This is a genomic window from Aeribacillus sp. FSL W8-0870 (assembly GCF_037963755.1).
Taxonomy (GTDB): Bacteria; Bacillota; Bacilli; order Bacillales; family Aeribacillaceae; genus Aeribacillus; species Aeribacillus composti.
In genome coordinates this window covers 4,002,856-4,060,526 of sequence record NZ_CP150165.1, presented here as the reverse complement: position 1 = coordinate 4,060,526, position 57,671 = coordinate 4,002,856, and the positions used below count along the sequence as shown (strand labels likewise).

46 protein-coding genes and 4 pseudogenes (2 of these 50 only partly in view) are annotated in these 57,671 nt (G+C 39.9%); 33 read left to right on the top strand and 17 right to left on the bottom strand.

The annotated features are described in order from the left end of the window. From yycH to NSU02_RS19480, 9 genes are all read left to right on the top strand, one after another. Positions 1-1,183 carry the 3' portion of a two-component system activity regulator YycH gene (gene yycH, locus NSU02_RS19520; RefSeq protein ID WP_339193711.1) on the top strand. The gene continues 161 nt to the left of window position 1, outside the view, so the window shows 1,183 of its 1,344 coding nt (coding positions 162-1,344); its start codon lies off the left edge, out of view; the stop codon is at positions 1,181-1,183. Beyond that, positions 1,170-1,985, top strand: a complete 816-nt coding sequence (gene yycI, locus NSU02_RS19515; protein WP_094244808.1) for a two-component system regulatory protein YycI — start codon at positions 1,170-1,172, stop codon at positions 1,983-1,985. The genes yycH and yycI overlap by 14 nt, the downstream gene beginning before the upstream one ends. A 9-nt stretch (positions 1,986-1,994) precedes the next feature. Then, positions 1,995-2,789: an MBL fold metallo-hydrolase gene (locus NSU02_RS19510; RefSeq protein WP_339193710.1), complete on the top strand. Its 795-nt coding sequence runs from the start codon at positions 1,995-1,997 to the stop codon at positions 2,787-2,789. Positions 2,790-2,909: 120 nt separating this feature from the next. Next, positions 2,910-4,133, top strand: a complete 1,224-nt coding sequence (locus NSU02_RS19505) for a S1C family serine protease (protein ID WP_339193709.1) — start codon at positions 2,910-2,912, stop codon at positions 4,131-4,133. A 56-nt stretch (positions 4,134-4,189) separates the two neighbouring features. Then, entirely contained in the window at positions 4,190-4,345 is a 156-nt protein-coding gene (locus NSU02_RS19500; RefSeq protein ID WP_339193708.1) for a CxxH/CxxC protein, read from the top strand. Positions 4,346-4,470: 125 nt separating this feature from the next. Then, a complete protein-coding gene (rlmH, locus tag NSU02_RS19495) occupies positions 4,471-4,950 on the top strand; it encodes a 23S rRNA (pseudouridine(1915)-N(3))-methyltransferase RlmH (protein WP_130158231.1) in 480 nt (159 codons plus the stop codon). Between the two features lie 192 nt (positions 4,951-5,142). Further along, on the top strand, positions 5,143-6,684 hold the full coding sequence (locus tag NSU02_RS19490) for an N-6 DNA methylase (RefSeq protein ID WP_339193706.1): 1,542 nt from the start codon (positions 5,143-5,145) through the stop codon (positions 6,682-6,684). 118 nt (positions 6,685-6,802) lie between these two features. After that, positions 6,803-8,164 (top strand): transposase, encoded by a 1,362-nt coding sequence (locus NSU02_RS19485; RefSeq protein ID WP_094245175.1) that lies wholly within the window; start codon positions 6,803-6,805, stop codon positions 8,162-8,164. Positions 8,165-8,321: 157 nt separating this feature from the next. Then, positions 8,322-9,917: an IS1182 family transposase gene (locus tag NSU02_RS19480; RefSeq protein ID WP_151682006.1), complete on the top strand. Its 1,596-nt coding sequence runs from the start codon at positions 8,322-8,324 to the stop codon at positions 9,915-9,917. A 163-nt stretch (positions 9,918-10,080) separates the two neighbouring features. On the opposite strand, the gene NSU02_RS19475 is transcribed toward NSU02_RS19480, so the two are convergent. Both NSU02_RS19475 and ssb read right to left on the bottom strand, forming a co-directional pair. After that, a complete protein-coding gene (locus tag NSU02_RS19475; RefSeq protein ID WP_015256826.1) occupies positions 10,081-10,254 on the bottom strand; it encodes a hypothetical protein in 174 nt (57 codons plus the stop codon). 201 nt (positions 10,255-10,455) lie between these two features. Then, entirely contained in the window at positions 10,456-10,992 is a 537-nt protein-coding gene (gene ssb, locus NSU02_RS19470) for a single-stranded DNA-binding protein (RefSeq protein WP_339193696.1), read from the bottom strand. On the opposite strand from ssb, the pseudogene NSU02_RS19465 reads away from it, so the two are divergent. Beyond that, a pseudogene (locus NSU02_RS19465) lies at positions 10,975-11,502 on the top strand (substrate-binding domain-containing protein); the annotation flags it as partial. The gene ssb and the pseudogene NSU02_RS19465 sit on opposite strands and share 18 nt — an antisense overlap. A gap of 710 nt (positions 11,503-12,212) precedes the next feature. On the opposite strand, the gene NSU02_RS19460 reads toward NSU02_RS19465, so the two are convergent. Both NSU02_RS19460 and NSU02_RS19455 read right to left on the bottom strand, forming a co-directional pair. Beyond that, positions 12,213-13,397, bottom strand: a complete 1,185-nt coding sequence (locus tag NSU02_RS19460) for an MFS transporter (protein WP_339193694.1) — start codon at positions 13,395-13,397, stop codon at positions 12,213-12,215. Positions 13,398-13,609: 212 nt separating this feature from the next. After that, on the bottom strand, positions 13,610-13,912 hold the full coding sequence (locus NSU02_RS19455; protein WP_339193692.1) for a metalloregulator ArsR/SmtB family transcription factor: 303 nt from the start codon (positions 13,910-13,912) through the stop codon (positions 13,610-13,612). A gap of 28 nt (positions 13,913-13,940) precedes the next feature. Here NSU02_RS19455 and NSU02_RS19450 point away from each other — a divergent pair, with 28 nt between their 5' ends. Then, positions 13,941-15,485, top strand: a complete 1,545-nt coding sequence (locus NSU02_RS19450; RefSeq protein ID WP_339193690.1) for an IS1182 family transposase — start codon at positions 13,941-13,943, stop codon at positions 15,483-15,485. Positions 15,486-15,774: 289 nt separating this feature from the next. Here NSU02_RS19450 and NSU02_RS19445 read toward each other — a convergent pair. Both NSU02_RS19445 and NSU02_RS19440 read right to left on the bottom strand, forming a co-directional pair. Next, positions 15,775-17,003 (bottom strand): annotated as a pseudogene (locus NSU02_RS19445) (IS256 family transposase). Positions 17,004-17,460: 457 nt separating this feature from the next. Then, a pseudogene (locus tag NSU02_RS19440) lies at positions 17,461-18,229 on the bottom strand (NERD domain-containing protein). Positions 18,230-18,914: 685 nt separating this feature from the next. Between NSU02_RS19440 and NSU02_RS19435 the strand changes: the two are divergent. Together NSU02_RS19435 and NSU02_RS19430 are read left to right on the top strand one after the other, a co-directional pair. Further along, entirely contained in the window at positions 18,915-19,097 is a 183-nt protein-coding gene (locus tag NSU02_RS19435; protein WP_144598567.1) for a hypothetical protein, read from the top strand. A 49-nt stretch (positions 19,098-19,146) separates the two neighbouring features. Further along, positions 19,147-19,575, top strand: coding sequence for a hypothetical protein (locus tag NSU02_RS19430; protein ID WP_339193689.1), 429 nt, complete (start codon positions 19,147-19,149; stop codon positions 19,573-19,575). A gap of 285 nt (positions 19,576-19,860) precedes the next feature. On the opposite strand, the gene NSU02_RS19425 is transcribed toward NSU02_RS19430, so the two are convergent. After that, positions 19,861-20,739, bottom strand: coding sequence for an IS982 family transposase (locus tag NSU02_RS19425; protein ID WP_327848482.1), 879 nt, complete (start codon positions 20,737-20,739; stop codon positions 19,861-19,863). Positions 20,740-21,094: 355 nt separating this feature from the next. Here NSU02_RS19425 and NSU02_RS19420 point away from each other — a divergent pair, with 355 nt between their 5' ends. From NSU02_RS19420 to NSU02_RS19405, 4 genes and pseudogenes are all read left to right on the top strand, one after another. Next, on the top strand, positions 21,095-21,541 hold the full coding sequence (locus NSU02_RS19420) for an L-lactate permease (protein WP_339193688.1): 447 nt from the start codon (positions 21,095-21,097) through the stop codon (positions 21,539-21,541). 114 nt (positions 21,542-21,655) lie between these two features. Further along, positions 21,656-21,805: an L-lactate permease gene (locus NSU02_RS19415; protein WP_339193687.1), complete on the top strand. Its 150-nt coding sequence runs from the start codon at positions 21,656-21,658 to the stop codon at positions 21,803-21,805. Between the two features lie 31 nt (positions 21,806-21,836). Next, a complete protein-coding gene (locus NSU02_RS19410) occupies positions 21,837-22,784 on the top strand; it encodes an L-lactate dehydrogenase (protein WP_117017577.1) in 948 nt (315 codons plus the stop codon). A 127-nt stretch (positions 22,785-22,911) separates the two neighbouring features. Further along, positions 22,912-23,133 (top strand): annotated as a pseudogene (locus NSU02_RS19405) (ABC transporter permease); the annotation flags it as partial. Positions 23,134-23,420: 287 nt separating this feature from the next. Here NSU02_RS19405 and helD read toward each other — a convergent pair. Continuing rightward, positions 23,421-25,763: an RNA polymerase recycling motor HelD gene (helD, locus tag NSU02_RS19400; protein WP_339193686.1), complete on the bottom strand. Its 2,343-nt coding sequence runs from the start codon at positions 25,761-25,763 to the stop codon at positions 23,421-23,423. Positions 25,764-26,195: 432 nt separating this feature from the next. Between helD and NSU02_RS19395 the strand changes: the two genes are divergently transcribed. Next, positions 26,196-27,425, top strand: a complete 1,230-nt coding sequence (locus tag NSU02_RS19395) for an IS110 family transposase (RefSeq protein WP_027725928.1) — start codon at positions 26,196-26,198, stop codon at positions 27,423-27,425. Positions 27,426-29,153: 1,728 nt separating this feature from the next. Here NSU02_RS19395 and NSU02_RS19390 read toward each other — a convergent pair. Further along, the gene (locus tag NSU02_RS19390) at positions 29,154-29,936 is read right to left on the bottom strand and encodes a CsxC family protein (RefSeq protein ID WP_117016908.1); all 783 of its coding nucleotides are present in this window, start codon (positions 29,934-29,936) and stop codon (positions 29,154-29,156) included. Positions 29,937-30,086: 150 nt separating this feature from the next. Continuing rightward, complete coding sequence (locus NSU02_RS19385; RefSeq protein WP_339193685.1) at positions 30,087-32,981, bottom strand: BC_2427 family protein; 2,895 nt, start codon at positions 32,979-32,981, stop codon at positions 30,087-30,089. Positions 32,982-33,485: 504 nt separating this feature from the next. Between NSU02_RS19385 and NSU02_RS19380 the strand changes: the two genes are divergently transcribed. The 4 genes from NSU02_RS19380 to NSU02_RS19365 all read left to right on the top strand — a co-directional run bounded on the left by NSU02_RS19380 (position 33,486) and on the right by NSU02_RS19365 (position 37,129). Further along, entirely contained in the window at positions 33,486-34,397 is a 912-nt protein-coding gene (locus tag NSU02_RS19380) for a LysR family transcriptional regulator (RefSeq protein ID WP_339193682.1), read from the top strand. A gap of 460 nt (positions 34,398-34,857) precedes the next feature. Then, a complete protein-coding gene (locus NSU02_RS19375; protein ID WP_339193680.1) occupies positions 34,858-35,907 on the top strand; it encodes an NAD(P)/FAD-dependent oxidoreductase in 1,050 nt (349 codons plus the stop codon). Between the two features lie 334 nt (positions 35,908-36,241). Next, positions 36,242-36,757, top strand: coding sequence for an acyl-CoA thioesterase (locus tag NSU02_RS19370; RefSeq protein WP_082829614.1), 516 nt, complete (start codon positions 36,242-36,244; stop codon positions 36,755-36,757). Between the two features lie 24 nt (positions 36,758-36,781). Further along, entirely contained in the window at positions 36,782-37,129 is a 348-nt protein-coding gene (locus NSU02_RS19365; RefSeq protein WP_339193678.1) for a hypothetical protein, read from the top strand. Positions 37,130-37,368: 239 nt separating this feature from the next. On the opposite strand, the gene NSU02_RS19360 is transcribed toward NSU02_RS19365, so the two are convergent. Beyond that, positions 37,369-38,787, bottom strand: a complete 1,419-nt coding sequence (locus tag NSU02_RS19360; RefSeq protein ID WP_339193676.1) for an NAD(P)/FAD-dependent oxidoreductase — start codon at positions 38,785-38,787, stop codon at positions 37,369-37,371. A 594-nt stretch (positions 38,788-39,381) separates the two neighbouring features. On the opposite strand from NSU02_RS19360, the gene NSU02_RS19355 reads away from it, so the two are divergent. From NSU02_RS19355 to NSU02_RS19345, 3 genes are read left to right on the top strand one after another with little or no spacing between them, the layout of a single operon-like run. Further along, positions 39,382-40,104 (top strand): ABC transporter ATP-binding protein, encoded by a 723-nt coding sequence (locus NSU02_RS19355; RefSeq protein ID WP_339193674.1) that lies wholly within the window; start codon positions 39,382-39,384, stop codon positions 40,102-40,104. Further along, on the top strand, positions 40,101-41,126 hold the full coding sequence (locus NSU02_RS19350) for an ABC transporter permease (protein ID WP_339193672.1): 1,026 nt from the start codon (positions 40,101-40,103) through the stop codon (positions 41,124-41,126). Before NSU02_RS19355 ends, NSU02_RS19350 begins: the two co-directional genes overlap by 4 nt. Before the next feature lie 31 nt (positions 41,127-41,157). After that, complete coding sequence (locus tag NSU02_RS19345) at positions 41,158-41,811, top strand: TetR/AcrR family transcriptional regulator (protein WP_339193670.1); 654 nt, start codon at positions 41,158-41,160, stop codon at positions 41,809-41,811. Between the two features lie 217 nt (positions 41,812-42,028). On the opposite strand, the gene NSU02_RS19340 is transcribed toward NSU02_RS19345, so the two are convergent. Next, positions 42,029-42,778 carry a DeoR/GlpR family DNA-binding transcription regulator gene (locus tag NSU02_RS19340; protein WP_066251483.1) on the bottom strand — a complete coding sequence of 250 codons (750 nt, stop codon included), beginning with the start codon at positions 42,776-42,778 and terminating at the stop codon, positions 42,029-42,031. 171 nt (positions 42,779-42,949) lie between these two features. On the opposite strand from NSU02_RS19340, the gene NSU02_RS19335 reads away from it, so the two are divergent. Further along, positions 42,950-43,645 (top strand): ribulose-phosphate 3-epimerase, encoded by a 696-nt coding sequence (locus tag NSU02_RS19335; protein WP_066251481.1) that lies wholly within the window; start codon positions 42,950-42,952, stop codon positions 43,643-43,645. Positions 43,646-43,659: 14 nt separating this feature from the next. After that, positions 43,660-44,220: a 6-phospho-3-hexuloisomerase gene (gene hxlB, locus NSU02_RS19330; protein ID WP_066251479.1), complete on the top strand. Its 561-nt coding sequence runs from the start codon at positions 43,660-43,662 to the stop codon at positions 44,218-44,220. Between the two features lie 211 nt (positions 44,221-44,431). On the opposite strand, the gene NSU02_RS19325 is transcribed toward hxlB, so the two are convergent. Further along, a complete protein-coding gene (locus NSU02_RS19325) occupies positions 44,432-45,661 on the bottom strand; it encodes an IS110 family transposase (protein ID WP_027725928.1) in 1,230 nt (409 codons plus the stop codon). A 433-nt stretch (positions 45,662-46,094) separates the two neighbouring features. Here NSU02_RS19325 and NSU02_RS19320 point away from each other — a divergent pair, with 433 nt between their 5' ends. The 3 genes from NSU02_RS19320 (at position 46,095) to NSU02_RS19310 (ending at position 49,244) form a co-directional block, all read left to right on the top strand. Continuing rightward, the gene (locus NSU02_RS19320; protein WP_144598301.1) at positions 46,095-47,252 is read left to right on the top strand and encodes a mannitol-1-phosphate 5-dehydrogenase; all 1,158 of its coding nucleotides are present in this window, start codon (positions 46,095-46,097) and stop codon (positions 47,250-47,252) included. 33 nt (positions 47,253-47,285) lie between these two features. Further along, positions 47,286-47,723 (top strand): PTS sugar transporter subunit IIA, encoded by a 438-nt coding sequence (locus NSU02_RS19315; RefSeq protein WP_066251473.1) that lies wholly within the window; start codon positions 47,286-47,288, stop codon positions 47,721-47,723. A gap of 102 nt (positions 47,724-47,825) precedes the next feature. After that, positions 47,826-49,244 (top strand): PTS mannitol transporter subunit IICB, encoded by a 1,419-nt coding sequence (locus NSU02_RS19310; protein ID WP_066251470.1) that lies wholly within the window; start codon positions 47,826-47,828, stop codon positions 49,242-49,244. Between the two features lie 939 nt (positions 49,245-50,183). Here NSU02_RS19310 and NSU02_RS19305 read toward each other — a convergent pair. Beyond that, positions 50,184-51,461, bottom strand: coding sequence for a cation:dicarboxylase symporter family transporter (locus NSU02_RS19305; RefSeq protein WP_066251467.1), 1,278 nt, complete (start codon positions 51,459-51,461; stop codon positions 50,184-50,186). Between the two features lie 283 nt (positions 51,462-51,744). Here NSU02_RS19305 and NSU02_RS19300 point away from each other — a divergent pair, with 283 nt between their 5' ends. Together NSU02_RS19300 and NSU02_RS19295 are read left to right on the top strand one after the other, a co-directional pair. Next, entirely contained in the window at positions 51,745-53,052 is a 1,308-nt protein-coding gene (locus NSU02_RS19300; protein ID WP_082829613.1) for a sensor histidine kinase, read from the top strand. Between the two features lie 4 nt (positions 53,053-53,056). Then, positions 53,057-53,986: a response regulator gene (locus NSU02_RS19295; RefSeq protein ID WP_339193666.1), complete on the top strand. Its 930-nt coding sequence runs from the start codon at positions 53,057-53,059 to the stop codon at positions 53,984-53,986. A 139-nt stretch (positions 53,987-54,125) separates the two neighbouring features. Here NSU02_RS19295 and NSU02_RS19290 read toward each other — a convergent pair whose 3' ends face one another. Beyond that, the gene (locus NSU02_RS19290; protein ID WP_339193665.1) at positions 54,126-54,536 is read right to left on the bottom strand and encodes an Rrf2 family transcriptional regulator; all 411 of its coding nucleotides are present in this window, start codon (positions 54,534-54,536) and stop codon (positions 54,126-54,128) included. A gap of 184 nt (positions 54,537-54,720) precedes the next feature. Between NSU02_RS19290 and NSU02_RS19285 the strand changes: the two genes are divergently transcribed. Continuing rightward, positions 54,721-55,350, top strand: a complete 630-nt coding sequence (locus tag NSU02_RS19285) for an NAD(P)-dependent oxidoreductase (protein WP_094244775.1) — start codon at positions 54,721-54,723, stop codon at positions 55,348-55,350. Between the two features lie 240 nt (positions 55,351-55,590). Here NSU02_RS19285 and NSU02_RS19280 read toward each other — a convergent pair whose 3' ends face one another. Both NSU02_RS19280 and NSU02_RS19275 read right to left on the bottom strand, forming a co-directional pair. Continuing rightward, the gene (locus NSU02_RS19280; RefSeq protein ID WP_339193664.1) at positions 55,591-57,513 is read right to left on the bottom strand and encodes an ABC transporter permease; all 1,923 of its coding nucleotides are present in this window, start codon (positions 57,511-57,513) and stop codon (positions 55,591-55,593) included. After that, positions 57,503-57,671, bottom strand: partial view of an ABC transporter ATP-binding protein gene (locus NSU02_RS19275; RefSeq protein ID WP_339193663.1) — the end only. It continues 593 nt past the right edge of the window; 169 of the gene's 762 nt are visible here — the last part of the coding sequence; the start codon falls outside the window, past its right edge; the stop codon is at positions 57,503-57,505. The genes NSU02_RS19280 and NSU02_RS19275 overlap by 11 nt, the downstream gene beginning before the upstream one ends.

Here is a 57,671-nt window from a genome sequence, read left to right as displayed (position 1 = left end):
TGAAGTCGTGCAGCCGGATCATATTATGATTCATGAAAAAATAAAACATTACGCAACTTATGACGAAATCGTCATCGAAAGACTTTGGAAGGATATCCGTCAGTGGGAGCTAGAAGAATTCAAAAATATTTCTGGAGAGATTGAAAAGCAATATGGTTTTAATCAATGGATAAACAGGGAAATACATAATTCAACCCCTAACTTTGAAGTTATTTTTAACGACTCGATTCCGATGTCAGCCCTCTTATCAATAACCGACTGGACGGATGAAGAAGATTTCAATATAGAATTTGATCGGATTTACATTCCTCTGACAAACGAGAAAGCGAACCGAAAACTTTATTTAGTCGACTACGAGCATAAATATGTTGTAGAAGCACAGGTGAAAACCGTTTTAAGCAATTTGTGGACGGAAGTGTATAAAGAAAAAGAAAACTTTGAAAGCTACGTGTTTTGGAACGGATTATTTTTGCCTGAAAAGCCGTTTCCGATTCATCGCCTTCAATATTTTACAAAATCAATGAGCGGTGAGCAGTTTAAAAATGCATTGTTTAATGATCCAAGTTATGTAAAACGGGATGTCAATGCTTCCGAATTTGTGTATACAGACAGCTCCCGTCAGCTTGTCATCAACGAAGATAAAGAAAGGGTTGTTTACGTTAATCCGACAATTGACCAGTCTTTAACGACGGAAAAAGGAAAATTGATCTTGCAGAGCATTGATTTTTTGAACAAACATGGCGGTTGGCTGTCAGGATTAAATGATTATCGCTTCGAAAAAACGGATCAAGAACAGAAAATTTATTTTCGTCTAACGGTTCGAAATTTGCCAGTATTTTCGTTCAGCGATTCGCATTATTCGATCACGACGATCATGCAAAGCTGGGGAAAGAATGATATTGCCTTATATCAGCGTCCGTTATTTTATTTGGATGGTTTTATCCGGGAAGATAAAACGACTTTACCTAAAGCAGCAGATATAATTGAAGCTATTAAGGATAATCCAAGCATTGAAGCCGACAAAATAAAACGTATTTTTCCCGCTTATGACATACAACAGTCGTCACGGCAAAATATCGTAAATTTGGAGCCGATATGGTGCATTGAACTCGAAAACGATAAATATCAAAGGCTGAATGTGAAAAAAGCGGGTAAAGGAGGGGAAGGTATTGGATTGGAGTAAAACGAAAACGGTGTTTATTATTGCCTTCCTGATCCTTGATATTTATTTAGCTTTTCAGTATGTTGAAAAAATCAAAAGCTCCAAATATGATATGATCACGAAAACGACGATTGAAGAGCAGTTTGCAGCGGAAAATATACAATTTGGGAAGCTTCCAAAAGAAGTAATAGAAGGTTCTTATATAACGGCAGAAAGCAAAATATTTAAGGAAGAAGAAATCGAACAACTGAAAAATCAAAAGCCGATGCTGCCTGATGAGGAGTTGACTCGTTCGGTAACAAAGCTTCGGATGAGTTTTGACAAACCGATTCCAATTGTAGGAGAAAGTATCGAAAATAAGATCAAGCAAATTTTAACAACACAAATCATTGCGGGCAGTCAATACAAGTTTTGGCGTTACAGCAAAGAAACAAGGGAAATTATTTGTCTGCAGGAATACAAAGGAAAAATTATTTTTCAAGATGTAAGTGATGGAATCGGTATGATTGTCTTTTATTTAAATGATAAAAATGAAATTGTGTCTTATCAGCAAACATTGCTAGAAGATATAAAAGAATTGGAGAAGCAGGAAATATTGCCTGCGATTAAAGCATTGGAAGCTCTTTATGAAAAAAATGATTTGAAATCTAACAGTAAAGTAACCGATGTAGAATACGGATATTACACACAATACCCGCTGTCGGAACAGCAAATTTTGGCTCCGACATGGCATGTAGTTGTCAATAAAACAGAAGATTATTATGTGAATGCATTGGAAGGTCAGGTCATTAAACCGGAGAAAGAGAATAATAATTTGGAGTGAGTGAAGGAAATGAGCCTTAATTTCAGTGTTCTTGCGAGCGGCAGCACAGGGAATGCCATTTATGTAGAAACAGATGAACATTCCCTGTTAATCGATGCAGGATTAAGTGGTAAACAAATGGAAAATTTGTTTCAAGAAATTCAACGGGACATAAAAAATTTAAGCGGTATATTAGTCACCCATGAGCATAGCGATCACATCAAGGGACTTGGAATTTTAGCGAGAAAATACGAAATTCCGATTTTCGCGAATGAAAAAACGTGGAAAGCAATGGAGAGAGAAATCGGCGAAATTCATTTAGAACAAAAGTTTACTTTTGAAATCGGCGAAACGAAATCGTTTGGAAGTTTAGAGGTTGAATCATTTGGCGTTTCCCATGATGCAGCAGAACCAATGTTTTTTGTGTTTCACCACAATGGAAAAAAACTAGCGTTAATTACTGATACTGGATATGTAAGCGACAGAATGAAAGGGATCATACGCGGTGCAGATGTTTTTATTTTTGAAAGCAACCATGACGTAGAAATGCTGCGAATGTGCCGGTATCCTTGGAATGTAAAACGAAGAATTTTATCTGATGTTGGACATGTTTCAAATGAAGATGCTGCACTTGCTATGGCTGATGTCATTGGCGACAAGACGAAACGAATTTATTTGGCGCATTTAAGTAAAGAAAATAATATGAAAGAGCTCGCACGAATGTCTGTCCAGCAAGTATTAGAGAAAAAAGGATTCGTTGTCGGAGAACAATTTGAATTATATGATACAGATCCAAAGAAACCGACGCCTCTCGTAGCTGTTTAAATGTTTGAATTTCCCCATCGTTGGGTATGTTAATGTTGTCATATATTTTTCCTGCCAGCTCGCGTTATACTATAATAATGTAGATAAAATCATTCGTCATCGGAAAGGAATGATGAGGCGATGGGATATTATGATGATGATTTTGAACGGTATAATAACAGAAAACAAAGGGGAAACCGGGGCGGATCATTATTGGCTGGGTTAATCGGAGCCGTGTTAGGCGCGTTATTAGTTATTTTCTCCCTTCCAGCATTAGCACAATTCAATATTCTTCCATATAATCTGAACATCAGTCCAGAGCAAAATGAGGAAGGGGAAACAGGAAATGTCCAAGGGCCAGTCAAAACAGTAAATGTAAATGTGAATTCAGCAGTTACAGAAGCAGTTAATAAAGTGAGTGATGCGGTTGTCGGAGTCGTCAATATTCAGCAAGTAAGCTTCTGGGATCAAACACAAGAGGGAGAAGCAGGAACAGGATCAGGGGTCATCTACAAAAAGGAAGGCGATAAAGCCTATATTGTAACAAATCATCATGTTGTAGCCGGAGCGCATCAATTGGAAGTTGTATTAAACGACGAAACACGCATTCCCGCTGAACTTGTCGGCAGTGATCAGCTGATGGATTTAGCAGTATTGGTTGTGGATGCAAAGCATGTTAAGAAGGTTGCTGAATTCGGCAATTCGGACACAGTCAAACCAGGTGAGCCGGTGCTGGCAATCGGAAACCCGCTCGGCTTGCAATTTGCTGGGTCTGTTACACAAGGGATTATTTCTGGAACAGAACGGACCATTCCTGTTGATATTGATGAAAACGGAACAGTGGATTGGCAGGCGGAAGTGCTGCAGACGGATGCCGCGATTAATCCAGGAAACAGCGGCGGAGCACTTGTGAATTTAGACGGGAAAGTAATTGGAATTAATTCCATGAAAATTGCTGAATCCGCGGTGGAAGGAATCGGACTGTCTATCCCAATTAACATTGCAATTCCGATTATTAATGATCTTGAAAAATTCGGCGAAGTGAAGCGTCCATATATGGGAATCGGTCTTCAGTCTCTTGAAGACATCCCAAGCTATTATTGGGAAGAGGCGTTAAATTTGCCAAAGGGCGTTAAAAACGGCGTGATTGTGATGAGTGTTGAGCCGATGTCGCCAGCTCAACGCGCAGGTTTGAGAGAGAAGGACGTAATTATAGAGCTTGCTGGGAAAAAGGTTGAGAATGTTCTCCAGCTTCGAAAGCAGCTATACAGCCAAAAGGTTGGAAGCACAGTGGAAGTAAAATTCTATCGAAACGGCGAGTTGAAAACAGTGAAGCTGAAGCTCGTTGAACAAAAATCTTTTTAAAGAACAGGAAGGCGAATCAGCTTTCCTGTTTTCATTATGGGGTAGGAGGATTATAAATGTATTGCTGCGAGGATCATATTGATTTAGCAATCGACATGTATGTAGACCAGTATGAAACAGCACCAAATATTCAAAAAATTGAATTTAATCACAGCTTATCCACAACCTGTGAATTGCGCAAAAAAACCGCAGTATATATAGTTGGGAACTGATTTTCGGGCACGAAATATAGAGGTGTTCATCCACAATTGTGGATAAAATCTGTGGAATATTTGTTATTTTATGTGGGAAATAGTTATCAACATGTTGATAAAATAAAAAAGGGGAAATATGAAAGTTGAACATTCAAATTATAGCGATTGGGAAGCTGAAGGAAAAATATTTAAAGCAGGGAATCGACGAATATTTAAAGCGTCTTTCATCGTACGCAAAAGTTGACATCATTGAACTTCCTGATGAAAAGGCTCCTGAACAAATAAGCCCGCAGGAAATGGAACTAATCAAAAACAAAGAAGGCGAACGAATTTTAGCCAAAATCCCGTCCGATGCATACGTCATCGCCCTTGCCATTGAAGGCAAGATGAAATCCTCGGAAGAGTTCGCACATAGTATAGATAAACTGGCCACATACGGAAAAAGCAAAATCGCCTTTCTAATCGGAGGCTCTCTCGGCTTAAGCAAAGAGGTAATGAAACGGGCGGACGAAGCCCTTTCGTTTTCCAAAATGACCTTCCCTCACCAGCTCATGCGTCTCATTTTGCTCGAACAAATCTACCGTGCTTTTCGCATAAATAGGGGAGAACCGTACCATAAGTAAATGAGGTTTTCCTTGAGCAAGAGTGTTTCGAATAATATAGATTTGTTAACATATTTGAATAGCTACCATTTTCATATTTAAGTAGGACAAATGTGTATAATTAAAAAATGGTTCTTTGATTTTCTTTTTAAGACAAGATTAATTAAGATTTATTATAATGGAATAGTAGCTGTAAACAGGAGGAGAAGTGCAGTGGGAAGGCATCAAAAGGTAGTTGAGGTAGATAACATAGATAAGAGAGCATTAGGGTACTATTCTACTCCAAGGTTTGTTGCGAATTATATTAGTAAAAGATTACTTATGATTAACCCTAATGGACGAAAAGTTTTAGACCCTTGTTGTGGGAAAGAAGAATTGTTAGACGAGTTCTTCAGCAGAAACATGGAAGTAGATGGTATAGATATAGAACAATATAAACAAACGTATAGATGCAACTTTCACAAGAAAGATTTTATTTCTTTCTACAATGAAATACTACTTAAAAATGAAAAAACACAACTGACGTTTGACGATATAATTAATGAAGAAAGTTTTGAAGAAAATAAAAAGCTGGATTATGACTATATTATTGCAAATCCGCCCTATAATTGTCATGAAGTAGATTATATAAAAAATAATAAAGAAAAGCTAAAAAAATTGTTTGCTGATGTGGGCGTGCATAATATGTATAGCATGTTTATATCAGCAATTATTGATATAGCAAAAGAGGGGACATTAATAGGTTTAATTACTTCTGATTCTTTTCTTACAGCAAAAGCACATACAAATTTAAGGAAGAAAATTTTAAGAGAATGTGCAGTTCATGAAATAACTATGTGTCCAATTGATTTGTTTCATGACCAACATGCAGATGTAAGAACTAGTATAATAATCCTTCAAAAAGGAAAACACTATCAAGGAACAGTTCTTGTCAATAACCGTCCTTTATCAACAGAAATATTTAAAACTCAACTTGAAGAACAATTAGAAAATTATAAGAATAAGAATGTTAAGGGATACGAACTTTCAGATATTATTTTAAATAATCCTAAAGATAACTTTGAGTTTATAATTGAATGTCCTGATGATATTAAGCGGTTATTCTCAGGAAAAAGATTAGGTGAAGTATTTAAATGTGTGACTGGAATATCAACAGGTAAAGATGAACTATACTTATCACCAGTAAAAAAAGACCCATTTATTATACCTTTTTATAAAAATCCAGGGAAAAACAGATTCTACGCTGATAATAATTTATATTTACACAAGGATTTTTTGAAATTTGATGCAGAAATTAAGAATTTTATGGTAAGGAATAAAGATTTATTATATAAACCAGGGATAACTTGTTCTTCAATGGGAGTTGAATTTACAGCAGCTAGACTACCAGCAAATTCGACTTTTGGAGTAAATGCTAATATTATATGTGAAGATGAGGATGCTTGGTGGTTATTAGCCTATCTAAATTCGGAATTAGTAACATATTTGGTTAGAGGGGTATTAATCAGGTCAAATATGATTACATCTGGCTATGTTTCCCGTATCCCACTTATAGATATAAAAGAGAATGATAAAAAACTACTTGGAGACCTAGCAAAAGAGGCATATGAAAGGGCAAAATGTGGGAAAAGTTATAATGATGTATTATCAAGGATTAATAATTTGGTGAATAAGATTGCTAATATTAGTGAAGAAAGCATTAACTTAATAACTCAGCTTTCGCAGTCCAAAATCTTGTTTAAATGCTTGATGTAAATGGTTTTGGGAAGTACAAAATTATCATTTGACATTTTTTAAAACATAAAGAAAGACACCTATTCTTTTGGTAAAATATTGGTGACGAAACCAAATCCAAAAGAAAGGTGTCACCACTATGATAACGAATAAAGACTACTTTGCGCAATTACCAAAAGAAATTAAACAAGGATTTTCCGAATTAAATATTGGATATCATTTAAGAAAAGCGAATATTACGAAACTTTCCGGGTATTCTTGTCTTACTGTTTTCAAACTGATTTTTCTTTTAGTCTTCCAATATAAGAACTGGTTTCGTGCTTTTATGAGTAAACGATCTCAGGATCTGCCCGGAAAGGATACAGTCTATCGCTTTTTAAATACACCAACCTATCATTGGAGAAAGTTTCTGCTTTCATTAAGCAGTGAAATGATCCGTCTGCTTCAACCATTAACTTCAAAAGATCGTGTCACAGCTTTTGTGATTGATGATTCTGTCTTTTCAAGAAACCGTAGTAAGTCGGTTGAACTGTTGGCTAAGGTTTTTGATCACTCTACCCATCAGTACTTGAAAGGGTTTCAAATGCTTACCCTTGGCTGGACCGATAGTTTTACTTTTATTCCCGTTGATTTTGCTCTTCTAAGTTCACCGAAAAAGGAAAATCGCCTGCAAGAAATCAATACCAATATTGATAAACGAACATCTGGCTATAAGCGTCGCCAGGAAGCTCTGAAATCAAAACCGGACGTGGCTTCAGCTTTACTTGATCACGCGCTTGAAAAAGGGATTGTAGCTGACTATGTTCTCATGGATTCCTGGTTTACACAAGCGCCTTTAATTGAGAAGATTACGAACAAAGGGTTATTTGTCATTGGCATGGTGAAGCAATTAAAGCAGCGATACGTTTACAATGGTGAACGTTTCACACTGAATCAACTTTACAAATTGGCAAAACCTCACATGGGTAAAAAAGACATTCTCGGATCCGTTTATGCTACTTTAGACAATGGAATTCCAGTAAAAATTCTATTTGTACGAAACCGTAATAAACGGAGCGAATGGCTTGCCATTCTCAGCACAGATACAACATTAGAAAATGAAGAGATCATTCGTATTTACGGCATGCGTTGGGACATTGAAGTCTTCTTCAAATGCAATAAATCCCTTTTAAATTTAGAGAAAGAATTCCAGGGACGTTCCTACGACATGTTAATTAGCCATACAACCATTGTTTTTACACGATATATTCTCATTGCTTGGCAAATGCGAAAAGAGGAGGATCCTAAGACGATTGGCAACCTTTTTTACATCCTTTGCGAAGATGTAAAAGACATAGATTTTATTACTGCCCTTCAATCACTTATTGACCTTTTCCAAACTTTGGCGGAAGCCGAGGTTTCTTTGAACATGGACATCTTTAAAAATCAAATGAATAAATGGTTGGCCACTATACCTAATTATATCAAGCAATGCTTAAATATTTCTGTGTGCGAAAGTTGAGTTAATAAAAAATTTTAATTTAAACTTAATTAAAAATACGTAAAGAGGGTGTCTCAAAAGCCTAGCTTTTGAGGCGCCCTCTTTCCTTGTAAAAAAAAATCGCCCCTTTTGGTATAATTAAAGTAACACCAATAACTAACCAAAGGAGCGATTTTTTATGAAACATGATCATATTTCCTTCATTGATTATAACATGGACCAACTCATTTTACCATTGGATTTGGAGATTAAAATTCCCCCAAACCATCTTTCTCGCCTTGTTCATCAGGTCGTCGAACAGATTGATGACAAGATTCTTTATCGTGTTTATCCCGGAGGGGGACGAGCAGCCTATCATCCCAAAATGATGTTAAAAGTGATCCTCTATGCCTACACCAAAGGCATTTATTCTTCACGCAAAATCGCTTCCCAACTCCAAGAAAATATTTACTTCATGTGGTTGGCGAATTATCAACAACCGGATTTTCGTACAATTAACCGTTTCCGTTCGGAAAGAATGAAGGATATCATTTATGAAACCTTCTTTTCCATCGTGGATCTCCTCCATCAACAAGGGCTCATCCAATTGGAAGAATACTTTTTAGACGGAACCAAAATCGAAGCCAACGCCAATAAATACACGTTTGTTTGGCGGAAAGCAACAGAAAAATTTGACGCTAAACTCGATGAAAAGTACCGAACGATCGTGGCCGGAATCGAGGCCATAACCAAGGAAGATGAAAAAATTGAAGTTGAATCAAGTTTACAAGAGAGGTTGGATAAAAATCCTGTCACTTCTGAACAAATTAAAGACACCCTTAGTGTCCTAGAAAAAAGGTTAGAGACGGAACCCAAAAACAAAGCGATCAAAAAAGCCAAACGCCAACTTGAAAAAGATCTCTTACCTCGCAAGCAAAAATATGAGGCACAAAAAGAAATCTTCAACGGTCGAAATAGCTACTCAAAGACCGATAAAGATGCCACCTTCATGCGAATGAAAGAAGACCACATGAAAAACGGTCAACTTAAACCGGGGTATAATGTTCAAATAGGTACGGAGAATCAGTTCATTGTTGGATTTAGTTTGCATCAACGAGCGGGTGATCCGGGATGCCTTCAACCTCATTTTGGCATTCTCGAATCTTATGGCAGGCCAAAACCAAAAGCGCTTATTGCGGATTCAGGGTATGGCAGTGAAGAAAATTATGCTTTCTGTGACAAGAAGGAGATTGAGGCTTTCGTTAAATATAATACGTTAGATAAGGAACAAACAAAGAAATGGAAAAACCAAGTCGGACGAGTCGAAAATATGACCTACGATGAAGAGTTGGATGAGTGGGTTTGTGCCAATAATAAGCGATTGACATTTGCATACGAAAAGAAGCAAAAAACGGATAATGGTTATATCACTAAAAAACGAACTTATCGCTGTTTAGATTGTCAAGGGTGCCCTTTCCAAGAGATTTGTGCGAAAGGTAAAGATACGAAAACCATTTCAGTTTCTTTAGAAAATCAACAGCAACGGAGAGAGGTTCGAGAACGTTTAGCCACAGAAGAGGGAGACAAGCTTTATCGTAGGCGAAAATGCGATGTCGAACCCGTTTTTGGACAAATCAAGTATAACCGAGGTTTCCATAGATTTTTATTAAGAGGCCTTTCCAAAACGACGGTGGAATGGGGTCTAATTTGTGTTGCCCATAACTTAACAAAATGGGCAAACCAATTAAAACCGAAGGTTAAAAAAGAAGAAAACAATGATAAAAAGGTCGCATAAGAGGGGCCTTTTACCAGAAGGATACCCATAATTATCCATAAAATAAAATGATCAAGAGAAGAGCCGTCTCAAATCAGTCCCTCTTCAGGACTTTTGAGACGGCTTCTTTCCCACTCGCACCAATTGTACGATGGTAGCTCTCCGCCGAGTGGCGCGTCAGGCCTCATTCGCTTCCCAACTGTTCATCCGGACAGCCATCGATATGGAGACCTTCGATGTAGTTGATCGATCCTTTGACGAGAGCATATCCGCATTTGACGCAGAAGCGGTCGTCCAATTCGGGATAGCGCTCGTCGGCTTTTTTGACTTTTTCGAAGTACACTTCGATGTAGTTCATTTACTCCCCTCCATTCTTCCTCCAAGCGTTCACGGACCGCATCGCAAGCACCCATCATTCCAACATCGAATGTTTTCAGCGCCCGTTCAACTTCATCCGTGAAGCACTCGTAGAAAGGATATAATAACTGCTCTAAGTCCCTTGCGAGTGGGAGCTGCATTAGCCCCCCACTCCGGGCTCCTTACCCTTTACGCATCAGCCTTAAAACGGCAAGTCGTCATCCGAAATATCGATCGGTCGGCCGTCATCCCAGAACGGATCGTAACCAGGGTCATGCCCTCCAGCTCCAGGATGATCATCGCTGCGTCCTCCACGTTGGTTGCGTCCACCACCGGTTTGACCGCCGCGGCCACTTCCCTGGTTTCCGCCGCCACCTTGTCCACCATTACCGTTTCCATTATTGCCGGAACCGGAATTCGCGGACTCCAGGAATCGCACGTTTTCGGCGACAACTTCCGTTACGTACCGTCGTTGATCAGAACCTTCCGGCGTATAGCTACGCACCTGGATGCGTCCTTCAACAGCAACCAGTCGGCCTTTTCGCAGATAATTCGCACACGTTTCGGCGAGCTGACGCCAAACGACGATGGGAATGAAATCCGCTTCGCGATCGCCTTGTTGGTTGGTAAAGGGGCGGTCGACAGCCAAGGTAAACGTACAAACGCCAACTCCGGACGGGGTATAACGCAACTCGGGATCGCGTGTGAGGCGCCCGATCAATATCAGGCGGGCGTACACTTGTGCGAGCTGGGGCATACGCGGATCGGCTATATCCAGTCGAATGTGCGCATTCATAATTTTGCAGAGCGACAGCGCGGATTCGCCGAAGCGCTGCAGGAGCGCGGTCTGGCGGTTGCCGACAAGCATACGCTGTCGGTGGCGCCGACGATTCTGTCTTCGCAGGAGGAGCTGAAACAGCAGCTGCAGAGCCTGATCGCCGCAGGGGAACCGCTGCCGACCGCTTTCTTCTGCGAATGCGATTATATCGCCATCAGCGCCATGAAGACGTTAGGCGAGCTGGGCTGGCGCATTCCCGAAGATATTTCCGTGATTGGCTTCGACAACATTTCCGAATCCCGGATCGTGTCTCCGGAGCTGACGACCGTTCATGTCGCCAAGAAGCAGATCGCGTATCACGCCGTCGATCTGCTGATGCAGGAGCTGGAAGCCGAGGATCAGGACAAGGTGAAGATCAAGGTCGATACCCACTTCGTCGAACGCTCGTCCACCGCGCCGCCGAAATTGTAAACGGGCTGCCCGCCGAAGCTCAAAAAACCGGAATCAGATTCTTTCATCTGATTCCGGCTGCTTGTGCGCCCGGCATGGGTGTAATCTATAGGGTGAAAGTCCCGAGCTGCGAAGGCAGAAGTAGCAGTTAGCTTAACGCAAGGGTGTCCGTGGTGACGCGGAATCTGAAGGAAGCGAGCGGCAAACTTCCGGTCTGAGGAACACGAACTTCATATGAGGCTAGGTATCACTGGGTGAGTTTGCAAGACAAAACAAAGCCCTTTCTGCCGAAGGTGATACAGAGTAAATGAAGCAGATGGATGGAAGGAAAGATTACACTCTTACCCGGGGAGGTCTGGCTGGCACGCCAAGTAACCTTGGTAACCTATCTAGTGATAGATAGCTGAACAGTCAGAAGTCAGCAGAGGTCATAGTATTAGTTGGTCTAGAACAACTAAGAAGGACCGAACAATTAAGAGAGAATAGCCCTTGGCATTCAGTGAGTCATGATGAACACAGAAAACGTAGTACCTCACTTGAGGGAGGAAGCGGTGAATCCCGTGGGAGATCTCTTGGAGGGTGGAGTGACCACTGGCATAAAGAGAACAGCTATTCACGGAAGTTATAAAGACTTGCGTCAATTATCTTAATTGAACCGCCGTATACGGAACCGTACGTACGGTGGTGTGAGAGGACGGGAGTTAATCGCTCCCTCCTACTCGATTGTCTGCTCAATCGACCGCCTCGGTCTTTTGCTGTCCGGCACTCCTTCTCCCCCTTAATACCAGCGCCGCGGTGATGGCAATGGCGACGCCGACCATGCCGAACCACGTCACCGACGACAACGACACCTGATCGACGATCACACCGCCGATCCCCGCTCCGGCCGCCATGGAGAGCTGCATCGTGGATTGGTTCAAGCTCAGCATGATGCCCGAATAATTCGGTTCGAGCTGCACCAGATTCATCTGCTGCGTCGGTCCGGTAGACCAGGCGGCAAACGACCACAGCGCCAGCAAGCCGACCACCAGCGGCCACGAATGGGTGAAGGCTACGGCCAAGGACAGGACGATCAGCGCGGCGACGTGAAGCACCATGCCTCTGGCCAGCGTCGGGAACACGCCCCAGCGATCCGTGCTGTACCCGCCCGCCTTGGACCCGATCAAGCTGGCGATTCCGAACACCAGCAGTGCGACGCTCAGCATCTGCTCGTTCAAGCCGGCGACATCGAGCAAATAAGGCGAAATGTACGTATAGGCAATCGAGTATCCACCCAGCCAAAAGAACGTAATGGAGAGCCCCAGCGCGACGTTCCCGTTTTTCAGAAAAGCCAGCTGCTTCGACAGCGGTACGGGGGCATCGCCCTTGACCCGAGGCATCGCTGCGGCCAGAATAACCATCGCCGCCAGCCCGGCCAGTGCCAGGAAGCCGAACACCGACCTCCAGCCGAACTCCGCCGTAGCCATGCGCCCCAGTGGGACGCCGATGATCAAGGAAGCGGTAAATCCCATCACGACCGTAGCAATCGCGCTCGCCTGCTTGCCGGGGGCAGCGATTTTGGCTGCAATATCGAGCGCCGTTACGACAACCATGCCTGCGCCCAAAGCCATGATGGCCCGAGCCAGCACGAACAGCCCGTATCCCGGCACCACAAACGACAACGCATTCGCCGCCACGAAGACGCCCAAGGCGATCACGAGCAACCGCTGTCTCGGCACCTTCGCCGTGAGCGCCATCATCACCGGGGTGCAAACCGCGTAGATGAACGAAAAGATCGTCACCAGCTGCCCCGCCGAAGTCACGGAAATCTCCAGCGTATCTGAGATTTTATCCAAAATGCCTGAGATCACATACTCCGATGTGCCGACCAAGAAACTGACCAACGCCAACAAGTAAACCTTCCATGTACTGGACAATGAAATCACTGCTCCTTTGCTCCATAATGAATCGATATATTAGGAAATATCGATGTAATGGGTGTACGTTTATGACCAATACACAAACAACACATACCGCGGGGTCGCGGTGGAGATGGTCCGCGGAGTGCTGATTTATTTGTAAACATATCGCGATATGTCGATTTATAAGCTAAACAAAACCGAAATACGCATGACGTATTCCGCTCAGGCTAAAGCTCGCTATTCAGGAACGCGGCGACTTCCTTGATTTTGTCCTCGTCTCTCTTGTAATACGTAAATTTGCCGATCCGCTCCGTCTTGATCAAACCAGCCCGTTGAAGGATGGACAAATATTGAGAAGCCGTGGACTGCGTCATATTCAGCTTCTCCGTCACCTGACTGACGCACACCCCGATCGTTCGCATATCAATCCCTTCGTGGGGCACAAAATGCTTCTCCGGCTCCTTCAACCACTGCAAAATTTGCAACCTCGACTCGTTGGCCAACGCTTTGAATACTTTGATCGGTTCCATATGTTTTATTATATCGAAGATTTCCGATATGTCAATGGGATTGGAGATTAAAATTCCCCCAAACCATCTTTCTCGCCTTGTTCATCAGGTCGTCGAACAGATTGATGACAAGATTCTTTATCGTGTTTATCCCGGAGGGGGACGAGCAGCCTATCATCCCAAAATGATGTTAAAAGTGATCCTCTATGCCTACACCAAAGGCATTTATTCTTCACGCAAAATCGCTTCCCAACTCCAAGAAAATATTTACTTCATGTGGTTGGCGAATTATCAACAACCGGATTTTCGTACAATTAACCGTTTCCGTTCGGAAAGAATGAAGGATATCATTTATGAAACCTTCTTTTCCATCGTGGATCTCCTCCATCAACAAGGGCTCATCCAATTGGAAGAATACTTTTTAGACGGAACCAAAATCGAAGCCAACGCCAATAAATACACGTTTGTTTGGCGGAAAGCAACAGAAAAATTTGACGCTAAACTCGATGAAAAGTACCGAACGATCGTGGCCGGAATCGAGGCCATAACCAAGGAAGATGAAAAAATTGAAGTTGAATCAAGTTTACAAGAGAGGTTGGATAAAAATCCTGTCACTTCTGAACAAATTAAAGACACCCTTAGTGTCCTAGAAAAAAGGTTAGAGACGGAACCCAAAAACAAAGCGATCAAAAAAGCCAAACGCCAACTTGAAAAAGATCTCTTACCTCGCAAGCAAAAATATGAGGCACAAAAAGAAATCTTCAACGGTCGAAATAGCTACTCAAAGACCGATAAAGATGCCACCTTCATGCGAATGAAAGAAGACCACATGAAAAACGGTCAACTTAAACCGGGGTATAATGTTCAAATAGGTACGGAGAATCAGTTCATTGTTGGATTTAGTTTGCATCAACGAGCGGGTGATCCGGGATGCCTTCAACCTCATTTTGGCATTCTCGAATCTTATGGCAGGCCAAAACCAAAAGCGCTTATTGCGGATTCAGGGTATGGCAGTGAAGAAAATTATGCTTTCTGTGACAAGAAGGAGATTGAGGCTTTCGTTAAATATAATACGTTAGATAAGGAACAAACAAAGAAATGGAAAAACCAAGTCGGACGAGTCGAAAATATGACCTACGATGAAGAGTTGGATGAGTGGGTTTGTGCCAATAATAAGCGATTGACATTTGCATACGAAAAGAAGCAAAAAACGGATAATGGTTATATCACTAAAAAACGAACTTATCGCTGTTTAGATTGTCAAGGGTGCCCTTTCCAAGAGATTTGTGCGAAAGGTAAAGATACGAAAACCATTTCAGTTTCTTTAGAAAATCAACAGCAACGGAGAGAGGTTCGAGAACGTTTAGCCACAGAAGAGGGAGACAAGCTTTATCGTAGGCGAAAATGCGATGTCGAACCCGTTTTTGGACAAATCAAGTATAACCGAGGTTTCCATAGATTTTTATTAAGAGGCCTTTCCAAAACGACGGTGGAATGGGGTCTAATTTGTGTTGCCCATAACTTAACAAAATGGGCAAACCAATTAAAACCGAAGGTTAAAAAAGAAGAAAACAATGATAAAAAGGTCGCATAAGAGGGGCCTTTTACCAGAAGGATACCCATAATTATCCATAAAATAAAATGATCAAGAGAAGAGCCGTCTCAAATCAGTCCCTCTTCAGGACTTTTGAGACGGCTTCTTTATTTTTTGCCTTACTAGCTAGAATTAGATTATGCTGATATTTTCATTATTTATAAGATAGGATTTTCAAAATCAATACCTATTACATTCTGATTGTGCCTTGTTTCTTGTTTACAATATAGTAAAAAGATCAAGTCCTAAATGTGGTGTAAATTCGCCCCTCACCGGTGATTGAGTTATGTTAACTAGTCTTTCGGACGTTGGACTGTGTCTCCGTCGCTACCTTCTTGCGGCGCTCCTCCCGCCAAGTATAGTAGTCACTCATGTCGAAGTATCTGTGGCCAGTTTGCCATTTCTCATCAATTTCCATTAGCAAGGCACCAATAAGCCGTATTGCCGAGTCTCGGTTCGGGTAGATTCGGATCACTCGGTCTCGCCTTCGGATCTCCTCATTTAGCCGTTCCTGGCCGTTCGTCGTGCGCAAGCGTTTCCTATACCGTTCCGGTAGCGCTAGCACCGCCGTGATGTCGTCAAAGGCTGATTCGAGGATATCCACAGCCTTGGAGGCCTTCTCACCGTACTCATCCACAACCTGCTCCAGCAACAAACGGGCCGTTTTCACATCCGGAGCATCCAGGATCGCTCGACCTTGCCATACAACTCCTCCTGCAAATTCTTGGGCACGGCGTCCAGGAAGTTACGCATGAAATGCGTTTGGCATCGTTGCCATGTACAGCCCTGGAATTGTGTCTGAAGGGCCTTCACAAGCCCACTGTGGCTGTCTGAAACAACGATATCCACACCATGCAGCCCCCGACCCTTCAGCCACGAGAAGAACTCGTTCCAGCTCGCCTCAGACTCGCTGTCCCCGATACGTATCCCCAGCACTTCACGGTATCCGTCCTCGTTTACACCCGTGGCGATCAAGGCGGCTCTGGAGCGGACCCTGCCGTCCTCACGAATTTTCAGCACAACGGCATCCACAATCACAAAAGGGTATTGCTTATCCTTCAGGCTTCGCTCGTTCCACCCGTGGACAATGGGCTCCAAGCGCTTGCACAGCTCCGACACGGTCGATTTGGAAAACTCCTCTCCGCACAACTCCTCCGTGATGGCGGCGATTTTCCTTGTGGATACACCGTTGATGACCATCTCCATCATCGCCAATAACAGCGCCTGCTCACTGCGCTGATAGCGAGCAAACAGGTCGGTGGAGAACTTGCCGTTGCGGAGGCGTGGCACCCGCAAAACCAGGGTTCCCACACGGGTCGTAATGGCATGGGGACGAGTCCCGTTCCGGTAACCCTGGCGGTCCTCAGACCGCTCGTAGGGCTCCGCCTTCAACTGCTCGCTGGCCTGAGCCTGGAGAACCTGATTCAACACCTCCTCCAAGAGCCCGGCGACCCCCTTATCCCCAGAAAATAGGCCTTTCAAATTGTCGTCGGACACGATAACGTTGTATTGTGCCATCTCGCATACCTCCCAGTAGATTGTTGTCCACAAACTGATTCTACCAGAGAGGGGCGGGGTGGCACCTTTGCATTATGTCACCCAGCCGGCCGGCTAATTTTACACCAATTATACGGACTCAACTAGTAAAAACCTCATTTAGATTAGATACGGTGAACCGTATCATAAGTGAATAGCGGTTTTTGGAGATAGCTTAGTAGATGGATTTTGGAGAAATGGCACTGTGAAGGACAAAAATAATCTAATAAAATTTGTAAATGTCATTCATAGAGGCGATGAAGTCCAAAAAGAAGCAATTGTATATGCTGAATGTCCGTCATAAAACTTTTGAAGAACATGATTAAGAAAGAGAGCATAAGAAAAGTCCTTCATAAGACTCCTGAAGGACATAAACAAGATAGGAAACATAGGAAAATAAGAATAATACAGTCTAACTAAAGGATAGATCTTCTACTTATTACTCATAATAAGTCCATTGACGAACTCCTACTTGATTAAAATTATTGTTTAGAATTCTTCTGATTCTTTTTTTAGATGGTACCATTTGACACCATTCATGAATTGCATTCGTAGTAATCCGATGATCTGGAAAAAGAAGCTTAAATTCCTTCACACTCCGCATTACGGAAGCTGTAACTAATTCTTCGTGTCTACATTCCTTACATACACATTTTCTTCCTTCGATGTAGATAGAAAAAGACTTGCATTGAACACAGGTGATTCCTTTTCGTACCTGTTCATAATCATATGATGGTAACTGTTGATAAGGCGATTCAGTTATATGCAAGGAAATAAGCTTATCCGCTAGCTTCTTGTGTTTTCTATTTAACTTTGAAGGTTTGGTATTTAGTTTGTCCAAATATTGGTCTAGCTGAGTAGGAAAAATAAATGGTTTATCGAGAGGTGCTTGATATAGGGTAAAATTAGGATTGATAAAAACAACCGAAGCATCAATTTGAGGATTAAAACCAAGATTAAGGAGTAGCTGGCGTAATAAATAATTACTTCTATTCAATTGAATAATTTTTCTCTGAAGTTATAATTAAAGAATCAATTTGGAAGTTGGTATTATTTATATTTAGTAGTAAGTCATTTAAAATAATGCATTCACATTGAAGTTTCTCTGTTAAGGCATCAAATAAAACTTCCCCTTCATAATCCATTCGAGTGTTCAAAAGCTCCATAATCAACAATTCTTTAGACTTAGTTCGAGCTTTATAAAGCATAGTCTACGTCCTTTCATTTAATGGAATTGGTTATATGTTGTTGAGTTGATTATCAATAATGCGAGAAGACTATGTATGGAAAAAAAACAAGTGCAGAGTATTGCAACGAAAAATAAGATTTGATTGTATATGATTCATTTTATTCAAAATGGAAGTGAATATAAGGAAAATATGAAGAACCATTATTTTGGGTTATACGAAGTATTTATTCTTGACGAGGTTATAAAAATAAAAACAAGCAATTCTACTAATCTAGCTAGGAGGCATGCTTCTCCAAGCTAGATTAGTATCTTTAATTCTTTAAGCATATGATGTCATTCTGTTTTCTGCAAGAAAAAAATACAGAGTGTTGCAGTATATCTTTATCAAAATTTTGTATAAATATACATATATGTGATCTATCCATCAAGGGCTTGACATGGATCCTCTGTAGCCATGATTCTTTAGCCAACAGTTTTGGCAAAACCAAAAAAGGTTATCATGGCTCCTCCTCCATGTAAATCCCCATTGCATATCACTGCATAAGGATTTTGCAATTCTCTGCACTTTTTGCTTGCAAAAAAACGTAAACCAATTATACTTTTTTACCCCGGTCATTTTACCGGATTAGACCTACGACTATTTGGGATTTTACATAATGAAGATCAGTATCAATTAACGAGAATATCATAGAGGAGAAGATTATGTGTTAGTTAAAGAAATATTTAAAAAAGAAATTTTTCGTCCGATTAATGAGGGTGTACGAAGTGCAACAATGGGCCAAGCATGGGTCATTGTCACATCTCAAGAAAAAATAAAAGCGTCACTTAATGTCCATAGCGAAAAAAGATTTTTCCAAAATCCAAGGACGTTTTGCGACCCGAATTAATTTATCTAGCGCAAATACAGATGAAGTCATTAAATGAGAGGGGTTTTCTATGACATATTATTATTACCTTGCCTCAGATATTAAACTACCATCAGGTATATACTCTAAAAGTGGTTTTATTAATTTAAATGGGAGTAAAATAGCTCTTGATCAAACTCTTGACTTAACAGAAAGTGATGAAAAAGTAGATGGATTCGATTATCCCGTGCAAATTGAAATCGTTTATGGTTTGTGTGATCCTGAAACTTTAGAAGCATATGATGATTTTGGATTGCCATTGCTTCATAAATATATTCTCGACGTATGCAGTTACTATAAGACATGTACCATTCAAATTGCTCACATTTTAAATACACACCGACACCCTTTAAAAATTGTAGAACGGAGAAAACTCTTATTGAATCAATTATCGAATCCTAAACAACTCGCTCTACATCATGGTGAATTGCTGACGATCAAGAAGATTCCGGAGTTCTAAGTTGATTAGACCGGTGAATTTACGAACAGTTGCATTTTGTTATTATGGGTAAAATGAATTTTAGTTTACTTATTCCTAGTGTGTAGATCTTCCATCAAAAAACTTGGATGCCTCATTCTGAACAGCCCTTTTTTACTATATTCGTCTTGGTATTATGTCAAGAAAATAGACATGTAAAAAAATTTACGTAAAATTTTTATTTTATAAAATAGTAAGTTTAGTCGTCCTCATCACTTTTCATCTAGTTAATTATTATATTTTTATACCCATGGTGCTAGTTGAGCGTCAACGCTCAACTAGCCCAAGAACAACGAGCGAATAGGCCAATAAAATGGCATCAAGCGCCGTTTCAAATCCAGAGATCGAATTGGCGCGAATTTTCGTGATCCGAAATGAATCCACTAAAACCGAGAACGCGGTTTCGACGATTTTGCGTTTTCGTTTCATCCATTGTTTCCATTCTTTTGATTGCACCACACGTTGATTTTTTCGGGCAGGCGTCCAAAAAGCGATCTTGTATTCATCGTACAGCTTCTTTTGCAGGGCTTGGCTCACATATCCTTTGTCGCCAAGTGTATACGGATGAGGAAGTTGAGTCATCACTGTTTCCGCAGCTGTCCGATCGTGGCAGGATGCCTCGGTCAGGACATATCCCATCGGAAGCGCTTGGTCGGTAATCTGAAGATGAAGCTTAAACCCATAGTAAACCATCTTTTTGGATGCACAATACCCAATATCTGCGATTCCTTGAAATCGTTTGACGCGATACATTCGTGCGTGGTGGCAGAGTTCAATGGGTAAGCTGTCCACTACCGCATAAGCGTGATGTTGTCCACGTTTGGCGAGTTGGTGACGAATCCATTTGATCGCCCAACGCAAAGAACGGCATCGACGGTTGTATCGAGAGCGCTCTAGGAACTTTTCCTTGGTGAACAGGTTTCCAATGACAAATCGATGCCAAGCCCGTTCCGAAGTAAAACCCAGCAATTTTCCAAGAACGTGAATGGCGATGATAACCTCATCCTCTTGCTTCAACAAATGACGATTTCGACGTTGCAAATACATCTGAATACAAGACAGTTGTGCTGATACAACGAATAAGATCGCGGTATATTGCTTTTGAATTTTTGCTTGGTTTATTGTAAAATGAAAGTGCTCTTGCATGGAACTTCTCCTTTTGAATGTTTGTTCGCACTTTCATTTTAAAGGAGATCCTCATGCAAGGGCTGTTTTTATGTCTCGAGATTTTATCTAGCACCACGGGTATTTTTATATTAAATTTTAAAGATTATCTAACCCTCTTATTCCTTCATAAATGATTTTCTCCTTTTTATCATTACTTTACTCAACATGTCTCAAAAGTTCATATTTTTTTCATATATATTGTGAAAAATTTCACAAACAGATGTTATACTAACTTTGTAAGCAAAATAAATAATTTAGGGGGAGGAAGTAATACACATTGTGAAATATATCACAAAATCATTTCGTCGATTTTAAAGTATAGGGGCTGAACAAGATGCATGTATGGGAGCAAGTTTATAATCCATTGGAAAATATATGGCTTTCAGCTATTATAGCTGCCGTTCCTATCATCGTTTTTATTGTTTTGCTGACAGTATTTAAATTAAAAGGATATATAGCAGGGCTTTTCAGCATAATTGCTGCAGGCATTTTTGCCGTCTTTATTTATAAAATGCCTGCAATCTTAGTTTTGATGTCTGCGATATATGGAATTTTAGTCGGTTTATGGCCAGTAGCATCAATCGTATTTGCTGCTATTTTCCTTTATAAAATATCAGTAAAAACCGGAAAATTTGCCATTAGTATTTCTTTTATTACAGCGGATCAAAGAATTGCAAGTTCTTATTGGGGCATTTTTATTTGGAGCATTTTTAGAAGGAGCTGCAGGATTTGGAGCACCCGTTGCCATAACAGCAGCCATTTTAGTGGGGCTTGGATTTAGTCCAGCTCTGTTGTAAACAACGGTTCCTTATTTGCTCCACTTCAAGCTGTCACTGCTTGACAAATTGGAATAGCACCCGAAACGATGGTTGCTGTCAATGTAATGGGTGGTACAATGGCTAAAATGATTTCACCTCAATCAATTGCTGTTGCAGCTGCGGCAGTTGGATTAGCAGGAAAAGAAAGTGATTTATTTAAAGTGACAATAAAATATAGTTTATGTTTGCTTGCTGTAATTGGATTAGTTAGCTGGCTACTATTTTAATCATATAACATTTTAAGGAGGATGTATAACTATGAATAAAGAAAAAGTAAATCGTGTTGTAATCGTTGGAACAGGAGCTGTAGGCTGCAGTTATGCCTATTCACTAATTAATCAGGGGGTCGTTGAGGAATTAGTTTTAATTGATATAAATGAAGCAAAAGCTGAAGGCGAGGCGATGGATCTTAATCATGGAGTGCCGTTTGCACCTTCGCCAATAAAGGTATGGAGCGGTTCTTATCAAGATTGCGCAAATGCGGACTTAGTTGTTATTACTGCGGGATTGGCACAAAAACCAGGTGAAACCCGATTGCAATTAGTTGAGAAAAATACGCGAATATTTAAACAAATTATCAAAGAGATTATGAAAAGTGGATTTAATGGCATATTTTTAGTGGCAACAAATCCGGTAGATATCTTAACTTATGTCACTTGGAAAGAGTCAGGACTGCCAAAGGAACGCGTCATTGGTTCAGGAACAGTCTTAGATTCTGCACGTCTAAGATTTGAATTAGGGAAGTATTTCAATGTGGATACAAGAAATATTCATGCAATTATCATAGGGGAACATGGAGATACCGAGCTTCCAGTTTGGAGCCATGCCAAGATCGGAATAGAGAATCTTGATGATGTTTTAGAGAGAAAGAAAGATTTAAAGAAAGAATGTTTAGAGGAAATCTTCGTAAACGTCCGTGACGCTGCTTATCATATCATTGAGCGAAAAGGGGCGACATACTATGGAATAGGAATGTCCCTTGTCCGAATTACAAAAGCAATTCTTAAAAATGAAAATAGTATTCTGACAGTATCTTCCTATCTAGAAGGTGAATATGGGCAAAATGATGTATATATTGGAGTACCAGCCAAGCTTAATCGTAACGGCGTTCACGAAATAATCGAAATTGAACTGAACGAAAAGGAACAAGAACAATTTAATTATTCCGTTTCAGTGCTAAAAGATACGATGAAATCTGTCATTTAATCCACTTGATGGCAAAGCGACATGCTCTATAGTGACCATTGTACCGGGAACGTTTAGGAAACAAGGATTGGGAAAACCAATTCCCGATTACAAACTGCTGCGAGGCTTGTTAGGATGAAAAGCTCAACTTACGTTTCTTTCCAATGCTTTTGTGCCAGTCAAGACAATGCCCGATTGGCTGCAATGGTTTGCGAAGATTAATCCAGTGTCACATATTATTACTGCCGTCCGTAATCTGATCAATGCTGGAACTATTGGCTGGGATTTTGCTGTCTCTCTCATCGGGGCTGCTGCCATTGGGGCGATCTCTGCGCCCATCACCGTCCGTGTATATATGCGTAGGGCATAAATTGGATATTGTGTATTGATCAGTGCGCGATATCCTAGTTATAAAAGAGCTATTACCGAAAAATTACGGAACCTTGCTGCTTACAGAACTTTTAACACATCATATAGAACTTCACATGTCTAATATAATTTATTTCAGCCACTGCCGACATCTCCTTCATTACCGCCCGTTGAACAAGCTGCCCAACTCGGGGTATGGTATGTAAGGGATGCTGGCAAGTGGCCTTTTATTTAACATATGGCCGTTTAATGACAGTAATACATTTCAGACACCCGACCAGTCCCGTGTTAACCCGGGATCTGAAGGAAACTACCCGGCGCAACGTTCTGTAAAAAGGGGCTCGGTTCGCCTACACTGTAAAGTTGCAAGTAATGCATAGCCCGGGTGCAGGCGGTGTAGAACAATCTGCGCAGGCTCTCAACGCCGTATACTTTTGATGAAGCGTTATAAATGATGACGGCGTCGAATTCGATGCCCTTCGCCAAATACGCCGGTATAACGACAACACCTTGTTCATATTCGGTAGAGCCGCTCTTCACGAGTTTAATTTCTTCAACGTTTTTCAGTGCTTCGTATGCGGCGGTGCTTTCCGCAGCAGATTTGCATATAATCGCGATCGTATTATATCCCCGTTTCCGCAAGTCCGCGACTTTGGAAGCAATACAGCGGTGCAGTTCAGCTTGATCGGACACTCTTGTCAACACAGGCTTATCGCCGTCGCGTTCAAAAGCAGTGATCCGTTCGCCACCTGGCACGAGTGTGCGAGTAAATTCGACGATCTGTCTTGTGGATCTGTAACTGCGGGTCAAGGTGATCGAATCCGTTTTATCCGGTCCGTATAAGCTGGTAAGCGTGTGGAAATCGACCGTTTCACTGGCATGAGCGAATATCGCTTGGTTAAAGTCGCCGAGTACAGTCATCCTCGCAGAAGGAAACAAACGCTTCAAAAATTCGAATTGAAACGGAGAATAATCTTGCGCTTCGTCTACAAGCACGTGTTTGATCGAGACGTTCGTCTGAAAGCCTTGAATCAGCTCTTTCAAAAATAAAAACGGAGTTGCATCTTCGTAAAATAGTTTGCCTTCGTCTAGCATTTTCACAGTCAATCGGCAAATATCCTCCCACTCCTCGGGTGTTTCCCCTTCCATCCACTGTTTGATTTGAGTTGGATCGGCGAAAAGCTGTTTGTAAATTCCTTTCATGTCGATGAAACGAAGCGTCCGGATCCGTTTGCGCAACGGCTTCAGCTTCTTGCGAACGATCAATTGGCCCAGCGCTTCGATCTCGTTCTCATAGTTGTTTAATGATTCTCCTTTCAAGCCGCATTTTTTCCGTAAGAGAGTATGAGCCTTATGATAATCCTCGTTGCTAAGCAGCTCGATTTCTTCCTGCACCCATGGCTTAGTCCGTTCAAGCTTCTCCGCTTCATCGATTTGCTTGATTAGCCAATCTGCCAGCTTTTCAAGTCTGCTGTGAAAACGGAGCGAGGTGTCGCTGCTATAAAACCTTTCTGCGATTTGTTTGGCGGTGATGATCGGCTTTCCTCTAAATAGAATATCTTTGAATCGCATGCCGGATAATTCCATCGACTTACAGTATGTTTTAATCGTCTCGAAAAAACGGGTTGATGCCTTGAATCGGATGCTCGCAGTTCTAGTCCGGTATAAAGAGTCATCCGCTTCAGTCAACACATATTCCAATTGCTCGTATGGACCCTCGATTTGAAATTCTTTGCTCAGCCGATATTCCAAATATTCCTGGAAGGTGGCCTGCTGCATATTCTCTTCGCCTAGTTCGGGCAGCACATTGGATACGTAGCTGTTAAACATCGAATTAGGTGAAAATAAAATGATTTGATCGGCTCTCAGCTTATCCCGATACTTGTAGAGCAAGTAAGCGATCCGCTGCAGGGCGGCCGATGTCTTGCCGCTGCCGGCGGGTCCTTGCACGATGAGCAGCCGCCCGCGATCATGACGGATGATCTGGTTTTGTTCCCGTTGAATGGTGGCCACGATGTTGTGCATATGTTTGTCTGTCACTCTGCCAAGCACCTGCTGTAAAATGTCGTCTCCAATGGTGAGACTCGTATCGAACATCGACTTGATAACGCCGCCGCGGATGATATATTGCCACTTTTTCTCCAGCATGCCGCGGACTGTGCCTCCGGGAGTAGTATATTCGGCCGGGCCGGGCGCGTAATCGTAGTAGACACTCGAGACCGGCGCCCTCCAGTCGTAGATCAGGATGTTCTCTCCGCTTGTATCCGTGAGCGTGGAGATGCCGATATAGATTCGTTCAGCAGTTGAAGACCCTTCCTCAATGAAATCGATTCGACCGAAATAAGGCACCTCCTGCATGCGGCGCAGGGTGGACAACCTCTTGAAGGCTTGTCTGTGGGTGCTTTGGCTCACGGACAGGTTCTGCGCCTGTTGTCTCAAGGCGATGATCGTCTCAAGATAATCGTCGAACGTATCAGTATTCACCTTGACGTCATCCCAAAAATGTTTGCGGAAATCAATCACTTCTTTTCGACGCTGGGAGGTTTCGTTTTCCAGCATGCCGATTTGCTCCACAATGATCGCCATTATGCTGTCCAATCGTTCTTGCTCCTGCCGAAGTTCTGTATTCATATTAAGCACTCCTCGTATACTAAGTTTCAGAAAGTTTTTTTATCGAATTTCCAGTCCGATACGCTCCTTGACAATCGCATATCTTGGGTGGTTGCCTTTGTGGGAGGGGCGCGCCCCTCCCACAAAGGGTTCAGCGTACCGGGGTTGGACTTTTCGCAATGTTCCTGGATAATGGTCTTAGGATCATCGGGGATACTCTTCTCACTCCTGTAGCTTTGACTACTTGTAAAGTCTGTCTCCTCGGCCCCTGTTTGGACGTCTAACCCGCAGGCTGTTCCCGTTGGTTTTCCCCATGCTGGAAGGAGCAGCTTCCAGGGCAGCCCATGGTCCAACGTGAGTTCTCATATGCGAGGGTGACTGGTCAACAGGCGCGATCCGGGGGCATCCCGAAGAGTCCTACCCCTCGATCCTACAACAATAGGAGGTGATCTCATGAAACTCTACGTCGGGATCGACGTGAGCTCACGCGACTTAGCCACCTGCATTATGGATCATGAAGGAAATACGTGCGCACGCTTCAAAGTGGATAATCATCTTCTGGGCGCCACCTTCCTTCGGGATCAAATCCTCCTGTGGGCTAACAAGCGAAAGCCAACCGAAATTCTGATCGGGATGGAAGCCACCTCGGTCTACAGTTGGCATCCAGCTATGTTTTTCCACCAGCAGGAGGCCTTGCAGGCTTGGAACGTCAAGGTGTTTACGATCAATCCAAAGCTCATTCGCAAGTTTAAAGAAGCCTATGTCGACTTGGAGAAAACGGATGACATCGATGCTTGGATCATTGCGGATCGGCTTCGCTTCGGCCGTCTGAAGATGACGGCTGTCCTCAAGGAGCAGTTTCTCGCGCTTCAGCGACTGACACGCATGCGATATCATCTCGTCCACCAGTTAACCCGTGAGAAACAGTATTTTCTCCAGCACTTGTTTTACAAATGCAGTTCCTTTACCCAAGAGGTGGACAGTTCGATCTTCGGACATGCCATTCTCGAACTGCTGCTTGAGTCGTGGAGCCTCGATGACATCTGCCAAATGGATGTCAAGCAGTTGGCCGACTTCCTGCGCCAAAAAGGGCGCAATCGCTTTGCCGATCCGGAATGCATCGCCAAGTCGATTCAAAAGGCGGCCCGTTCGTCGTATCGGTTGTCCAAGTGTGTCGAGGATTCCATCGACTTGCTGTTAGGGCTGTCGATTCAATCAATCCGCAGCCTGCAATCGCAGCTCAAAGAGCTCGATAAAGCCATTACCCGCCATCTTGAAGGCATTCCGAACACACTGCAAACCATCCCAGGCATCGGACCGGTTTATACCGCAGGCATCCTGGCCGAAATCGGGCAAATCGAGCGGTTTCACAACCAGGCCGCCTTGGCAAAATATGCCGGCTTGACATGGTCCAAGCACCAATCGGGCCGTTTTCAAGCCGAGGACACCTCCCTCATTCGTTCCGGCAATCGCTATCTCCGTTACTACCTAGTGGAGGCTGCCAACTCGGTGCAACGGCATGATGCGACGTTTCGTGCGTACTACCGGAAGAAGTATGAGGAAGTGCCCAAACACCAACATAAACGAGCCCTCGTCCTCACCGCTAGAAAACTCGTGCGTGTGATCGATGCGCTGCTACGCAACGGTCAAATCTACACGCCAAGAAAGGGGGAAGATCGATAAGAGGATCGATCTGGTATACCAATATCAACCTTTAGACCCAGTTTATTACATGTACCAATACTGGGTTTCTTCAGTATTGCCTTTTTTCGGATCATCGGACAAGGGAATTTCCAATTTCTATGATTTTTCACCTTGACATATTACCGCAGGACTTTAAAAAATAAAAATGGGGATTGACTGAAGAGGATTTATGTTTTATAATTATAATAGGGATATTTTTTTATAATTAACACAAAGTGTGTTTCTTTACTAATTTATCATAGTTTCTCAATTTTTTCAATGTATTTAACGCTGTCGTCGATATTATAAACAAGTTGAAATTGTATGTGATGAAGATAAAAAGTTACTGTAAGGCCATTAATTAAAGTATTTCTCATGGAAGAGAACCGATGGTTTTCTTTTAGACCGTCTAATAAAGTTTGCAAAATCGTGTTATAAGTGAATAAGTTTGTTTATATAAACAGTCTAACTAGATTAGTTAGGCTGTTTTTTTTGTTTTGTAAAAATTCTTAAATAACTATGAAAGAAGGAAATTGGAATATGTATAAAGTTGATTACAAAGATTATCCTTTAATCAGAAGTTGGAAACAAAATTTAATGAAAAATCAATTATTGTCTATTTCCGTGTAGCATGCGAATTTTATCGGATAAATCATATAAGCGGATAAATCGACTATATAAAAGGATGTGACATCCTTGAATACAGGTGAAACTGATGGGGAGACATGTTCCAAAGTTGATACTGTAACTAAAACGAAAGCTGAATCTTATCGTGAAAGAGTAGAGGGAACGGTACTTCGCCTTTTTCAATTGCGATGACGAATTTATTAGGAAATATACTTCTTACCTCTCCCACCGGATTGTTCTTGTCGAGAAAAAATATGAAAAATATTAAAGTGATCAATTTATCTATAGGTATACCTGTCTTGATAGAACTGGTTCAGTTGCTGCTCTATCTGTTCAAAATTGGTACTAGGACAGTAGATAAAGATGATGTTCTCTTAAATATGCTCGGTATCATTGTAGCTATTACTTTTCAAGAATGGTTTTAAGCAGAAAAAATGCGGATTCTTCGTCACTTTTTGTGAAATGACATAAAAAAAGAATGTATACATTCCGGAACATTTTCCTCAACACTTCAGCTTCATGTACGTATTCTCATGTATGTATAATATTGACGGACTGCACCTGTAGAAAACTCAACTCCATACTTGCGTTATTGCCGCTTTGCCGGCTGCATTAACGGAACTCATCAGAGCGATTTTATGTCTCAGAAATTAAACTGTACGCAATCAGGTGATGGAAGATTATACACGGACTTTGATGATGCCTCTGCTGTTCTTGCGTTTCCTAAACGCTGCAAAAACCGCTTGAGACTTACCGAGCGTGTGGAACAACTCATTGAAGAGATTCGTATTTTTCCAAACCGTGAGTCCATCCTGGTGATTGGGCTGTCTTTCGAGAAATCGATGAACAACCTAACATGACTGAATACTAAGAGCGGCGCAAAAGCACTGGAACATATCAGAGTTACTCAAGATAATGGCAAATAAGCTACGCTTAGAGCTGCAGTGAGTGAACAAGGGAAAACGTTTAGGAAAGCCCGAGCTCTCGCAGCAGGTTCAGCCGATAAAGGGCTTAAATTTTCTTTTAACGAGAAAGCGAAGAAATAACAGTTAAAAAGAAAAGTAGAAGCCATGACCCAAAAAGTCACGGCTTCTGAACTAGTTATTTGTGTTTAGATCTGTTTGTGGCAGCATCTAAAGTTCCTTCAGGGAAACTAGGAGTTACTTGTGTAGCTGTAGTTTGAAATTGTTGAACTTGTAATAATTTCACAGTAAGATCTAAGACGATTTTTTCGCGCAATGTTTTAAACTGGCCTTCAGGTCCTACTTTAACTGGTGAGAAATCAAGTTCATAGAAGTTTGCGGCTATTAATTCACCGTATGGTTGTTCATTATATTTGACGAGATTTTGGAAGAAATATTTATCCAAACGAGGAACAAGGTCATTTTTCTCATTTAAGAAGAGAGCTTTGCTTTGATCAGAAATTCCTATTATTGGGAAAAGAAGGAAATCTCCGGTTGGAGCAGCGTCTGCAAGTTCTGTAAAACCAGAGAACGGAACGTCTGCAATTCTGTCTTGAAGTGCTCCATTGCAGTCTCTGGAAGCATATTCAATATCTTTGCGAATAAATCCTGATACAAATAATTTCGCTCTAGTTACTCTAAAATAGTCCGTTGTACCAATACGTGTAAATCTAACAGGTACTAGTTTCGCTTGTTCCAAAAATACGTTTTTTGTCACTCTCTTAATTTCAGTTGCTGGCGGATCAAGCGGAATATCTGCCTCTACTACCACTTGAATAGTTTTTTCTGCTAATACAACTGGAGTTTTAAGAGTTACAGTAACATCTGGTGTAAGAACTAAATCGGTATTTTCATTTGATAATGGTACTTGTTCTGTCGATTTTACTGGGCAAGCTGGGATTTGATGATCGTCTTTACTCATGAAAAAATCCACTCCTTAATTTTTTTTTTGAGTTTTCCAAACTCTGCATTAATACAATATGCAGCATTCATTTTTAAGTTTGGGCTTTTCACATAATCATTTTTCTCATTTTTAAATCAAAGAGTGGATTTCGTATACATTCGATGATCTCTAGATTCCATTGCCAGCATAACTGACCCGAACTTGTTGTACTTGTAATAAATGAACGATTAAATCCAATATAATTTTTTGGTGCAATTGACGATAGTAAGGTACTGATTCATTTTGTTTGGAACCTTCATTTCCGTTGTCTGCGGCAGTGTACTCAATATTTTGTGATATATATCCTTTTATAAATAAATTTCCTTTCAGTGCTGTACATGTTCCATTATCTAATGATGGGGAGAATTGAGTAGGTACGAATTTACAATTTGTTAGTACGACCTCTTTAGAGATTTCTTTAACGCCCAAAATCTCTTCTTCAAATACAACATCTTCTTCTAAAATTATTTCCATTTTGTATTCCCCTGCTACAACTGGAACTCTAATTTGTATAAAGTCATGAGATGTACAAGTTTTGTTATCTGTTTCGCTTGTTTTCGCAGCTTTTGAGTCATGCAGGGGAACTGCAATAGATTGATAATGATTGTTTTTATTATTCTTACTATAACTGGAAACAGTGTCAGTTAAAGAGATCATTTCATGAATTTTAGAGCAAACTAAACGGCAATCAGGCTGTTCAGGATAATAAGTTGTCGTATTGAGTAATTTTGTGTTTAATTGAGGAGTTTGTTTATTGTTTAAGTCAAGAAATTCAGCTGAATTTTGAACTATACTGCTAAAGATAGGAGAATGAAGAAAGTCATCTATTTCTACAAAAGTCGAAAATGGTCTTTTTATAGTCATTGAACATGTTTTTCCATATTTGATAGATTCATCTGCATTATCAAAATTAATAGCTTTTTGATCATTCGTTCCATCCGATTCGGATGAAGGATGAACAGGCTCAAAAACAGAATCGGTCGGAGATTTTTTATTTATCTCCTGTTCAGCATGAGAAACCTCATCCGTTTTCACAATATGCTCAACATCAGCTGAGGAATTTTGTTCAGGAACGACACCATCCGACGAATGATCCGGCTCAACTTTATGGTCAATAAAATTGGTTTCATGAATATTTTCTTGATCATTTATTTCATCCGGGCCGGATGAAGCAGGAACAGGTTCAAAAACTGAATCGGTTAGAGCATGATCCTTTGTATTCTGTTCAAGACCAGCAGCATGAGAAGTCTCATCCATTTTCGAAGCACGAACAACATCTGTTGTAGGAACTTGTTCAGAATCGGCAATATCCAATGGACGAGTTAGTTCGACTGTATGGTTAATAAAATTGATCTTAAAGACATCTTGATCGTTCGTTTCATCCGAACTGGATGAAGCATGGGCAGGTTCAAATGCTGAATCTGCTGGATGATCCTTTTTATCCTGTTCAAGATCAGCATGGAAATACTCATCCGTAATCACAGCATGCTCATCAACAGCTGAAGGAGATTGTTCAGGATCAGCTCCAACTGATGAGTGAACTGGCTGGTTAATAAAATTGTTTTCACGGACATCCTCATGATCGTTTATTTCATCTGAACTGGATAAATCTTGGGCAGGTTCAAATGCTGAATCTGCTGGATGATCCTTTTTATCCTGTTCAAGATCAGCATGGAAATACTCATCCGTAATCACAGCATGCTCATCAACAGCTGAAGGAGATTGTTCAGGATCAGCTCCAACTGATGAGTGAACTAGCTGGTTAATAAAATTGTTTTCACGAACATCCTCATGATCGTTTATTTCATCCGAACTGGATAAATCTTGGGCAGGTTCAAATGCTGAATCTGCTGGATGATCCTTTTTATCCTGTTCAAGATCAGCATGGAAATACTCATCCGTATTCACAGCATGCTCATCAGCAGCTGAAGAAACTTGTTCAGGAACGGCATCGTCCGATGAATGAACTGGCTCGACTGTATGGTTAATAAGATTGATTTCACTGACATCCTTATGATTGTTTATTTCATCCGAACTGGATGGGGCGTGAACTAGCTCAAAACCCGAATTGGTTGCAGGTTGATCATTCGTCTCCTGTTCATCAAGATCAGTTAGAGAAATCTGCTTAATATGAGAAGCCTCATCCGTATTCACAGCATGCTCGTCAACAGCTGGAAAAACTTGTTTAAGATTGTTTTCATCCAATAATTGAGCAAGCTCGACTGAATGATCAAAAGAATTGGTTTCAAAGTTATCCTCTTGATCATTTATTTCATTCGAGCTAGATGCAAAAGTATACACAAGTTCAAAAACCGAATCCATTGAATCTTGATCGTATTTCTCATGATGTTCAAAATCAGTTAAAGAAATACGCCTAACATGAGAAAAACCATCCATTTTCAAAGTATGATCATTACTAGGAAAGAGAACTAGTTCAGAATTGGTTCTATCCGATGATGAATGAGCTCTATCGACTGAATGATCAATAGGATCAGTATCAAAGCCATCCTCTTGATCATTTATTTCATCCGAATTGGATGAAGGATGAACAGGCTCAAGAACCGAATCGGCTGAGGGGTGCTCCTTTGTCTCATGGCTAGGGCTAGGTAGAGAAATCTGCTTAATATGGGAATCATCCGTTTTTAAAGTGTGGTCATCAGTTGAGGAAACGTGTTCAGGATCAGTCGTTCTATTCGATGGTTGAGTAGGACCACAGATGCTGCCTGTATGATTTCTTTTAGACATATTATACTTTTTGTATAAATTCATCAGTTTAGAAACATTATTTTTATTTTTGTTTAGTTTGGTCACCTTTTTTATCCCGTAATTTTCATGTGAATCATCTGCTTCTGCTGTATCAATGCGATTTGGCACAATATCTGATTTGTGACTATCATCATCTTCTTCTCTATGCTGAAAATTGGGGCATACAGATTTTTTTTGAACTCTTGAAGATTTAAAAATGTTCATTTGTTTAGAACGTATTTGCTGCATCCTCTCATGGTGAATCCATGGAGTTTTCATGACACCTCACTCCCAAATTAACGAATTTTTACTGTATTTATTTATGCTTTATTTCCCGCATTTGTCCCTGTACAATTCAGGAAATTTCAAAAATAAGCTCTATGTAGCATTTTTCTCAAATCAGATGATTTGCCTGTTTCTCTTCAAAAATTCGATAAATGGGGATACTATGCCCGCTAATCTTTTTATAATATTGATATGGAATATAAAAATAAATGATTGCATAGATGAATGAAATGAAAAGTTTTTAGATATAAGAAGGGGGATCTTGAAGGATTAAAAGAGGACAAAATTAGAGCTTTTTATTTCCGAATAAGATACTTCCATTGTTGAAATTAGCGTAATTAAACACAAAAACACAAGGGGCTGTCTAATAATGAACTGCCCTAACAAGAACATTAAGGTTTTATGCTTCGCCTATTTGATGAAACAAATTTAAAGCGCTAAAGTGAAAAGTGTGGTAAACTTTATTATCATTAAAATGTAATAGGGTGTTTGATTCAATTGGAAATTAAACAATTGAAGTGTTTTCTTGAGGTTACACGTACCGGCAATTTTACCACTGCATCTGAGAATCTGTTCATTACGCAGCCTGCTCTCAGCAGAATTATCAAATCATTGGAGGATGAAATTGGAGCACCGCTTTTCATACGTACTAGAAAAAAGCTGATATTGACGGATGCAGGCCGTATTTTAAAAAAACATGCTTTAAAAATTGAAAATCAGCTGCAGCAATTGGATGCAGAACTTGATAAAATGTTTATGCAAAGAAAACGACAAATTCGCATCGGGCTACCTACGATTACGAATTCCATTTTCTTCTCAAAATTGATTGCATCGTTTCATGAAGAATATCCAGAGGTGATTTTCCTACTAGAAGAGGATGGTTCCAAACCAGTTGAAGAGAAGGTTCTCAATAATTTATTGGATTTTGGGGTCGTTGTTCTTTCTGAGGAAAATGAAAATCTTGACAGTATTATATTTGTGAATGAGAAATTAAAACTAGTTGTCTCTTCGTCTCATCGTCTGGCGGGAAAACAGGAAGTGTCTTTGCAGGAGCTAAAAAAAGAGGACTTTATTATGTTCGACCGGGATTTTGTGCTAAGAAATCTTGTCATCAATTCTTGTAGAGAAGCCGGTTTTCAACCGAAAATTATTTCAGAAACATCACAACTGGAGTTTATTCAAGAATTGGTTGCCTACAATATAGGCATTACTTTGCTGCCTGAAAGTACGTGTATAGAACTAACAGATGATTTTAAAACGATCACCGTCACTAATCCGGAAATCGAATGGAATCTGGCAATGATTTGGAGAAAGGATGTAAGCTTATCACAGATTGCGCAGGAATTTGTACGATTTGCAAAAGAAAAGCTGTCGACAGCTAATCCCGGACAGGATTCTAAATCCGATTGAGTCAACTATAAGAAAGCTTCCTTTTATGAAAGGGAAGCTTTTTTTACTTGAAGCAGAAAAAAAGAAGAAAGTGTCTTTTTTGTGTGGAGCCGTCTCTTGTACTTAAGCAGGGGTTAGGAAGGATTCATTTGAATATCATGTTTCATATGTTCGTGGAAGCGGCCGCTATCTTTTCATGAAAAATAGATAGAGGTTCTAGATGTCCGTTGATTTCTCGCATCTACAATATAGATAGCTTGAAGAAAGACGGATGTTTCCAACGGTTAGGGACCGTTTGGGACTTGCTCTCGTTGTGCGAATGCGAGACAGTGGTCCGACCGTCCATAAACAATACGAGCTCTATATGGTGTAAACATTTTTTTCAATAGTCAATCACTATTCGTTGTAAAAGAGGTAAAAACAATGTATATTTAATTGAGAATGATAATCATTTACTGGGTTCTAGGAGAGGTGGAAATAGATGAAACATGACGAATTATACGATGTGACGATTATTGGCGGCGGACCAGCGGGGTTGTATGCGGCATTTTATAGCGGATTGCGGGAAATGAAAACAAAGCTGATTGAGTATCAGCCGCAATTGGGCGGCAAGCTTCATGTTTACCCGGAGAAAATGATTTGGGATGTTGGAGGACATGCACCGATTACAGGAGAACAATTAATTAAGCAGCTTGTCAAGCAAGGATTAACATTTAATCCTACAGTGGTTCTAAATGAAAAGATTGAATCGATGAAACGAAAGGAAGATGGCACTTTTATATTGCAGGCCGCTTCTGGACGGCAGCATTTTTCCAAGACGGTCATTGTCGCAGTGGGAAGCGGTATATTAAAGCCGCAAAAACTGGAGATCGAGGGTGCAGAAAAGTTTGAGGTGGCTAATCTGCATTATACAGTGAAATCGTTAAAGATCTTCAAAAATAAAACGGTCATCATTTCAGGAGGAGGCAATGCGGCTATTGATTGGGCGAATGAATTAGTGCCGATTGCTAAAAAAGTGTATTTGACGTATCGAGGGGAGATGTTAAAAGGTCTTGAATCGCAGGTGACGCAGCTTCTAAACAGCTCGGCTACTTGTTATTTTCATACCTCGATTACCAAATTGATTGCCAGCGAAGATCATGAACGGATTGAACGAGTCGAGCTAACAAACCGTGAAACAGGAGAGATCACCTATTTATCGATTGATGAAGTAATTGTGAATCATGGCTATGAGCGCGATTCCTCCTTGCTGGAAAAAAGCGAGTTGAATATTCAAATGATTGACAATCACTACATTGCGGGCAACGCCCATAGCGAATCTTCTGTACCGGGACTTTATGCAGCGGGGGATATTCTAAAATACGATGGGAAATTGCATTTGATTGCGGGGGCCTTTCAGGATGCCGCAAATGCGGTAAATAGCGCTAAACAATTTATTGAACCTAAGGCTGATAAATTTGGCATGGTATCATCCCATAACGAAATCTTTAAAGAACTCAACCGAGAATTGATAAAGCAAATGATGAAATAAAAGTTTATTTGGAATAGAATGTAACACACGACCAAGCTCAATGATACGATCCCTTTATAGTAGACAGGAAAAAGAAAGCCTGTTCATCTGTCTATTATGGAGGGATTTTTCTATATGTGCTTTTTTATTCCTGTCTACTTGACTGGGGACAGCTCATCACACGGGTGGTTTTTTGTTTAGGTTAAAGAGCGCTTCCATACTATTTTGTTATGAATTGTATATAGGATTGGCATTGTATCTTTGCAAACCAGCTATATTATAATTCTCTTTGTAAAAATTCTAATACGGATGAAGCGTACGCTTCAAAAGTATTTTTATACGTAAGGTGATCATGATGGAAGCAAAAAAAGTTAAAGAAACACGTGTTGTTCAAACAGATCAAGTGCTCATTAATGATTTGAACAATTATCATACATTATTTGGCGGAGTTTTAATGAAGAAGATGGATGCATGTGCGACGCTTTCCGCCCGCAGACATACAAGGGTAAAGGAATGTGTTACGGCGTCGACCGACTCCGTTAATTTCCTTGAACCGATCCGGGTAAGTGATTCGGTTTGTATTGAATCATTTGTTAGCTATACAGGTAAAAGATCCATGGAGATTTTCTGTAAAGTGATTGCAGAAGATCTAGAAACTGGGAAACGAAGAATTGCAGCTACTGCATTTTTCACTTTTGTTCCCTTGGATGAGAATAAAAGACCGTTGGAAGTACCGCCTATTATTCCAGAAACAGAGGAAGAAAAATATCTCTACGAAACAGGAAAAGAACGTGAAAGCATTCGCAAGTTAAAAAGACAACAAAATAAAGAACTCGTGTCCAGACTTTCACTGAATAAACCGTGGGATTAATACGGAACAAAGGAATGATATAGTGTGATAATAGACTCTAGTTACGATGAGTTGAAAAATGCACAAACCGCTATCGAAAACTTAAAGGCAACAACACCAACTATTTATCGGAAATTTTTAAATATCGTCCATTTGACTCGTCAATTACAATATGGATATCAATATATGGGCTCTTTACTAATGGATGAAGACCCGGATCGATTCCAACCGAAATTTCAGGATGATTATGTATTGTCTATCTATCATCAGGAAATCGAAAAACTAAAAAAAGATAAAAGATTTCCGGAATTAAAACAATTGCTGCAATCATATAAACATATTAGCTATACAAACATTAGCAAGCTGGCTTTAGGGAAAAACCAGCAGCATTAATTGGTCCAGCTGTGGTCCATTAATTGCTCGAAGGGAACTGAAAAAATTTAATTGGGTGGATCGAACTTTGATTCGATTCACCTTATTTATTTTTAAAGAGTGTTAAAAGGCTGCTTTCTCCGGTCATAAATTCCATGCAAACAGCTGTCCGAAAAAATGTTGCTTGAAAAAAGGGGCGCCTCTTAGCTGAAAAATCAGCTTGAGACAGCCCCCACACTACCAACGGTTATTCTAAGGCCTTACTCCTTTTTAGTCCATTCACCGACAAATTCGATTTCGCTATAGGAATAGAAGTCTTTCAATATCTTTTCGCGATCATCTAAGAAAAGCTGATCTGCTACTTCTGATACGAGCTTGCGTATACCGTATTTCAAGCCGGAAAGAGCAGCTGCTGTAATGCCACAGCTGATCAAACCCGAATAGTTGAAAGCGAAAATTCCGTACAGAAGCTTTTTGCCCTTTTCATCGCGGCTTATAAAAGCGAAACCAGGGCTGAGATAAGGATGGGCATCAAGCATTGGATTGGCCAGCTCCTTCGGGGGATGATAGCGGTCTCCCCAACGAGCAATGTGGCTTTCGACAAGTTTCAGCTCCGGACGCAAAGCAGGATCAGTGACGAGTCCGGTGCAGATGATCAGAAAATCGAAGGTGAACTTGCCCTGAGGTGTGGTCACTACTGCACCTTGATCTGCAGCTTCAACATCAAGCCATGGTGCTCCTAAGTGCAGGTGAAAACCGGGCCATGAGGCTGCGCGTCCGAAGGTATCGTTGGTCGGCGGCTGATTATATTTAAAGAAATGAGCGATGATTGCATATTTATCAGCGTCCGATAGAGCTTGGAAATGTTCAATTAGACCGGAAACTTCCATATAGCGGATCGGATTGATACGCTGCAATTTCTTGCGGCGGACAAAGACATGAACTTCGGCCGCACCCTCTGATAAGGCAAAATTGGCATTATCAAAGGCAGATGCGCCGCCGCCCAAAATTCCGATCTTTTTCCCTTGTAGTGCTTTAAAATCAATTGCTTCTGAGGAGTGGGCATAGAGATGATGCGGCAATTTTTCAGCAATGAAAGGAGGAACATGCCATTCGCCGCCGCCTTGAATTCCCGTGGCTAAAATAACCTTTCGTGCGAGCAATATGTCAGATGGTGCACCCGTTCCTTCAATATGAAGCCGATGAATCCCTTCATCAGTCGGCTCTATCAACTTCAACTTTACTTCATTGATGACGGGCAGATTGAGAACTTTCCGAAACCAGCGCAAATAATTCATCCAATCTCCCCGAGGAATTTTGTCTAGCGCTTCCCAGCCTTCCGATCCGAATTGTGCTTCCCACCAAGCGCGGAAGGTTAGGGAAGGAATCCCAAGATCGATGGAGGTCAAATGTTTAGGTGTTCGCAAGGTCACCATACGGGCGTAGGTTTCCCACGGTCCTTCCCAGCCCTCTCGGTTTTCATCAATGACAAGAATGTTGGATATTCGTTCGCGTAGAAGACCGAAAGCCGCACCTAAGCCGCTTTGGCCGCCGCCGACGATCACGACATCGTAGACATGCCCTTCAGGTTTTTTTAGCGTTCGCACCCAGCTTGGACCTCCGAAGGCGAGATAGGAAAGATCGGTTTTCACTTGTTTGTTTAATGCCTCTAAGCTCATCCTTTTTCACTTCTTTCAACTGTAAGATTTGAAAGTCACATATGTCAGCCTTATCCGTAAACAGAAATCCGCATGAGAAGAATTATTATATTGAATCAATCATTATTGTTTTTACAGTACCACTTGCCCATATAGTATCACTTCAACCATTTTTATTGAATGTGTATTGTATCTAAAATCTCCTTTAATCGTTATGTAAAATAACTAAAAATGCTTGTTTAATTTCTTCTAAGGAACGAATAACAAGGCTATCTTCATCTAGTCGTTCCTGTAAAACACTCCTAATGAGCCAATAGCTAACCGATTGCCCCGATTTCTCCAATGGGCATAATTTGTGCAAAAAAGCGCATCTTCTGATGTTCATTCCTCAGTCAATTTGTGTGGATTTTTTCTAGTTCAGATGCTTATTGTTGCTTTTTGTATAAATCCGCAGCGGTCAGCTTTTTTAAGACGATAACTATTAAAGCCGAATCTGTTTAAAAAATTTTTTCTATCATTTACAAAAAATGAGTGATTACTCACTTAACAAAATTCATTTGCACAACTATAATTTATGTGAGTACTCACTCATTTTGTACGAAAGGAAGGGAAAAAATGGCCTCAATGATTATTGTCCGTAAAGCTGCGATTTCATTTGGGAAGGAAAAAGTGCTAAAAAATATTGATTTGGACGTAAATGAGGGAGAGATTTTCGGGCTTCTTGGTCCATCCGGCTCTGGGAAAACGACGTTGGTCAAAATGATCACAGGAATTTTAGAGGGAGATCAAGGGAAAATTTCCATCAAAGATCAAAAAGTTCCTTCACTCGAGCTAATGAAATCAATCGGTTATATGGCGCAATCGGATGCTCTTTATCAGGAGTTGACCGCGAAAGAAAACCTGGAATTTATAGCCGCTATTTACGGGCTAAAACGCCAAGAACGGAAGAAAGCGATTCAGGAAGTTTTGGAAATTGTCGATTTAACTGATCATATGGATAAAGTTGTCAAGGACTTTTCAGGTGGGATGAAAAGGCGGTTGTCTCTAGCTGCTTCGCTCATGCATAAACCGGATCTATTAATTTTAGACGAACCGACGGTTGGAATCGATCCAGTGCTTCGCCAATCGATATGGAGTGAATTAAGAAAACTAAAAAACAACGGGATGACCATTTTAGTTACGACACATGTCATGGATGAAGCGGAAAAGTGTGATCGTCTGGCCATGCTAAGAAACGGTTATATCATTGCTTGTGATACGCCGGAAAAGCTAAAAGAAAACCAAAAGGTCGATTCACTTGAAGAAGCATTTTTAGCATACGGGAGGAATGAGAAATGAGAATAGGAGCTGTTGTCATCCGAATTATAAGACAGCTGTTAAGGGATAAACGGTCGATTGCTTTATTGATCTTTGCGCCGCTTTTAGTTATCACTCTTGTATGGCTTGTATTAGACGGCGACCCATACGAACCGAAAATAGCAGCAGAAAATATACCGGCGCCGCTTGAGCAAGTATTGCAAAATGAATTGGAGAAAGATGTTGTTCACATGTCCGAAAGTGAAGCGAAGGAGGCTTTTCAAAAAGAGGATTTAGATGCATTTATAACGATAAAAAATCATGTTCCGTATGTTTTGCTGGAAGGAAGCGACCCGACAGCCAATTCAGCGGTTATGAAGGTGATTCAAACCGCCTTCAGCTCCCTGTCAGACCAAAAAAATATTCAGCCTGATGTCGAATATTATTATGGCTCTGACAAAATCAATCTTTTTGATCAGACGGGTTCAGTACTAATCGGTTTTTTTGTCTTTTTCTTTGTTTTTGTGCTAGGCGGTATTTCATTTTTGCGGGAAAGAACACAAGGAACATTAGAAAAATTGCTGTCGACGCCGATTAAAAGATGGGAGATTGTAACAGGCTATTTGCTAGGATTTGGCTTATTCACGATTATTCAATCGTTCGTTATTGTCACGTATTGCGTATATGTACTTGATATTTGGATGGCAGGGGATTTTTGGCAGCTGTTAGTAGTTACATTTTTATTAGCCATCACTGCGCTGGCGCTTGCTACCCTTTTATCAGCCTTTGCAAATAATGAGCTGCAAATCATGCAGTTTATTCCGATTGTCATCATTCCACAAGCATTTTTTTCGGGAATCTTTAACTTGGAGACATTGGCAGAGTGGTTGCAAGTGTTGAGTAAATTTATGCCGCTTACTTATGGAGCGGACGCCATTCAAGAAATCATGATTAAAGGAAAAGACTTGGTCGATCTTTGGCAGGATTTGCTAATATTGTTCGGCTTTGCGCTGCTTTTCTATGTCTTAAATATATTTGCATTGAAAAAACATCGCAGGTTATAACAATAAAAGAGAGAAATAAGGAGGAAAGTGTATGGACCAGAAAAATTTTATGGACGAGTTCATGAAGGCAGCGAATCAAGATTTAACGCCGAAGCAGGCAAAAATTCTTCAAGCGGCAGTCGAAATTTTCGCCGAAAAAGGGTATGCTGCGACATCCACGAGCGAAATTGCGAAAAGAGCCGGGGTAGCGGAAGGAACGATTTTTCGCCATTACAAAACAAAAAAAGATTTGCTGATATCCATCGTTTCACCGATCATTATAGAATTTGCCGTTCCCTTATTTGCTGAAAGGTTTATCAATGAAGTTTTCCAGGATCAACGACTTGATGATTTTGAAGATCTGTTAAGGAAAATCATCCGCAACCGCTATCAATTTGTCAAAAACAATGTCCCATTGTTAAAAATTTTTTTTCAGGAAATAGCGTTCCATGCAGAAATTCAAGAAAAATTTAGCGCGGTTTTTACTGAAAAAGTTTTGCCTCAGTTTATAAAAGTTGTCAACCATTTTAAACAAAATGGGCAAATAGGTGATTTTCCCACCGAGACTGTCATTCGTTTAACGATTAACGCGATCGTTGGGTTTTTCATTACCCGCTTTTTGGTCATGCCGGATTATCCATGGGATGACGAGAAAGAAATGGAATACACGGTCCAATTTATTCGAAACGGGTTAAAGGGGATTTGACGGCTTAATCAATCATCAAAGATACATGATTTTTTGCAGGATAGTCTGCCCTGAAGGAAGACTATCCTCTTTTAATTAAATTGGAATTAACCAAGCGGTCTTCGAAATTTAGCAATATGGTATATATTAGCAATACCAGCGGCTTGTTGAATCTGATTTCATTTACCCTCGTTTTTTTCTCATCAAACTGCTGATTATCAAATTTGTTAATGCATTATCAATCAACCACCACTACTTGTTGGCTTCCATATATCTTTTTAATGTTGGGACTAATATTTTCTGTTATTAAGTATGTTAAATCTTTAGTAGGACATACAATGTGATTGGAAACAGTGCTTAATTTATCAGATGTTGCCATCCCTAATATTTCAGAAGAGATGGAAGCCATTTTCCGCTTTACTAATGCTTCTGATAAGCTTGGGACGCTGATTCCTATATAAGGATCAATTTTGTAAATTCCCATGATATATAAATCTGCTCTCATATTACTTAAAGATTCGACAGTGTCTATTCCTAAATTAACCATTGATTGTTTGAATAAAGTTCCGCCGATCATAATAACATCAATATGTTGATGATTAGTCAGAGCCATAGCGATTGGCGGGCTGTTTGTAATGACGGTGGCTTTTAATGTTAAAGGTAATTGGTTTACTAGATGTAAATTAGTCGTTCCTCCATCAATTAATAAAACCATGTCTTCTTTTATAAAGGATAAAGCTTTTTTAGCTAATTTAATTTTAACTTCATTAAACATGTGCTGCCTTGTTGAAAAATCAACAACAGGAGGCCCTATCCTCAAAGCTCCGCTATGAACCCTTTTAATAAGTCCGCGGTTATCAAGCTCCTTTAAATCTCTTCGAATTGTATCCTCCGAAACTGACAGGCGTTTACTTAAATCGCTTGCAATAACTTTATGTTCTTCATTTAAAATCTGCAAGATTTTTTGTTGACGTTCTTCCTTTAGCATAGTGACTTTACTCCTTTAAGTCTTTCTTATAGTTTATCATAATTTCAACAATTGATCAAAACGCATTCGCGCAAATAATGGCACAAAAACGCAAAAACATGCTTTACTTTTCATTATATGCGTTTTATAATAAAGGAAAACATGCAAACACATGCAAATGGAGGCACAAACATGCAAAACAATAAAAAAATAACGATTGCACCTTCTATAATGTGTGCTGACTTATGTAATTTAGAAAAAAGTGTAAAAGAAATTGAGAAAGAAGGACTGGATACTTTACATATTGATATTATAGATGGACACTTTAGCCCTAGTATGCCATTGGGAATAGATACTATTAAGCAATTACGAAAAATAACTGATATGAATTTTGATGTCCACATTATGTCCAATAATAATGAATTTTTTATACAAGAGATGATCAAAATTGATGTACAACAAATATCATTTCACTATGAAACGAGCACTCATATTGATCGATACATTAACTTAATAAAAAACAATGGAATTAAAGCAGGTTTAGCACTCAACCCAGCAACTCCCCTGTCTGTCCTGGATTATATTTTGCCGCAGTGCGATACCATTTTGTTAATGTTAATCAATCCAGGCTTTGCAACTGATGAAAATGAAAAGCAAGTTTCTTATGCAATAAAAAAAGTAGAAGATTTGGCGCGATTAATAAAAGAAAAAGAATTGGATACAAATATTGAGGTTGATGGCAGAGTATCTTTAGACACAATACCAAGCTTAGTAAAAGCTGGGGCCGACATACTAGTTGCCGGGAGTACAAGCTTATTTATTCGAGACAAAAGTTTAGCTGAGAATAAAAAAGCGATGGAAAAATGCATCATAGAAGGTTTATTGTGAAAAGAGGGGAAATAATGGTTAATTACTATGATATTGTAAAGGAAATTACAAACGAACTCACCACTACTTTAAACCAAATTGATATGAATGAAGTCAATAAATTGTTAATCGAGATAAAAAAAGCAGATAAAGTATTTTTTGTCGGGGTTGGAAGAGTTCTATTATCTTTGAAAGCTATCGCTAAACGATTAGCTCATCTTGGTATTAAAACTTATATTGTCGGCCAAATCACTGAGCCTGCAATAACTGAAAAAGACTTGTTGATAGTGGGATCGGGAAGCGGAGAAACGGCTTTTCCATTAATCATTGCAAAGAAGGCAAAGCAATTTAAAGCAAAAGTTGCTCATATAGGTGCAAATCCAAATAGCTCAATGAATGAGTATTCAGATTGTTTCGTAAGGATACCAGTAGGTACAAAACTACAGCTGCCAAATGAAGTGAAATCTGTACAACCAATGACAAGCTTATTTGAACAAAGCTTATTGTTATTAGGCGACGCGTTAGCCTTAATGATGATTAGAGAGCAAAATATTGATATGTCTAGTCTTTGGCAATATCACGCGAATTTAGAGTAAAAAGTTAATAGCTTCGCTGGATTGGATATTCTTTGATAAAGAGTTTTAAGTATTGTAAAGTCCTGCGGTAATATGTCAAGGTGAAAAATCATAGAAATTGGAAATTCCCTTGTCCGATGATCCGAAAAAAGGCAATACTGAAGAAACCCAGTATTGGTACATGTAATAAACTGGGTCTAAAGGTTGATATTGGTATACCAGATCGATCCTCTTATCGATCTTCCCCCTTTCTTGGCGTGTAGATTTGACCGTTGCGTAGCAGCGCATCGATCACACGCACGAGTTTTCTAGCGGTGAGGACGAGGGCTCGTTTATGTTGGTGTTTGGGCACTTCCTCATACTTCTTCCGGTAGTACGCACGAAACGTCGCATCATGCCGTTGCACCGAGTTGGCAGCCTCCACTAGGTAGTAACGGAGATAGCGATTGCCGGAACGAATGAGGGAGGTGTCCTCGGCTTGAAAACGGCCCGATTGGTGCTTGGACCATGTCAAGCCGGCATATTTTGCCAAGGCGGCCTGGTTGTGAAACCGCTCGATTTGCCCGATTTCGGCCAGGATGCCTGCGGTATAAACCGGTCCGATGCCTGGGATGGTTTGCAGTGTGTTCGGAATGCCTTCAAGATGGCGGGTAATGGCTTTATCGAGCTCTTTGAGCTGCGATTGCAGGCTGCGGATTGATTGAATCGACAGCCCTAACAGCAAGTCGATGGAATCCTCGACACACTTGGACAACCGATACGACGAACGGGCCGCCTTTTGAATCGACTTGGCGATGCATTCCGGATCGGCAAAGCGATTGCGCCCTTTTTGGCGCAGGAAGTCGGCCAACTGCTTGACATCCATTTGGCAGATGTCATCGAGGCTCCACGACTCAAGCAGCAGTTCGAGAATGGCATGTCCGAAGATCGAACTGTCCACCTCTTGGGTAAAGGAACTGCATTTGTAAAACAAGTGCTGGAGAAAATACTGTTTCTCACGGGTTAACTGGTGGACGAGATGATATCGCATGCGTGTCAGTCGCTGAAGCGCGAGAAACTGCTCCTTGAGGACAGCCGTCATCTTCAGACGGCCGAAGCGAAGCCGATCCGCAATGATCCAAGCATCGATGTCATCCGTTTTCTCCAAGTCGACATAGGCTTCTTTAAACTTGCGAATGAGCTTTGGATTGATCGTAAACACCTTGACGTTCCAAGCCTGCAAGGCCTCCTGCTGGTGGAAAAACATAGCTGGATGCCAACTGTAGACCGAGGTGGCTTCCATCCCGATCAGAATTTCGGTTGGCTTTCGCTTGTTAGCCCACAGGAGGATTTGATCCCGAAGGAAGGTGGCGCCCAGAAGATGATTATCCACTTTGAAGCGTGCGCACGTATTTCCTTCATGATCCATAATGCAGGTGGCTAAGTCGCGTGAGCTCACGTCGATCCCGACGTAGAGTTTCATGAGATCACCTCCTATTGTTGTAGGATCGAGGGGTAGGACTCTTCGGGATGCCCCCGGATCGCGCCTGTTGACCAGTCACCCTCGCATATGAGAACTCACGTTGGACCATGGGCTGCCCTGGAAGCTGCTCCTTCCAGCATGGGGAAAACCAACGGGAACAGCCTGCGGGTTAGACGTCCAAACAGGGGCCGAGGAGACAGACTTTACAAGTAGTCAAAGCTACAGGAGTGAGAAGAGTATCCCCGATGATCCTAAGACCATTATCCAGGAACATTGCGAAAAGTCCAACCCCGGTACGCTGAACCCTTTGTGGGAGGGGCGCGCCCCTCCCACAAAGGCAACCACCCAAGATATGCGATTGTCAAGGAGCGTATCGGACTGGAAATTCGATAAAAAAACTTTCTGAAACTTAGTATACGAGGGAGATAATATTATGCTAGCGTTGCATTTTGGTGCAGGGAATATAGGGAAAGGTTTAATTGGTTACTTATTAAACAAAACTGGGTATGAAGTTTGTTTCGTGGATATAAATCAAAAAACGGTTGATAAATTTAACAATTACAATAGTTATCAGGTTGAGATATTAGATGATAATCATACGATAGAGACTATCTCTCCGGTTTCAGCATTAAACAGTGTAACACAAGAAGAAGAAGTGATCAATGCTATTGTGAATGCAGATTTAATTACAACATCTGTCGGCATCAATAACATACCTAAAATTGCTAATATATTAGCTCAAGGCCTTTTGAAAAGAGCAAAAGAAAATAAAAAGAAGATCGACATTATCGCAAATGAAAATGCAATTAACGCTTCTTCCAGTTTGAAACGTGAGATAAAGAGATATGTTTCAAATAAAGAAATGGAAAATATATGTACTTTTGTTGGCTTTCCTAATTCAGCTATTGATCGCCTAGCTTTATCAAAACATAGCGAAGGGGGTGAGAGTGTTCTTGTAGAACCGTTCTATGAATGGATCATTAACAAATCAGAAATCGTTAATGCAGATTCGCCTATTATAAAAAACGCAATCTATGTTGAAGATTTACAGCCTTATATTGAAAGAAAATTATATTTAGTGAATATGGGTCATGCGGCAACTGCTTATATTGGGTTTTTAGCAGGAGAATCTACAATACAGAGCGCTTTGAGAAATGCAAAAATTGAACATCTTGTACGGGAAACGCTAAATGAAGCTTCCCAATATATTTTAAGGAAATTTAATATGGACCCAAAAGATATGAGTGATTTTATTGAAAGAATTATAAAGCGCTTTAAAAACAAAAATATTAGCGACTCGATTTTGCGAGTAGGAAGATCGCCGATTCGCAAACTGGGCTATAATGAACGATTAATTAAACCCACTAGAGAACTTTTTGATTTAGGACTTTCAATAGAATATTTATCAGTTGCCGTTGCTGCTGCATTTTTATTCGATAACCCTGATGATGAAGAGTCTGTAATTTTGCAAAACTACATTTGTGAAAATGGGATCGAACAAGCCATTTTACATTTTACAGAGTTAGAAAATAAAACAATTAGAGAAAAAATTAAAGAAATTTATTATCAACTAAAAATACAGAAATGGTAGTGTAAATAGAATCATGAAGAAAGGTGAAACGGTGTGTTAAGTGAATATTTAAAAGGTAATATAAATTTCTTGAATAGAGTATCTTCATGGGAGGAATCTATAAGAGTTGCTTCCGATCCTTTATTAAAAAAAGGTAATATTACTCCTAAATATATTCAAGATATGATTGATAATGTCAATAAAAATGGTCCATATATAGTAATTGTTCCGGGAATTGCCATGCCGCATGCAAGAAACGAAGGAGGAGTAATCAAAACAGGCATTTCTTTTTTGAAATTACAAAACAACGTGCAGTTCCCAGAGGGAAAAGAAGTGAATATTATTATCGTCTTAGCGGCTGAAGACAATTCAAGTCATTTAGGTTTGCTATCCGACTTATCTTCTATACTAATTGATGAAGATGTTGTAAATAAGTTTAGAAATTCAAGCAATGAAGAAGAAATAATGAATGTTATTAAAATGGTAGAATAAAAAATGTTTTTTTGATTAAATTTAAAATTTAAACATCTTTTTTTTTCAAAAAAGTATAGAAATTTCTTCTATAAATATTGATATGAAGAAAGGGTGTTATACATGGAAAATGTAATTAAAGCCAAAACCCCATCTTTTCGTGCACGCATCCAAGCTGTTGGAGGATTCTTGACCAATATGGTTTTGCCGAATATTGGAGCTTTTATTGCATGGGGGTTATTAACAGCTTTGTTTATACCTTCTGGCTGGTTTCCAAATGAGAATCTTGCTAGTATAGTTGATCCGGCAATCAAGTATTTATTGCCTTTGCTTTTAGCAAGCACAGGAGGGAGAATGGTTGCCGGCCAAAGGGGCGCTGTAATGGGTACCATCGGAGCCATAGGGCTAATAGTTGGATCCGATATACCAATGTTTTTAGGCGCGATGATTATTGGTCCTTTGGGAGGCTGGCTTATAAAGAAATTTGATAAATTGATAGATGGTAAAATACCTGCAGGATTTGAAATGATTGTTAATAACTTTTCAATTGGTATTTTAGGCTTCTTTCTAATGATTTTCTCCTTTTATTTTATAGGACCGGTTATTGAAGCGGCAAATAATGTTGTTTCATCCGCTATTAAATCTCTAGTGGATACAGGGTACTTACCATTATTATCTCTTATTAATGAGCCAGCTAAAGTATTGTTTTTAAATAACGTCATTGATCAAGGAATATATTATCCTTTAGGTATGCAAGAAACGCTTGAAGCAGGAAAATCAATTTACTTTACCGTTGCGTCAAACCCAGGACCTGGTCTTGGATTATTATTAGCTTTTAGCTTTTTCGGCAAAAAGGCTGCTAAGCGGACTGCTCCGGGTGCTATAATAATTCATTTCTTCGGAGGCATTCATGAGTTATACTTCCCATATGTATTAATGAAACCATTAACAATTTTAGCAATGATTGCCGGCGGGATGTCAGGTATTACAACTTTTTATCTTTTCGATGCGGGTCTTGTAGCTGGACCTAGTCCGGGATCCATAATATCTTATTTAGCTTTAACCCCTAAAGGTAATTTCCTAGGAATCATTTCAGGTGTAATCGTAGCTGCGGTAGTATCCTTCATCGTTACTGCAATAATATTAAAGTTTGATAAAAAAACAGATGAAGAAGATTTTACAAGTTCAATCGAAAAGTCAAAAGCAATGAAATCTGAAGGGAAACAAATTTTAAATCCATCTAATGAACTGTCTAATACAAAAATAAGTAAAATTTCATTTGCTTGCGATGCAGGTGCCGGCAGCAGTGCATTAGGTGCAACCACATTTAGAAAAAGACTGCAAAAAGCAAATATTGACGGTATTGAAGTAAAACATTATAGAATAGAGGATGTTCCAGAAGACACTGACATTATCGTCGTTCATAAAGATTTATTAGAAAGAGCAAGATTATCTCATAAAAACAAAAGAATTATCACTATAGAAAATTATATAGAAGATCCTAATTTATTAAAATTAATTGATGAATTAGGGAAAAGGTAAACAAATGGTTTTGTGTAATTGGAGATTCTTTGCTTGCAAACGTTATCAACAATTTTATAGATATTAGTATTAAAAAGAAAAATAATCATTAGGAGATTAGAGATATGAAAACAGTACTCCCTTGAGATTTAACTTTTGTGGACGTGGTGTTTTTGCAAATGGCGCAAATAAGGCAATGCTCACTTTTGCAATCGCGGACGGCTCACCACGTCCACTATTCAAAATTAGATTGAACAAAGGCCCTAACTTATATAAGTTAAATAGCCTAAGATACCATAAATTTAATTTACGGTTTTTCTAATCTGAAATGAATTGAAAGCAATGGAACTCCTGATTTATCTTTTTAAAAATATGTTCAAAGTTTTTTAAGTTTCTATCTCTCTAATAAACGAAGAAGTTGTTTTATGGTAATTTTGCAAAATTAAGCGATACACCAATTATTTCAGATTCGGCTATTGTGATTTTGTGTTGAAGACAACAAGAAAATAATAAACATCCGCCCACTATAAAATTATTAATTTTCACTTTTTCAAACGTGCCTATTTCTAAGTCTTTCTATATAATACTTGAATTTGGAAACAGTTTCAAGTTTTATTTAATAATCATTATAGGTGACACCTTTTTTTCGAGTTTGAGCTGTCTGCTTATTCCTGTGAAAAATCATTCTACATGCGAAAAGCTTTTTGGGAAAGAATTGCACTTTGGAACAAACAAAGATAAAGAAATAATAGGAAATGACAGAAATGATGGAAAATACGCTCTGTTTTTTCTTAACGTTTAATTATGTAGAAAACGATCAAGATCAGAAGTATCATCTTTTACGAATGAATCTAACAAAGCTGTTGAAATCATTATCTTCAATCTATAGCAAAAGCCGGAATGGTATCATAACCACTCCGGCTTTTTGATTGCAAAGTTTTTGGAATTATATCGGTTATATTAAGCTGCGGATTGCTTATTATTTTTAAAAGAATTGATATATGAAATAGCTTTTTCAACATCGAACTGACCTTCCCATTTAGACATAACGACAGCGGCTAATGAATTTCCAATGACATTGACCACTGTTCTAGCCATATCGAGAATACGGTCAATACCTGCGATAAATGCAAGACCTTCAGGCGGGATGCCTACTGCTCCCAGCGTAGCCAACAATACAACAAATGAAACGCCTGGAACGCCTGCAATTCCTTTTGAGGTCAACATTAATACTAGCACCAATGAAATTTGATCAGCGATGGACAAATCAATGCCATACATTTGTGCTATAAACAGTGCTGCTAATGCTTGGTATAGGGTTGAACCATCTAAGTTAAAGGAATAACCTGTTGGAATGACAAATGCTGTAATGGATTTTGGGCATCCAAATTTCTCCATTTTCTCCATTATTCTTGGCATAACTGTTTCTGAGCTTGAGGTTGAATAGGCAAGGATAAGCTCTTCTTTAAGTAAACGGATGATGTGAAAAATGTTTAGACCGACTAATTTTGCAACAAATCCAAGAACGACGACAACGAAGAATAACATTGTTCCATAGCCGACAATTACTAATTTACCCAACGGCACCAATGATTCGATACCGAATTTAGACACAGTCACACCGATAAGGGCAAACACACCAAATGGTGCAAATTTCATCACTTGGTTCGTCACCCAGAACATCGTTTCAGCTGTACCTTGGAAAAAGGCAATGATCGGTTTTCCACGCTCTCCGATGGCTGTGACTCCAAGTCCGAAAAATACAGAGAAGAAAATGATCGCCAGCATATTTCCTTCAACAAATGCCTGGAAAATGTTTGGTGGAACAATGTTGACAAATGTATCAGCTATTCCGTGGCTTTCAACTGCTTCTGCCGTATCGACATAACTATGAATATCTGTTTTCTCTAATGAGCTCATATCGACGCCGGAACCAGGCTGAAAAATGTTAGCTGCTAAAAGTCCGACAATAATGGCGACAGTTGTAATAATTTCAAAATACAAAATTGTTTTTCCGCCAAGCTTTCCGAGCTTTTTTGTATCACCTACACTTGCAATACCGACAATTAAGCTGGAAATAACAATTGGAATGACGATCATTTTAATTAATCGTAAAAATATATCCCCAATTGGCTGCAAAAATTTCGCAACATCTGGGTTACCATAAAAAATAGTACCAACAACAATACCTAGTACAAGACCTATTAAAATTTGCCAAGCCAAGCTTATTCTTTTCATCATAGCACCTCTTTTCTTTTATAATTGCCTCCAAAACGAATGGATGACAAAATTGATTATCATTATCTTTTAAATGATTACTCGTCGAAATAATAAGCTATAATAATTAGTAGAGTTGTTTGCGAGAGCGCTTACGAGTTATCTCATCTAATTTAAAATTGAAACTACAAGATCAGACGATAAATCTACAAAATTCTACAAATTGATTATTTACTTCGTTTTTAAAATTCTAACTTTTATTCAATTTTTTAAGAGGAACCATTATAACAAGGTTGTGGTAATATTGAACTTGCACTCTCTTGAAAAAAAAGAACTTCAATTATTGGTTGCAATGATCATTTTGGTTCCGCTCGCTGGCGAAATTAAATTTTATCCATTTAATGAAGTTTATCGGGTGAGTTTTGGACCTCCAACATTGTTTATTTTTTTATTGTGGCTGAGAAAGGTACCAGCTGTTATATGTGGTGTTCTTGCAGGCTTATCAATTGTGACATTTCGGGTTCTTCTCGATTTGATATCCCTTACATCTGTTGATTGGATGGCTTCCATTCATACAAATTCCCCTTATTTTTTCTATTACTTCACGTATGCGCTTGTTTTTTCTGTTTTAAGAATTCACCGATTTTACAATCGACCATGGGTGATCGGCCTTTTGGGGATTGTGATAGAATTGGCAGCCGGGATTGTCGAGCTACTCGCTGAAAATATTATGATTGGAACGGTTATGACTTTAGATGCCTTTAATAAAATTATGATTATTGCCATATTCCGAAGTTTTTTTGTGATCGGTTTATTTAGTATGATAAAATTGCATGAATCTAAGCTAAGGGAAGCGGAAATTCAAAAACGCAATGAACATATGATCATGCTTGTATCGAACCTTTACGAAGAGTCGGTGCTATTAAAAAAATCCGTTCAAGATGCTGAGGAAATTACGAGGCAATCTTACAACCTGTATCAAAAATTGCAGGAGATCAGGAAAGGGAAGAAAAGGCTGTCGCTGGAGGAGCTTTCACGGCATGCCTTGAGGATTGCCGGCGAGGTTCATGAGATCAAAAAAGATAATCAACGCATTTTGTCTGGACTTTCAAAAGTAATTTCAGAAGAAAGCTCCCTTGATTATTTAGATGTCCGATCACTTTTATCAATCATTGTTCGAACACATGAGAAGTATGCTGAGCTGTTGGGGAAAAACATTGAATTCAGTATTGCATATAATGGGTCACATCCTGAGTATCATGTGTATACGTTTATTTCCATTGTGAATAACCTTGTCGCTAACGCAGTGGAGGCCATCAAAGGAACTGGCAGCATTGAGATTGCAGTGGAGCGGGAAAATGATTGGCTCCAAATACGCGTTCATGATGATGGTCCCGGAATTCCCGATCAATATAAAGATATTATTTTTAAACCAGGATTCACCTTGAAATTCGACAGCACGGGCAATTCATCAACAGGTATTGGGCTTTCATATGTGAAAGAATTGGCAGAAAAGCTTAACGGGGAAGTAATGATTGCGCATCAGGAAGATAGCAAAGGGGCAACATTTATCGTTCGTCTGCCAATTGGAAATTTAACCCAAAAAAGGTGATTTTATGAGGTTTTTTATAATAGATGACGATGAGTCAATTCGTACTATGCTATGGCATATCATTGAAGACGAGGAACTTGGTGAGGTCGTCGGCGAAGCAGCAGACGGTGCTGATGTTAGCGGTGAATTTTTAAATTTGAAGAAAGTCGATATTTTATTAGTTGACCTGTTAATGCCCGTTCAGGACGGCATTGAAACGATTAAGAAAATCAAGCCGATTTTTAAAGGAAAAATTGTTATGATATCGCAGGTGGAATCAAAGGATATGATCGGCCAAGCTTATGAATACGGAATCGAAAACTATATAACGAAGCCGATTAATAAAATTGAAGTATTGTCAATCTTAAAGAAGGTGATGGGTCATATACGTTTGGAAAAAACCATTCAGGATATCCATCACTCTTTATATAGTGTTATGAACGTTGATCATCTTCTAAAGCAAAATGTAAATCCTTATAAAGAAAATTCTCTTTCTGCCAGTGCACGATTCCTCCTTTCAGAACTAGGCATTGCCGGAGAAAGCGGCAGTAAAGATCTCATTGAAATCATGCAGTTTTTATATGATTACGAACAAGAGAAAACATTTGCCGGCGGATTTCCTTCATTAAAGGAGATATTTAGAAATATTGCGTTGAAGAAGCTTGGAGAAGCAGCCAGTGAAGAGGAGCTGAAAAGGGAAATTAAAGCGTCTGAACAACGTGTGCGGAGGGCGATCTATCATTCCTTGAACAACTTAGCGTCACTTGGGCTCACAGACTTCATCCATCCAAAGTTTGAAAATTACTCATCCAAATTTTTTGATTTCACTGCTGTTCGTCAAAAAATGGAGGAATTAAAAGCCGATCGGCCTGCAGCTGCATCGTCTATACGAATCAATACGAAAAAATTTATCCATGCTTTTTATTTTGAAATCAAGCACTTGATGGAGGAATAAAATCGATTTCAAAGATTCCCTGCATGCGTGCAAACTTATGAAAGTAAAAATGAATCATTCACCTTATTCAAAACAGCGAAACGGTCATAAGTGCCGAAAAAGAGGAAATAACTACAGCTTCATTTTTTATGGGCCATTCTTATTGTAAGAAATGGCCCATTACGTCTTTTAGGGATTGGCTGGCCAGCTCGTCTTCCATCGCTTTTTGAACGCGCGTAAATGTGCTGTCCAGGGCGGATTGAATGTTTTTTCCAACGGGACAATTGGGGTTCGGATTTTCGTGAATGGCGAATAATTCGTCTTTCGGTTCGACCGCTTTAAAAATATCCAAAAGTGTTATGTCTTCAGGGTTTTTTGTTAATTTTGCTCCGGTTCTGCCGGCATGGGGAGTTAATAGTCCCGCTTTCTTGAGCATGCTTGTAATTCGCCGGATCACCACAGGATTCGTGTTGACGCTTTTGGCAATAAATTCTGAAGACATATGCTCAAGGGGATTTGATGCTATTAAGATCATAATATGAATCGCCACTGCTAAACGGCTGTTAATCATAAGTTTCCACCACCATTTGTCACTATTTTAGTGACAAATTTGAAATTTTGTCAAACAGGTTGGCAGGCAATGATTTCCGGATGAAAGCTTCAATCAATAAGTTGACAGAGATTTATATTTGTAACTATAATAGTTACATATAATTTGTAACTGAATTAGTTACATAAAGGGAGAGAAATTGTTTATGAAAATTGCCGTTATTGGTGCAACGGGAAAAGCAGGAAGTTTAATAGTAAAGGAAGCAAAGGAACGAGGACATGATGTTACGGCTATTGTCCGCAATGCTTCTAAAGTGACTGATGTACCAGCTGTTGAAAAGGATATTTTCGATATTACATCAGAGGATATAAAAGATTTTGATGTTGTTGTAAATGCATTTGGCACTGCACCTGGTGAAGAGCATAAACATGTGGAGGCAGGAAAAGTATTAATCAATGCCTTGAAAGGAGCGCCTAATACGCGGCTTATTGTTGTAGGCGGAGCGGGCAGCCTGTTTGTCGATGAAGCGAAAACAACCCGCCTCTTTGACACACCGGATTTTCCGAAAGAATATTTGCCGGTAGCGAAAAGCTCAGCTCAAAATTTGCAAGATCTTGAAAACTCTGAAGGGATTCAATGGACTTATATTAGCCCAGCTGCATTTTTTGATCCGCAAGGTCCGCGCACAGGTGAATATAAAGTTTCAGGCGATGTGCTTGCTGTCAACTCTGAAGGTCAAAGCTACATCAGTTATAGAGACTATGCGATAGCACTTGTAGATGAAATTGAAAACCGTAAGCACATTAATAAACGTTTTTCCGTCGTATCCAAATAAAAGCTTGATTGCCGAGCGGTGCAGATTTTCTTATTTTTTTACGGCTTGAGATTTGGGAGGATTTCGGGGGTTATTCATATAATGAAATATAAGCCTCAGACACCCTGTGGGGAGCTGAGGCTTATATTTTTCTATAAAGTTGAACAAACTACCCGTTTTTCACACGGGCGGTTTTTTTAAAAATAAAGAGGGGGTTCCCAAAAGTCAACTTATACTGACTTTTTGGACAGTTCCTTAATATTAAAGAGCCGCTTTTATTACTTTTTTATAATAAAGTACGGAGAGAAAGCCGAAAATCGAATACAAAGCTGTATATAGCAGCATGACGAGAATCATTGGCGTCCAGAGCTCTGTGCCGAATAAAAACCATCCTGATTGAACGGCAAAGTAGCTGTGGAAAAGTCCGATGATCAAAGGAATCCCAAAATTAAAAGCTTGTTTGGCTTGAACTCCTTTGAGCAAGTCGCCTTGTGTGAAGCCGAGTTTTCTTAAAATGGTATAATTTAGCTTTTCATCTTCGCTCTCATCCATTTGTTTGAAATAAAGAATGCAGCCGGATGTAATCAGAAAAGTTAAACCTAAAAAGCCGACAATAAACATGCTGAGCCCCATAGATCGTTTTTGATTGCTGCTCATGGCGAGCCGTGAATCATGATTGCCGCTAAACGTCATTTTTTGAAAGATTTCATCAGCTTCCTGTATTTTAGCTTCATCTTGAATATCAATTCCTATATGAACAGACGGTTTCATGTCCATGTCCTTTTGTAAACGGTCAAATATCGTTGCGTCGACAATGGCAACAGGCAGGCCGCCGCTTGTGAAAAAATAGGAAATGTAGTATTCCTTTTGTAAACCTAAATATTTTTGCGGTATGACTTCGTGCCGGCCTTTTAATTCGATTTGACCGGAACTTTTCAGCGGCATAAACTTCTGCATCATATCGTTATACCCTGCAAAAAGAGTTTCATCTGGAGACAGATTGATCTTTTCTACATCGTCGTCACTAATGATTGGGAGAGGCATGGATGCCGGGTCAACTTTCAATTCCTTCAGCTTTGTATCTAATATTTTTTCCATATTGATGTTTGCGTGGATCACATCAATCATTTTTTCACTGTATGGAATGTGATGCGCATGTAATGCTTCTTTAAAATGCTTTGCATCTTCCGCATTCGTCAGAGCAAAATCGGCGGCGACATAATTTTCAGCGGATTTTTCCGATGAATAGTAGGAAATATAACTTAAAGATAACAATCCGATGGCAAGAGCAGAGACGGTTGTAATGATCGTTAATAATAAAGCATTTGACTTCATTCGGAACATAATCGATGAAAGAGATAGTACCTCATGAATATTTAAATAACCATCCTTCTTTTTTCTAATGAGATAAAAAATAAAGCTGACAGACCCTTTATAAAATAAATAGGTTCCGATAATGACAGATCCTAGTATAAAGATCATCGCAAGGAATAGCTCATTCATCGTAGTAAAATCGCCGCCAAATAACTTAGACGAAATATAGTAGCCTATAATGATGAAGAATATGCCGAGAATCCCGATAATCATTTCCAACAGGGATACTTTTTTTACTTCTGTAGTGGAAGCAACTTTAAATAAAGATAAAATGTTCTGCTTTTTAATAAATACGTAATTCAACAGCATGATACAAAGATAAATCGCACTAAAAACGATCACTGTTTGGATCAAAGCATTAGGTGAAAAAGTAAGCGTTGCAATGGCATTGACACCGGTAATTTTAAACAAAATCATAATGAATAATTTGGAGCTGGCAAATCCAATAAAGACTCCAATGAATAATGAGCTGAAATAAATGATAAAATTCTCAGCCGTAAGAATGCGGAATATTTTCCCTTTTGTCATGCCGATTAATTGAAGCAAGCCAATTTCTTTACTGCGCCGTTTAATGAAGATGTTATTGGCATACAAGAGAAAGACAGTCACAATGACAATCAATAATACGGATGCTGTTCGAATGGCAGCAGCCCCTTTAATCGACCCTTTTGTTGCATCCATTGACGGATCATATTGCAATGTGACAAACGCGAAATAAAGGGCTACTGTAAACATTAAGGCAAATACATATAAATAGTAGTTTTTCAGATTTTTTTTCAAATTACGGAATATCAGCTGCTTAACGTTCATGTTGCACCCCGCCTAATACCCCTTGGGTTTTCATAATATGTTGGAAGAACGTTTGTCTTGTTTCTTCCCCTCTATTTAATTGGGTATAAATTTGCCCGTCTTTTATGAAAATGACCCTGCTTGAGAAACTGGCTGCGACCGGATCGTGGGTGACCATG

What these genes read in the sequence shown, in the direction of transcription:
- NSU02_RS19510 (WP_339193710.1), top strand. Translation starts at nt 1,995, where the DNA reads ATGAGCCTTAATTTCAGTGTTCTTGCGAGCGGCAGCACAGGGAATGCC.
- NSU02_RS19505 (WP_339193709.1), top strand. Translation starts at nt 2,910, where the DNA reads ATGGGATATTATGATGATGATTTTGAACGGTATAATAACAGAAAACAA.
- NSU02_RS19500 (WP_339193708.1), top strand. Translation starts at nt 4,190, where the DNA reads ATGTATTGCTGCGAGGATCATATTGATTTAGCAATCGACATGTATGTA.
- NSU02_RS19485 (WP_094245175.1), top strand. Translation starts at nt 6,803, where the DNA reads ATGATAACGAATAAAGACTACTTTGCGCAATTACCAAAAGAAATTAAA.
- NSU02_RS19480 (WP_151682006.1), top strand. Translation starts at nt 8,322, where the DNA reads ATGAAACATGATCATATTTCCTTCATTGATTATAACATGGACCAACTC.
- NSU02_RS19475 (WP_015256826.1), bottom strand. Translation starts at nt 10,254, where the DNA reads ATGAACTACATCGAAGTGTACTTCGAAAAAGTCAAAAAAGCCGACGAG.
- NSU02_RS19455 (WP_339193692.1), bottom strand. Translation starts at nt 13,912, where the DNA reads ATGGAACCGATCAAAGTATTCAAAGCGTTGGCCAACGAGTCGAGGTTG.
- NSU02_RS19450 (WP_339193690.1), top strand. Translation starts at nt 13,941, where the DNA reads ATGTCAATGGGATTGGAGATTAAAATTCCCCCAAACCATCTTTCTCGC.
- NSU02_RS19430 (WP_339193689.1), top strand. Translation starts at nt 19,147, where the DNA reads ATGACATATTATTATTACCTTGCCTCAGATATTAAACTACCATCAGGT.
- NSU02_RS19425 (WP_327848482.1), bottom strand. Translation starts at nt 20,739, where the DNA reads ATGCAAGAGCACTTTCATTTTACAATAAACCAAGCAAAAATTCAAAAG.
- NSU02_RS19420 (WP_339193688.1), top strand. Translation starts at nt 21,095, where the DNA reads ATGCATGTATGGGAGCAAGTTTATAATCCATTGGAAAATATATGGCTT.
- NSU02_RS19415 (WP_339193687.1), top strand. Translation starts at nt 21,656, where the DNA reads ATGGCTAAAATGATTTCACCTCAATCAATTGCTGTTGCAGCTGCGGCA.
- NSU02_RS19410 (WP_117017577.1), top strand. Translation starts at nt 21,837, where the DNA reads ATGAATAAAGAAAAAGTAAATCGTGTTGTAATCGTTGGAACAGGAGCT.
- helD (WP_339193686.1), bottom strand. Translation starts at nt 25,763, where the DNA reads ATGAATACAGAACTTCGGCAGGAGCAAGAACGATTGGACAGCATAATG.
- NSU02_RS19395 (WP_027725928.1), top strand. Translation starts at nt 26,196, where the DNA reads ATGAAACTCTACGTCGGGATCGACGTGAGCTCACGCGACTTAGCCACC.
- NSU02_RS19390 (WP_117016908.1), bottom strand. Translation starts at nt 29,936, where the DNA reads ATGAGTAAAGACGATCATCAAATCCCAGCTTGCCCAGTAAAATCGACA.
- NSU02_RS19385 (WP_339193685.1), bottom strand. Translation starts at nt 32,981, where the DNA reads ATGAAAACTCCATGGATTCACCATGAGAGGATGCAGCAAATACGTTCT.
- NSU02_RS19375 (WP_339193680.1), top strand. Translation starts at nt 34,858, where the DNA reads ATGAAACATGACGAATTATACGATGTGACGATTATTGGCGGCGGACCA.
- NSU02_RS19370 (WP_082829614.1), top strand. Translation starts at nt 36,242, where the DNA reads ATGGAAGCAAAAAAAGTTAAAGAAACACGTGTTGTTCAAACAGATCAA.
- NSU02_RS19360 (WP_339193676.1), bottom strand. Translation starts at nt 38,787, where the DNA reads ATGAGCTTAGAGGCATTAAACAAACAAGTGAAAACCGATCTTTCCTAT.
- NSU02_RS19355 (WP_339193674.1), top strand. Translation starts at nt 39,382, where the DNA reads ATGGCCTCAATGATTATTGTCCGTAAAGCTGCGATTTCATTTGGGAAG.
- NSU02_RS19350 (WP_339193672.1), top strand. Translation starts at nt 40,101, where the DNA reads ATGAGAATAGGAGCTGTTGTCATCCGAATTATAAGACAGCTGTTAAGG.
- NSU02_RS19345 (WP_339193670.1), top strand. Translation starts at nt 41,158, where the DNA reads ATGGACCAGAAAAATTTTATGGACGAGTTCATGAAGGCAGCGAATCAA.
- NSU02_RS19340 (WP_066251483.1), bottom strand. Translation starts at nt 42,778, where the DNA reads ATGCTAAAGGAAGAACGTCAACAAAAAATCTTGCAGATTTTAAATGAA.
- NSU02_RS19335 (WP_066251481.1), top strand. Translation starts at nt 42,950, where the DNA reads ATGCAAAACAATAAAAAAATAACGATTGCACCTTCTATAATGTGTGCT.
- hxlB (WP_066251479.1), top strand. Translation starts at nt 43,660, where the DNA reads ATGGTTAATTACTATGATATTGTAAAGGAAATTACAAACGAACTCACC.
- NSU02_RS19325 (WP_027725928.1), bottom strand. Translation starts at nt 45,661, where the DNA reads ATGAAACTCTACGTCGGGATCGACGTGAGCTCACGCGACTTAGCCACC.
- NSU02_RS19320 (WP_144598301.1), top strand. Translation starts at nt 46,095, where the DNA reads ATGCTAGCGTTGCATTTTGGTGCAGGGAATATAGGGAAAGGTTTAATT.
- NSU02_RS19310 (WP_066251470.1), top strand. Translation starts at nt 47,826, where the DNA reads ATGGAAAATGTAATTAAAGCCAAAACCCCATCTTTTCGTGCACGCATC.
- NSU02_RS19305 (WP_066251467.1), bottom strand. Translation starts at nt 51,461, where the DNA reads ATGAAAAGAATAAGCTTGGCTTGGCAAATTTTAATAGGTCTTGTACTA.
- NSU02_RS19295 (WP_339193666.1), top strand. Translation starts at nt 53,057, where the DNA reads ATGAGGTTTTTTATAATAGATGACGATGAGTCAATTCGTACTATGCTA.
- NSU02_RS19290 (WP_339193665.1), bottom strand. Translation starts at nt 54,536, where the DNA reads ATGATTAACAGCCGTTTAGCAGTGGCGATTCATATTATGATCTTAATA.
- NSU02_RS19285 (WP_094244775.1), top strand. Translation starts at nt 54,721, where the DNA reads ATGAAAATTGCCGTTATTGGTGCAACGGGAAAAGCAGGAAGTTTAATA.
- NSU02_RS19280 (WP_339193664.1), bottom strand. Translation starts at nt 57,513, where the DNA reads ATGAACGTTAAGCAGCTGATATTCCGTAATTTGAAAAAAAATCTGAAA.